Source organism: Nocardioides sp. YIM B13467 (assembly GCF_042788075.1).
Taxonomy (GTDB): domain Bacteria; phylum Actinomycetota; class Actinomycetes; order Propionibacteriales; family Nocardioidaceae; genus Nocardioides.
Map to the genome: position 1 here is coordinate 3,615,507 of NZ_JBHZPJ010000046.1, position 57,089 is coordinate 3,672,595.

The following is a 57,089-nucleotide window of genomic DNA, read 5'->3' on the forward strand; positions in this document are numbered from 1 at the left end:
ACCTTCGCCCTGATGAGAGCCGGGCTGTTCTCGCAATGGCAGGCCACCATCCTGGCTCGTGAAACCGCGTGCTTGTCGGTGGAGGACCGTCGGGTGGTCGACTACGAACTCTGTGCCACCGGGCCGGGCGGTGAACCTGCTAAGGCGGTGGCGATGGGGCTGCGGCAGCTCGAGAACGCCGCCAAGAAACTCGCCATCACCCTCGACCAGGAATCCGTCGTGGCCCGGGCCGCCAACGCAGTGAAGGACCGCCGGGTCAGCCTGCGGCCGGCACCGGACACGATGACCTGGCTCGGTGCCCTGCTCCCGGTCAAGGACGGTGTCGCGGTCTTCGCGGCACTGGACCAGGCGGCGAAGGCTGCCCACGCAGCCGGCGACGAGCGGACCCGTGGCCAGGTCATGGCCGACACCCTCGTCGACCGAGTCACCGGCCGTGCTGAGGGAGCCAAGCCTCGGATCGAGGTCAAGATCGTGATGACCGCCGACGCCCTCACCAACACCAACGACCAGCGCGCCATGGTCGAGGGCTACGGCCCCGTCCCCGCAGCCTGGGCCCGCGAAGCCCTCGCCGATGCCGAGGTCTTCGTCCGGCGGCTGTTCACCGACCCCGCCGGGCAACTGGTCGCGATGGAATCCCGCTCACGCAAAGCACCCGACGGGCTCGCCGACTTCATCACCACTCGCGACGGAGGGATCTGCCGCACCAACGGCTGCGACGCCCCCATCCGCAACATCGACCACATCGAACGCCACGCCGACGGCGGCGCCACGAGCGCCGAGAACCTGCAAGGGCTGTGCGAACGGTGCAACCAGGCCAAGGAGGCCCTCGGCTGGCGAGCCAGACCAGGACCCGACGGCAGCATCATCACCATCACACCCACGGGCCATACCTACACGAGCCCACCACCCGACACCTGGGCACAACGCCCGCCAACCTGGTCCCGGGCAGAGTTCATCCTGCGCAACGTACTTCTCGACCACGATCTCGCCGCGTGACGCTTTCCAGGCTCGACCGGCATGCAGTGTCAGTGCGCACGGTGGGGGCGCTGCCGTCTACAGTTGTCCCGTGCGTTTCGGCGTACGTTCCCCGGTTGGTCTGCCGGCAGGGCCCGCCTGACTTTGAATCAGGACTAGCGACGTAGGTTCGACTCCTACCCGGGGAGCAGAAAGCCCCGCCTTGATGGCACACGGGGATGCACACGGCGGACCGGAAACGGTCCCGGATCCTTGGTAGCTCGGCATGGGTCGCCCGGTACGGCTACTTGCCCAGGCTGGGGAACGTCCAGGTGCCGTCGAGGACGGCGGGGTGCGGGCGGTAGAGGCGGACGATGTAGTTCCAGCCGTCCATGACGCCGAGGGTGTTCGGGCCTGCCGCGGTGCCGAACCGAACGGTGATCGAGCCGTCGTTGTCCCGCTGTGCGGTGATGCTGTTCAGGCTGACCTCTGCGTCCCCGACCTGCTCGAAGTACCCGGCCGCGTTGTAGACCGAGATCGACCAGAACGCGTCGACCGGCACCTCGCCTATGCGCAGCTCGTAGTTGCCGATGGGAAGGCCGGGCTCGACGTTGAGGTAGAACGCTTCCTGTTCGGGCAGGCCGCCCCAGCCTGCCGCGGTGCCGAGCAGGTGTCGGACGGGGTCGACATCCTCCTTGCGGCCGAATGCCCGGTCGTAGCGAGGCAGGCCGCGGGCGAGCTCGAGCAGCGCCGAGCGGGTCGAGTCGAGCGAGGCCTTGTCGAAGTCGGCTGCGACGAATGCTCGGTCGGAGGTGGCTTTGAGTTGTATCTCGTCCTGGAGGGCGTTGACCGCGGCGATGTCGGCGGGGTCGTTCGGGTCGACCAGCGTCCGCACGGCGATCAGGACATAGTCCGTGTCGTAGTCAGCCACCGAGAGCTCGTGGGTGCCGGGCTCGTGAAGGATCCGGTTGATGTAGTGGTCCTCGTTGACGACCATCACCGACATGTAGCGCCCGCGGCTGTCGGGAAGCGTCAGGGCGGCACCGCTGGAGATGTCCACGATCGCGCTGGAGTAGAGCGTGTCTCGGTTTTGCCTGATGACGGGCTGCTCATCGAGTGACTCGGGGGCGCGGACATGCACCAGCTCGTTGGTCGCACCCCGGGTCTGCAGGGCAGCGAACATCCGGTGCGTCTCGGCGCGGGCAAAGTTGTCGACGTTCACTGTCTCGGAGTTCATGGTCCGAAATCTGCTCGCCCTTGGTGACTGCCGGTTCACCCGCCAAGGGTGAACCGGGAACGTGATCTGGCGCGGTCCCACGTCGCGGCGTACTCGTCCGCTCGGTCACATCGAGGCGCTCGGCGAGTTCCGCACGACGCCAGGACCGGTGGGTCTGGAGCAGCGAGAGCGGCGTGAGCGTGCGCCCGGTGGGGTCAGCCGACATGTTCTCAATCTGTCAAGCATTGAGGACGGTTCCTGTCCGCGATGGCTTCTACGGTCACATCAACCGATCGCCACACCGCGCGCATCGGCATGTGGCTGAAAGGACATCGCAATGTCAGAACCCATCGACTTTCCCGAGCCGAGCATGATCGCCGTCAACGGGATCGAGCTCGAAGTCTCCGAGGCGGGCCAGGAGAACGCCGGCAATCCCATCGTCCTCTGCCACGGCTGGCCGGAGCTGGCCTTCTCGTGGCGCCATCAGATGGGTGCGCTCGCCGCAGCCGGCTACCACGTCATCGCTCCCAACCAGCGCGGCTACGGCAACTCGTCTCGCCCCGCCGAGGTCTCCGACTACGACATCGTGCATCTGTGCGACGACCTCGTCGGTCTGCTGGATCACTTTGGATACGAGGACGCCGCGTTCGTGGGCCACGACTGGGGCGCGAACGTGGTGTGGAGCGCCGCCGTTCTGCATCCCACGCGGGTGAACAAGGTGATCGCGCTCAGTGTGCCGTACATGGAACCCGGTGAGGTGCCGCCCCTCGCGTTCATCGAGGCGATCGTCGGTAGCGACTCGTACTTCGTCCACTTCAACCGCCAGCCAGGGGTGGCCGACGCCGTGTTCGACGCGAACGCCCGCCAGTTCCTGCGCAACCTGTACCGCAAGAACGAGCCCACGGCCGAGCCGGAGTCTGGCATGCCGCTCATCAACTTGGCCCACGCCGAGGCTCCACGCGGAGAGCCTGTGATGAGCGACGAGGAACTGGAGGTGTTCATCGACGCGTTCGAGGCATCGGGCTTCACTCCGAGCGTGAACTGGTACCGCAACGTGGACCGCAACTGGGAGCTGATGGAGGAAGTCGACCCGATCGTCCACCAGCAGGCACTGATGATCTACGGCTCACGTGACACGGTCATGAGGGCGCCGAACCTCGAGAAGTTCGTACCGCGCGTCGAGGTCGTGGAGCTGAACTGCGGCCACTGGATCCAGCAGGAGCTGCCGGAGGAGACCACCCGCCTGATTCTCGAATGGTTCCAGCGAGGAGCATCTCGAGTGTGAGTGCGGCTCACGTAGCGTGGCGGCGGAGGAAGCTGCGGAGGATGTCGTTGAACGCCTGCGGAGCCTCGAGGTTGCTGACGTGGCCACAGTCGGGGATGACGGCGAGATCCGCGCCCGGGATGAGGCGCTCGAACTCGTGGGCAACCGACAGGGGCGACCGTACGTCGAGGGTGCCCCAGATGAGCTGGGTGGGCACCTGGATCGTCCCGAGCACGTCGGTCAGATCGGCATGGGCCATCGCGGTCAGGGCGGTCAGCATGCTGTGGCGGCGTACGTCGGCAGACATCGCCTCCAGCAGGGGCACGAACTCCGCCGGCGGAGGGCCGGCGAAGAGGCCCGGGAGGATCGGGTCGAAGCTGTCGTCCGGCTGGTCGCGCAGGCCGGCGAGGCGGGCGTCGGCCTCGTCGGGTCCGAGGGAGCCGCGCCAGCCGGCGTAGCCGTCGGCGAGCACCAGGCTTCGCGCCACCGCAGGGTGGCGGCGGTAGAGCTCGAGGATGACGGTCACTCCCCAGGAGAGTCCGACGAGGGTCCACGGAGAGATGTCCAGGGCGCGGATCAGCCCGGCAAGGTGGTCTGCGTAGTCGCTCAGCGCGAAACCCTCGGGCACGTCGCCGGAGCCGCCGGCGCCTGGTTCGTCCCACGCGATGACGGTGAACTCGTCCGAGAGCGCGTCGAGCTGTGGTGTCCAGGCACGGCCGTCCTCGGCGCCGCCGTGGACGAACACGACCGCAGGACCGTTCCCGGCCCGCCGGAAGGCGATGCGCAACCCGTCGATCTCGACGACATCCATGAACCGACGGTAACGCGCTCGGGGTCCGGGCAGGGGATCCCCTGATGTGCTCGCCGTGCCGAGATTCGTAGCGTGGGACCATGACGACTCTCGCGAGCCAGAGGGGACCGGTGGCGCCCGCGGCGCGGGCCGCAAGCCCTGCCGTCATCGCTGTCGCGGTGCTGATGGCGTTGGGCTGTCTGGCGTTCGCGGGGGTGAACGTGGTCTTCGAGGCGACCGATCGTTTCGCCGAGGGCCGCTACGCCGAGTACGCCACCGGGCTCTCGGTCATGAACTGGACCGTCACGGGCCTGAAGGTGCTGGGCGCCGTGGTGGCGCTGCTGTCGGTGGCCACGCGTCCGATCCGGTTCGTGACGCCATGGGTCATGTCGGTGCTGCTCTGGGGTGCATTCGCGACCCTCGCGCTCGACGCGGTCGGGAGCACGGTGGAGGCCGGCGCGATCCTCGTGGGAGCGAGTGGAGCCTCGGCCGACCTCGGCGTACGGTCGGTCGCCTACCTCCTGGGATCGATCGTGTCGGCCGCAGGATTCGGGGTGCTCGCCGTCTCCTACCTGCGGCGGTACGCGGTCTCGAAGGTCACCGTCCTCCTAGGCGTGCTCGGTGGCCCGGTCCTCCTCGGACTGCTGTTCCTCGGCCTTCCCGGACTGCTCGTCGTCCTCGGTGTCATGCCGCCTGCGTGACCCGCCGCTCCGCCATTGATGGCCACGCGCCGTTCATCTTCGTGTAAGGTCGCCGGGCTTCCTGTGCACACCCGCGTGTCGCGTTGGTGATTGCGGGGATGCGCAAGGTGGTATGGATACTGGCCTCATATCGGGGTCGTGGGGGAGCAGGGTGTAAAGTCGCCCAAACTAATCGACAAACACTTGGAGGAAGCGTGGGCATGGGACCGATCATCGGTTACGTACCTGGCGTGTTCGATCTCTTCCACATCGGTCACCTCAACATGCTGCGCCAGGCGCGAGAGCGCTGCGACACGTTGATCGCGGGTGTGGTCTCCGACGAGGTCTGCGAGACGACGAAGGGGATCATCCCGACCGTCCCGCTCGTCGAGAGGCTGGAGATCGTCGAGGCGATCGGGATCGTGGACGCGGTCTACGCCGAGCGCACCACCGACAAGGTCGACTCCTGGCGCGAGGTCGGGTTCACCCACCTCTTCAAGGGTGATGACTGGAAGGGCACCGAGAAGGGCGACGCGCTCGAGAAGAAGATGGCGTCGGTCGGTGTCGAGGTCGTCTACTTCCCCTACACGCTCCAGACCAGCAGCACCGCTCTGCGGAAGGCCATCGCGCGAGAGGATGCCCAGGTCTCGTGACCGGCAGTGCCCCCACTCCTGGCGGACAGTTCGAGATCTCCGACGAAGGGGTCCTCGTCCGGGACTCCTCGACGCCGGTTCTGATTCTCTCCGTCGACGGCCAGTACGTCTGGTCCCTCACTCCCGAGCGCGACGGCCACCCGGTCGACGGGGGCACCATGGTGCCGTGGCCCACCGTGCTCACCCGGTTCCTGGACGGCACCGCGACGATCACCATCGCCGACTACGAGGGCGAGGTGCTCTTCGAGGACAAGGTCGTCCTCGGCTCCGGTGAGGGCAGCATCTCGATCGTCGACGGCGGCGGCAACCCGCTCAGCGTCGACAAGGTCGGCCACCTGACCCGCTCCTTCGAGGCCACCGACGAAAAGATCCGCGAGGAGATCCTCGACGGCACCCAGCGTGTCCTCGCCGACCTACGCGACGTGGTCGGCGTCGAGGCCTACCTCAACTACGGCGCGCTCCTCGGCGCGATCCGTGAGGGCCGGATGCTCGGCCACGACTCCGACACCGACGTCTGCTACCTCTCCAAGCACACCGTCCCCGCCGAGATCATCTCCGAGTCGTACGCCATCGAGCGCACCATGCGCGAGCGCGGCTGGAGCGTCCTGCGGATGTCGGGCGGCGACATCAAGGTGCTGCACCAGGTCTCGGACGGCCGCAAGGTGCACATCGACATCTTCGTGGCGTTCTACGTGCCCGACAAGGACGGCGAGCCGGTCTTCTACCAGCTCGGCAACCGCTCCGGCCGTCTGCGCCGCGAGGCGATCGTGCCGGTCTCGACGATCAACCTGCACGGCTATGACTTCCCGGCTCCCGCCGAGCCCGAGGAGATGCTGGCCTTCATCTACGGCCCGAAGTGGCGCACCCCGGACCCGTCGTTCAAGTACGCCGACCCGCCGGCCGGCGTACGTCGTCTGGACGGCTGGCTGCGTGGCTTCCGCACCGACATGGGGTCCTGGACCGAGTTCCACAACACCCGCGGGAGCGAGCTCGAGAGCAAGCAGTCGGCGTTCGGTGCGTGGGTCCAGAGGCAGCTGCCCGAGGACGCGAAGGTGGTCGACATCGGCTCCGGCGCGATCGGGCGTGACGGTCGCTTCTTCGCCCGCAAGGGACACCAGGTGCATTCGGTGGACTTCTCCCGCGCCGCGGTGGCCGCCGTACGCCGCAGGGCCGAGCGCCACAAGCTCCCGCTGGTCTCCGAACAGCTCATCCTCGGCGAGCTGCGTTCGACGCTGACGCTGGGTGCGCGGCTGGCTCGCGACCCACACCATCTCTACGCCCGCGACCTGATCGGCTGCCTCGACGGTGCGGCGCGGAGCCAGCTCTGGACCCTGGCGAAGATGGCGCTGCGTCCCGGCGGCGGCAAGCTCTACCTCGAGTTCGCGGTCACCGGCGAGGACCTTCCCGAGCCGCAGCCCGAAGGCCTCGTGCGCCGCGTCGACCCCGCCCTCGTCCAGGCCGAGATCGAGGCGGCCGGCGGTGTGGTCGAGCACCTCGGGATCAACGAAGGCCAGGACATGCTCGGCAACCCGCTGCCCGGCGTCGCGCGGCTGCGCGCCTCCTGGCCATCCCTCAACCGTGCAGAAGGAAACTGACATGTCCGACGAATCCGGCATCAAGAACATCGCTCGCGGTGCCCGCGACGCCGCCCGTACGCGTGCCTCGCTGGTGCGCCGCATCGAGGCGCTCGAGGCCGAGGTGCAGGAGCAGCGTCAGCTCAACCGGCGCGTCGCCGAGCTGACCGACGTGGTCGCCGAGCTGCTCATCCCGCTGCAGGACGCCGACAAGGAGAAGGCGGAGCAGATCCTCGCGGCCTACCGTGCACGGATCTGACCCCTTCTGGTCTGATCACCCCAGTGCGTCGAGCGCCTGCCTGAGATCCTCGAGCCGCTTTCCGAGGCGCCGGCGGGCATCGCCGCCCAGGCCGATGTCGCCGCCCGTGTCGAGCTCGGCCACCGCCTCCTCCACCCCCGCGAGCCGGGAGCGGAGGTCGGTGACCACGTCGACGTCGACCCGGCCGGGCTGGGTGGCTCGCTGGTCCAGGGACCGGCGCAGCAGGTCTGCCTGGGTGCTGAGCTTGCGGCTGGCGTGCCAGAGGTCGACGAAGACCTGCACCTTCGCCCGCAGCAGCCACGGGTCGAACGGTTTGGCGAGGAAGTCGGCGGCGCCGGTCGCGTAGCCGCGATAGGCGAGGTGGGTGTCGAAGTCGTTGGCGGTCAGGAAGATGATCGGCACGTCCTTGGTGCGCTCCCGCGCCTTGATGCGGGTGGCCGTCTCGAAGCCGTCCATCCCCGGCATCTGCGCGTCGAGCAGGATCAGCGCGAAGTCGTCGTGGAGCAGGGCGCGCAGGGCGTCCTCGCCAGACCCCGCGCGGACGAGAGTCTCGTTGAGCGAGCCGAGGATCGCCTCGAGCGCGACCAGATTGGCGGCACGGTCGTCGACCAGCAGGATCTTCGCCGTCGTCCCCTGACGCTCGCTCATGCCAACCACAACCGGAACAGCGAGAGCAGGTCGGCGACGTCGACCGGTTTGGTGATGTACTCCGAGGCACCCGCGGCGAGGCTGTCCTCGCGGTCACCGGTCATCGCCTTCGCGGTCAGCGCGATCATCGGCAGGCTCTTGAACTGCGGGATGTCGCGGATCAGGCGCATCGCGGTCAGGCCGTCCATGCCCGGCATCATGATGTCCATCAGCACCAGGTCGACGCCCGGCTCCCGCTGGAGAGCCTCGATCCCGGCCTCCCCGGACTCCGCGTAGAGGACGTCGATGCCGTGCTGCTCGAGCGCGCTGGTGAGCGCGAAGACGTTGCGTACGTCGTCGTCGACGATCAGGATCCTGCGACCGACGAACTGGCCGTTCGGATCGGCCGGCTCGGGGACGTACGTCCCGGGGGGCTGCACCCCGGGACGGCCCAGCAGCACGCTCACGTCGTCGATCGCCTCCTCGGTGGTTGCCGGCGTCTTGAGGGTCATCGCCTGGGCGTACCTGTCCAGTCGGCTCTGCTGAGCCTTGGTCATCTCGCCGACCCTACTCAGCACGACAGGGATGTTCTTGGTGCGCTTGTGGGTGCGCATCCAGCGGAGCACGTCGAAGCCACCCTCCGTCAGCGGCAGGTCCAGGACCACACAGTCGACCTCGCGGTCTGCGAGGACCGTCTGAGCCTCGTCGGGCGATGTGCCGAAGACCGTCTCGACCTCGTCGACCGAGCCGAACAGGGCCTCCACGACGGCACTGGTGCCGGGGCCGGACTCGTCACCACCGCCGCTGAGAACCAGCAGGACCTGGTCAGCGCCCCGGTCGGCCGCGTCCTGTGGAAGCGGAGCCCGAAGCGATGAGACCTGCTCGCCGATGACAGGTGTCGGGGTCTGGGCGTCGATCGTCCCGGCGCTGATCCTGGGGACGTACAGCGTGAAGGAGCTCCCGTGTCCGGGGTCGCTCTTGACCTGGATCTCGCCGCCGATGAGGTGGGCGACCTCGCGGCTGATCGACAGGCCGAGGCCGGTGCCGCCGAACTTGCGGCTGATCGTGCCGTCGGCCTGCTGGAACGCCTCGAAGATGACCTTCAGCTTCTCCGGCGGGATGCCGATGCCGGTGTCGACCACCGAGAATGCCAGCACGGCATCGGCCTGCTGCAGGCTGGGTGTCGAGAAGCGCTCACCAGAGGCGTTGCGGATCAGCAGCCGGACGCCGCCGCTGTCTGTGAACTTCACCGCGTTGGAGAGCAGGTTGCGCAGGACCTGCTGCAGACGGTGCTGGTCCGAGCGCAGCACCCGGGGTACGTCGGGGTCGACACCGACGATGAAGTCGAGGTCCTTCTCGGCGGTCAGCGGCCGGAAGGTCGCCTCGACGTACTCGACCACCGAGGTCACGGCGACGTCGGTGACGTGGACGTCCATCTTCCCCGCCTCGACCTTGGACAGGTCGAGGATGTCATTGATCAGCTGGAGGAGGTCGGTGCCGGCGCCGTGGATGGTGCGGGAGTACTCCACCTGGCGGGAGTTGAGGTTGCCGTCGACGTTGTCGGAGAGCAGCCGGGCCAGGATGAGCAGCGAGTTGAGCGGCGTACGCAGCTCGTGCGACATGTTGGCCAGGAACTCGGACTTGTAGCGCGACGAGAGGGCGAGCTGCTCGGCGCGCTCCTCCAGGCCACGCCGGGCGTCCTCGATCTCGAGGTTCTTGATCTCGATCGCCTGGTTCTGGTCGGCGAGCTGGCGCGCCTTCTCCTCGAGGGCGGCGTTGGTCTGCTGCAGCTCCACCTGCTGACGTTCGCCCTCGTCCTGCTTGTCCTGCAGCTCAGCGGCGAGGCGCTGCGACTCCACCAGCAGCTCCTCGGTGCGCGAGCTGGCCATGATCGCGTTGAGCGAGACCCCGATCGACTCGGCGAGCTGCTCGAGGAACTGCATGTGGACGGCGCTGAACGGCCGGAAGGAGGCGAGCTCGACGACGCCGATCACCTTCTCCTCGAAGACCACCGGGAGCACCACGATCGAGGTCGGTGCCGCCGATCCGTGTCCCGAGGAGATCCGCAGGAAGGCCGCGGGAACGTCGCGCACGATGATCGGCTGGCGGTCGTAGGCCGCCTGCCCGACCAGGCCCTCGCCGAGGGCGAAGACGTCGGGGACGTCGGGTCCCGGCTGGTAGCCGTAGGAGGCGATCCGGCGCAGGACCTTGGGGCCGCTGTGCTCGGAGGTCTGGTCGGTGAGGAAGATCGAGCCCTGCTGGGCGCCGACCAGCGGGGTGAGCTCGGAGACGATCAGCCGGGCGACCTCGAGCAGGTCCCGGCCGCCCTGCATGTGGCCGGTGAACCGGGCCAGGTTGGTCTTGAGCCAGTCCTGGTCCTCGTTGGCCCTGGTGGTCTCCCGCAGCGAGTCGATCATCTCGTTGAGGTTGTCCTTCAGATCGGCCACCTCGCCCGCGGCCCCGACGGTGATCTGCCGGCTCAGGTCGCCCTGAGTCACCGCCGCGGAGACCTCGGCGATCGCGCGGAGCTGGGTGGTCAGCGTGCTCGCGAGCTGGTTGACGTTCTCCGTCAGTCCGCGCCAGGTGCCGGAGACGTCGGCGACCTCTGCCTGTCCGCCGAGCTGGCCCTCGGTGCCGACCTCGCGGGCCACGCGGGTGACCTCGTCGGCGAAGGAGGAGAGCTGGTCGACCATGGTGTTGACGGTGGACTTGAGCTCGAGGATCTCGCCTCGGGCGTCGACGGTGATCTTCTGGGTCAGGTCGCCTCGGGCCACCGCGGTGGTGACCTGGGCGATGTTGCGGACCTGGGAGGTCAGGTTGGAGGCCATCGAGTTCACCGAGTCGGTGAGGTCCTTCCAGGTGCCGGCCACGCCGCGTACGTGGGCCTGACCGCCCAGCGATCCCTCGGTGCCGACCTCGCGGGCGACACGGGTCACCTCGTCGGCGAAGGTGCGCAGCGTGTCGACCATCGCGTTGAGGGTGCCGGCCAGGGCGGCGACCTCACCGCGGGCCTCGATGGAGATCTTCTGCGACAGGTCGCCCTGCGAGACCGCCTTGGAGACCTGGGCGATGCTGCGGACCTGGTTGGTCAGGTTGGAGGCCATCGAGTTGACCGAGACGGTCAGGTCGCGCCAGGTGCCGGCGACACCGGGCACCTGGGCCTGGCCGCCGAGCGCGCCCTCGGTGCCGACCTCGCGGGCCACACGGGTGACCTCGTCGGCGAACGAGCCGAGCTGGTCGACCATGGTGTTGATGGTCGACTTGAGCTCGAGGATCTCGCCGCGGGCGTCGACGGTGATCTTCTGGGTCAGGTCGCCTCGGGCGACGGCGGTGGTGACCTGGGCGATGTTGCGGACCTGGGAGGTCAGGTTGGAGGCCATCGAGTTGACCGAGTCGGTGAGGTCCTTCCAGGTGCCCGAGACGTCGTGCACGTCGGCCTGGCCGCCGAGCTTGCCTTCGGTGCCGACCTCGCGGGCGACGCGGGTGACCTCGGCGGCGAAGGAGGAGAGCTGGTCGACCATGGTGTTGATGGTCGACTTGAGCTCGAGGATCTCGCCGCGGGCGTCGACGGTGATCTGCCGGCTCAGGTCGCCCCGCGCCACCGCCGTCGTCACCTGGGCGATGTTTCGCACTTGGGCGGTCAGCGTGCCGGCCATGAAGTTCACCGAGTCGGTCAGGTCGCGCCAGGTGCCGGAGACGCCGGGCACCGCGGCCTGGCCACCGAGCTGACCCTCGCCACCGACCTCGCGGGCGACGCGGGTGACCTCGTCGGCGAAGGCGGAGAGCTGGTCGACCATGGTGTTGACGGTGGTCTTGAGCTCGGCGAGCTCGCCGCGTACGTCGACGGTGATCTTCTGGGACAGGTCGCCGCCGGCCACCGCGGTGGTGACCTGGGCGATGTTGCGGACCTGGTTGGTCAGGTTGGTCGCCATCGAGTTGACGGAGTCGGTGAGGTCCTTCCACCGGCCGCCCACACCCGGCACCTCGGCCTGGCCGCCCAGCATGCCCTCGGTGCCGACCTCGCGGGCGACGCGGGTGACCTCGTCGGCGAAGGCGGAGAGCTGGTCGACCATGGTGTTGACGGTGGTCTTGAGCTCGGCGAGCTCGCCGCGTACGNACACATCCGCGTGCGCGGGTGTGGAGAGTTCGTACGTCGGGAGGTGACCGGTTCGATGACCACGCTGCAACAACCNGCGGCCGAGCAGCTCGGCGAGGAGGCCCTGATCGAGGGTGAGGGCGGCGGCGCGGCGCTCGGCGAGGGGCGAGTCGCCCTCGTAGAGGAACTGGGCGACGTATCCGAAGAGGAGTGACTGGGCGTAGGGCGAGGGGGTCGGGGTGGCGACGTCGACGATCGAGATCTCGCGGCGCTCGATGCGCCGCAGGAGGCCGACGAGGGAAGGGAGGTCGTAGACGTCGCGGAGGCACTCGCGTACGGCCTCGAGAATGATCGGGAAGCTCGGGTATTGCGAGGCGACCTCGAGCAGGGCGGCGGAGCGCTGGCGCTGCTGCCACAGCGGCGAGCGGCGGCCGGGGTCGCGGCGGGGCAGGAGCAGGGCCCGCGCCGCGCACTCCCGGAAGCGGCTGGCGAACAGGGCCGACCCGCCGACCTCGGTGGTGACCAGGTCTTCGATCTCGTCGGGCTCGAAGACGATGATCTCGCCGGTCGGCGCCTCGGCATCGGTGTCGGGCAGCCGGATCACGATGCCGTCGTCGCTGTCGATCGCCTGCCCGTCGACGCCGTAGCGCTCCCGGATCCGCGCGTTGATCGCCAGCGCCCACGGTGCGTGGACCGGGCGGCCGTAGGGGGAGTGGACCACCAGCCGCCAGTCGCCCAGCTCGTCGCGGAAGCGCTCGACGACGATGTTGCTGTCGGAGGGGAGGACGTTGGTCGCCTCGGCCTGTTCGTGCAGGTAGGTGACCAGATTGGCGGCGGCGTAGGCATCGAGGCCGTCCTCCTGCGCTCGCGCCTCGGCCTTCTTCGCAGGCAGCGCGGCGAGCTCGCGGGTGTAGGCGCCGACGGCTTCGCCGAGCTCGGCGGGCCGGCCGAGCGAGTCGCCCTTCCAGAACGGCAGGCGTCCGGGGATGCCTGGAGCCGGGGTCACCAGCACCCGGTCGTGGGTGATGTCCTCGATCCGCCAGCTCGTCGCGCCGAGGGCGAAGACGTCGCCGACCCGGGACTCGTAGACCATCTCCTCATCGAGCTCGCCGACGCGCCTTCCGGTGCCTTCGCCGACGAGGTAGACGCCGAAGAGCCCGCGGTCGGGGATGGTGCCACCGCTGGTGACGGCCAGCCGCTGCGCTCCCGGACGCCCGGTCACTGTCCCGGCGACCCGGTCCCACACGATGCGCGGCCGCAGCTCGGCGAACTCCTCGCTCGGATAGCGCCCGGCGAGCAGGTCGAGGGTGGCGTCGTAGGCGGAGCGGGGGAGGGTTGCGTACGACGCCGTCCTCCTGACCAGCGTGAAGAGCTCGTCGACGTCCCAGGTGTCCAGCGCCGTGGCGGCGACGATCTGCTGGGCGAGTACGTCGAGTGGATTGGCCGGGAGGCTCATCGACTCGATCAGGCCCTGCCGCATCCGCTGCACACTGACCGCGGTCTGGGCGAGGTCGCCGCGGTGCTTCGGAAAGAGCACGCCGCGGGACACCTCGCCGACCTGGTGACCGGCTCGTCCGACGCGCTGGAGAGCGGAGGCGACGCTGGGCGGCGACTCGATCTGGACGACGAGGTCGACCGCACCCATGTCGATGCCGAGCTCGAGGCTGGAGGTCGCGACCACCGCCGGCAGCCGGCCGGACTTGAGATCGTCCTCGATCAGGGCGCGCTGCTCCTTCGACACGCTGCCGTGGTGAGCCTTCGCGATCACCTGAGCCGCGCCGTGCGACTGCCCCGACTGCGCCATCACCTGCGCGGGCGGCGGACCGGCCTGGAAGACCCGGTCGGAGGCGATCTCGTTGAGCCGTGCGGTCAGCCGCTCCGCGATCCGGCGCGAGTTGGCGAAGACGATGGTGGAGCGGTGGGCGGTGACCAGGTCGGCGACGTGCTCCTCGACGTGGGGCCAGATCGAGGAGGCCCGCTGCGGATCGTCGTCCTCCTCCTCGCCGTAGGCGCTCGGCGCGGTCATGTCCTCGACCGGAACGACGACGCTGAGGTCCCAGCGCTTCTCGGCGGGTGGCGCGACGATCTCGACGGGCTGGGCGCCGCCGAGGTAGCGCGCGACCTCTTCCAGGGGACGCACGGTCGCGGAGAGCCCGATCCGCTGGGCCGGCTCGTCCAGGAGCGCGTCGAGGCGCTCCAGGGTCAGCGCCAGGTGGGAGCCGCGCTTGGTCGCCGCGACCGCGTGGACCTCGTCGACGATCACCGTCTCCACGCTGCGCAGCGTCTCGCGGGCCTGGCTGGTGAGCATCAGGAAGAGCGACTCGGGCGTGGTGATCAGGATGTCCGGGGGAGTGGTGGTCAGCTTGCGCCGGTCGGCCGCGGTCGTGTCGCCGGACCGCACCCCGACACGCACCTCGGGCGCCTCCACGCCCAGCCGCTCGGCGGTCTGCCGGATCCCGACCAGCGGGCTTCGCAGGTTGCGCTCCACGTCCACACCGAGCGCCTTGAGCGGGGAGATGTAGAGCACCCGGCACCGCTGCTTCTTCTCCGGCACCGGCTCGCTCAGCAGCTTGTCGATCGACCACAGGAACGCACTCAGTGTCTTCCCCGACCCGGTGGGCGCGACCACCAGCGCGTTGCGCCCCGCCCCGATCGCCTCCCAGGCACCGGCCTGAGCCGCGGTCGGGGCAGCGAAGGCAGCCGCGAACCACGTACGTGTCGGGTCGCTGAACCGCGCCAACGACTGGGATGTGTCGCTGAAGCGGAGCCCGAAGCCATGTGGTTGGCTCATGGGGACAAACCTAGTCGCGACCACCGACACTCAGCGGCCACACTGAGCCCATGCATCTCATCAACCTCTTCGGCCCACCGGCGGTCGGCAAGATGAGCGTGGGCCGGGAGATCGCAGCACGCACGCCGTACCGTCTCTTCCACAACCACGCCACGATCGAGCCGCTGCTGGAGGTCTTCGACTGGGAGATGCCGTCATTCGGGGTGCTCAAGGCCGAGTTCCGGCGACGGGTGATCGAGGAGGCGGTGGCCTCCGATCTCCCCGGCCTCATCTTCACCTATGTCTGGGCGCTCGAGCTCCCCGAGGACGCGCAGGCCGTCACCAAGCTGGTTGCTCCCGTGGTCGAGGCGGGAGGGAAGGTCGACTGCGTCGAGCTGTACGCCGACATGCCGACCCGTCTGAGCCGCGAGGGCACCCCCGAGCGGCTGGCCGCGAAGCCGTCCAAGCGCGACACCGAGTGGGCGAGGGCAAACGCCGTGGACTGGAACGAGCGCCATGCGCTCTCGACCGGCCCGGAGATGCCGTTCCCTCTGCACTTCCCGCACACCGTGATCGACAACACCCGCCTGTCCGCGGCTGAGACCGCCGAGGAGATCATCACCCGCCTCGGACTGCCGACCAATCCCTGATGTGCGCCGGCTGTCCTGAAACCCACGCGCGCTCGGCGCCCAGGTGTGGTCCAATCCCGCTGTGGACCTCGCGCTTGACCTGACCGACCGCGCAGTACGATCCGCGTCGCTCTATCAGGCGCTGCGTGACGCGCTCGGCGACGGCAGGTTGAAGGCGGGCGACCGGCTCCCCGCGAGTCGGGCGCTGGCCAAGGACCTCGGCATCTCCCGGAACACGGTCGCCACGGTCTATGAGCGGCTGGTCGCGGAGGGGTTCCTGGAGTCGCGCGTGGGCGCGGGGACGTACGTCGCCGAGACCACGCGGCAGCGAAAGGACCATGCCCCCGGGTCGCTGACCGCGCGCCCGGGCTGGCGCTGGGCGCCACGGCCGACGAGCGCGGAGGCGGCGGTGCCGGCGTACGACCTGCGGGTGGGGATCCCCGATGCCGAGCTCTTCCCGTTCGACACCTGGCGGCGGATCCTCGCGGCCGAGTCGCGGCTGCGCGGCCACAGTCCCGGCACGTACGCCTCGCCCGCCGGTCTGCCGAGGCTGCGCGAGGCACTGGCGCACACGGTCGCCTACCGCCGCGGGGTACGGGCCGACCCGGGGCAGATCGTGGTCACCAGCGGCACCCAGCAGGCGCTCGATCTCATCGCCCGCGTCCTGCTGGAGCCGGGCGACGTCGTCGCCGTCGAGGATCCCGGCTACCCGTCCGCGATCGACCTCTTCGCCTCTCACGGCGCCCGGGTCGTGCCGGTCCCGGTCGACGAGGAAGGGCTGGTCGTCGAGGAGATCCCGGAGCAGGCCCGGCTCGTCTACACGACCCCGAGCCACCAGTTCCCGCTCGGCGTACGCCTCTCCCTCCCACGCCGCCGAGCCCTGCTCGACTTCGCGAACACGCACGACGCGGGCATCGTGGAGGACGACTACGACAGCGAGTTCCGGTTCACCGAGCGGCCCCTCGAGCCGCTGCACGCCCTCGACGACCAGGGCCGGGTGATCTACGTCGGCACCTTCTCCAAGTCGCTGCTGCCGAGCCTGCGCACCGGCTACCTGGTCGCCCCGGGCTCCCTCGTCGACAGCCTCCTGGCCGCCAAGCAGCTCGGCGACGGCTTCGGCCCCGTCCAGCCACAGGCCGCCCTGGCCCGCTTCCTGGAGGAGGGCCTCCTCGCCCGTCACGTGCGCAAGGCGTCCAAGACGTACGCCGAGCGCCGCTCGCTCCTCCTGGAGACCCTCTCCACGTGGCCGGTCGAGGTGCTCCCATCGGCCGCCGGGCTGCACCTGTCCGCCTACGCCGAGCTCCCTGACGACCTGCCCGAGCGTGCCGCGGCCCAGGGGCTGGCGCTGGACACGATCGCCGCTCATCGCCTGCTGCCTGGACGCGACGGGCTCTTCCTAGGCTACGGAGCCGTCCGGACAGACAGCCTCCCGCACGGGCTCCAGCGTCTGGGCGAGCTCGCGGGCTGGACGTGACGACGCTCGTCGGGAGCGGACCAGCGACCACACCAGACCGGCTCCGCCGCAGATCACCGGGCCTAGCAGATGGGCGCCGGTCAGACCCAGCAGCACCAGCGCCGCGACCATCGAGCAGACCGCCGCCCACCACGACCCGGTGCCACGCGGGAGCAGCCGCAGGGCGGCGGCGGCACCCACCACGTACAGCAGGGAGAAGGTCCCCGAGGCCATCAGGAGGAGGGCATCGGTCGAGGCGCCGGCGACCCAGATGACCGCGAGGGAGCCGAGCGCCACGGCACAGATGGCGAGCAGCGAGCGGCGCGGGATGGCGGACTGGCGGTCGGCCAGGAACCGGGGCAGCGCACCCTCGCGGGCCAGCGAGGCTCCCAGCCGGGAGCCCCCGGCGAAGTAGGCGTTGATCGCCCCCACGGTCAGCAGCACCGCCACGACGGCGGTCACCGGTCGCGCGGGCTCCCCGAAGCCCAGGACGAGCAGGTCCGCCAGTGGCGCGGCACCGGACGTGGAGTCGAGCGAGGCGACCGTCGCAAACGCGATCCCGAGGTAGAGCACCGTCACCACCCCGAGCGCCAGGAACGTCGCCCGGCGGATGTCCCGCGCCGGGTCGCGGTAGTCGGCCGAGAGCGAGGACAGGATCTCCCACCCCGCGAACGCCCACACCAGCATCGCCGCCGCGGTGCCGACCGAACCCCATCCGTGCGGCACGAACGGTGTCAGCCGTTCCAGCTCGGCGTGCGGCAGCGCCACCACGACCGCTACCGCGAGCAGCACCGCGATGGCCCCGGCGATCGCCAGCTGCACGCCCCCGGACACCTTGATCCCGAACCAGTTCATCGCGGTGACCAGCACGATGATCGCCGCCGTCGCCGCCAGCGACATGCCTCGGCCCCCGCCGAAGGCGTCGGCGACGTACGCCCCTCCGAACCCAGCCGCGACCGGCGCCCCCACGCCGATCGTCAGGTAGAACGCCCAGCCGACCATCGTCGCGACGTGCTGGTTGAAGGCGAGCCGTGCGTACGTCGCCACCCCGCCGCCGTCGGGATGCCGCGCCCCCAGCGCGGCGAAGGTCGCCGCCAGCGGCACCGAGAGCACGATCAGGGCCAGCCAGGCCACGAGCGAGGCCGGTCCGGCCTCGCTCGCCGCCAGCGCGGGCAGGGAGATGACACCGGTGCCGAGCACCGCACCGAGGGTGAGAGCCGCGCCCTGGGGCACGGAGAGTCCGTCGTTCTTCACACTCCCGACGCTAGTGAGAGCGGGACCCTCCGCGCCCGGCCAATCAGCCCCTCGTCTCCTGGGCCAATCCGCCTCTAACGTACGTTGCGCCGCACCCGCTTCTCGTACGCCGCCCGCGCCGCCGGGTCCACGCCCGCGAGCAGTTGCGACGCGTTGGTGGCACGGTCGACGAAGTCCTGGAACCGGCGCGGCATCGCCTGGGTGATCTTGGTCAGGGCCTGGGTCCAGTTGGGCACCCAGACCTCGGGCCGCGGTTCGCGGATGACCGACTCGATCGCGGCCGCGACGTCCTCGGGAGTGACCGGCTTCATCCCCTTCGCCTGCGGCACCCCGTCGGCGAGCTCGGTCTGCACCACCGCCGGCAGGATGAGCGAGACGTCGACCCCGGAGGGTGCCAGCTCCATCCGCAGCGCCTCCGAGAAGCCGACCACGGCGAACTTCGAGGCCGAGTAGGTCGCCGCGTCCGGCACCGGCACCCGGCCGACCGCCGAGGAGACGTTGACGATGTGGCCCTGGCCCCGCTCGACCATCGCCGGCGCGACCGCCTTGATCCCGTTGATCGGGCCGTGCACGTTGACCTCGAAGATCGCCCGGGTGAGCGCGTCCTCCTCCTTCAGCACCGACCCGAGCGGCATGATCCCGGCGTTGTTGACCAGCACGTCCCACGGCCCCAGGTCCTCGACGGATTCGAGGAACGTACGCCAGGAGGCGGGGTCGGTGACGTCGAGATGTGCGGCCATCACCCGCGACCCGAACTCGGCGGTCACTTCCTCGAGCAGGTCCGGGTCCAGGTCGCCGACGGCGACCGACGCCCCGGCGCGGGCCAGCCGCTCGACCGTGGCGCGGCCGATGCCACGGGCGCCTCCGGTGACGATGACGGCGGTTCCCTCGATCTGGCGTGTCATGACTCTCCTTCGGTCGCGCGGACCAAGCTGCGTACGGCTTTTCTGTCTGTCTTGCCCACGCTGGTGACGGGGACGGCGTCGAGGATGAGCACCTCGCGGGGGTACTTGTGCGGCGCGAGCCGCGTCTTGACGAAGGCGATCAGCTCCTCGGGGGTGGTGCGTGCGCCGGGATGGAGGGCGACGGCCGCGACCACCTCCTCGCCCTTATGAGCGTCCGGGCGCCCGACCACCGCGGCGGCGGTGACCGCCTCGTGGGCGAGGAGCGCGTCCTCGACGTCGCGGGGGAAGACGTTGAAGCCGCCCCGGATGATCAGGTCCTTGATCCGGTCGTCGACGTAGAGGTAGCCGTCGTCGTCGAAGTGGCCGATGTCGCCGGTGTGCAGCCAGCCGTCGACGACAGTGGTGGCGGTCTGCGCCGGGTCGTTCCAGTAGCCCTGCATCACCCCGGGGCCACGCACCCAGATCTCGCCCTCCTCGCCGGTCGGCACCGGCTCACCGGACGGCCCGGCGATGATCACCTCGGCGTGCGCGAGCGGTTTGCCGACGCTGCCGGGCCGCGACTCCTCGATCGTCGAGGCGGCGATGACCGCGCTCGACTCCGTGCAGCCGTAGCCCTCCAGGATGGTCACGCCGAAGGCCTCCTCGGCCTTCTCCCGTAGCGCCGGCAGCAGCGGTGCGCCACCGCTGCCGAAGGAGCGCAGCGAGCTCAGGTCGTAGTCCTGGTAGGGCTGGTCGAGCAGCATCTGCAGCATCGACGGGACCACCGTGCTCGACTCGACCCGGTGCTCCTGGGCGAGCTCGAGCCACCCCTTGGCGTCGAACCAGCGCTGCAGCACCGAGCTCTGCGGACGCGACGAGTGCATGCCGCTGATCACCACGATCAGGCCGTACGCGTGGGAGAGCGGCAGCGGCAGCAGCCACCGTGTCGTGCCCTGGCTCTCCCCGACCCGGTGGAGGGCGTGCCCCGACTCCCACAGCCCGCGGTGGCTGAGCATGACGCCCTTGGCCCGCCCGGTGGTGCCGCCGGTGTAGAGCAGCGCCGCGAGGTCGTCGTCACCGCGGGGGGCGATGTCGATCGGGTCAGCGGTCTCCAGGCTCTCGTACGCCACCGCATCCGTTCCCTCAGGGACGTCCCCGGCCACGACGACGGTGAGATCGAGACCCTCGCCGGCAGCCTGCACCAGCGGAAGCAGCTCGGGCGTGACGATGGCCGCCGCGGCCCCGGAGTCCTCCAGGATGTGTCGCAGCTCTGGCGGGGTCTGCAGGAAGATCACCGGGGTCACCACCGCGCCGAGCCGCCACAGGGCGCGGTAGCTGACGAAGACCTCCGGCGTGTTCATGGTGAGCACCACGACCCGGTCGCCGGGCTCGATCCCGAGCTCGCGCAGGCCGCCGGCGACCCGCGCGGACCGCTCGGCGATCTCCTTGGACGAGTGCCAGGTGCCCTCGAAGAAGACCATCGGGTGATCGCCGTGGCGGGCGTAGGACCCCTCGGCCAGCACCGCCAGGTTGTGCTCGCCGGGCTGCGTCTCGGTCGGCGCGCTCATCGGGCACCCAGCTTCCGCAGCGCCTTGAGCTGCCCGTTGCCGAGCTTCACGAACTTCTCGATCGTCTGGCCCTTGAACGGCCCGATCGGGCCCATTCGGGACGCCGCGACGGTCTGGGCGTCGGTGAACTTCCGGATCCCGTCGGCGCCGTGTCTTCTGCCCAGGCCGCTCGACCCCATGCCGCCCATCCCGGCCTCGATGCTCCCGGCCGCCAGGGCGGCGCCGTCGTTGATGTTCACCGCGCCCGCGCGGATGCGGCGAGCGATCATGTCGGCCTCGCGTACGTTCTTGCTGAACACGCTCGCCGAGAGCCCGGCCTCGCCCTGGTTGGCGATCCGGACGGCCTCCTCGTCGCTGTCGGCGCGATAGAGCGCGACGACCGGGCCGAAGGTCTCACCGAGACACAGGTCCATCTCGGAAGTGACGCCCTCCAGGACGGTCGGGGCGAAGGCGTACGGACCGACCTCGGCGAGCGGCTCGCCACCGGCCAGGACGGTCGCGCCCTTCGCGACCGCGTCGGTGACGTGGGCGGTGATCTTGTCGAGCTGCGCCTGCGAGGCCAGCGACCCGACGTCGGCCGAGTAGTCGAAGGCCTGCCCGACCACCTGGCTCTCCGTCTCGGCGACCAGCGCCTGGCGGAAGGCGTCGTAGACGTCCTCGTGCACCACCACGCGCTCGATGTGGACGCACATCTGGCCGGTGTTGGCGAAGGCCGCCATCACCGTGCCGCGAGCGGCCTGGGCGAGGTCGGCGTCGCGGCGGACGATGAGCGGGTTCTTCCCACCGAGCTCGAGGGAGGCGCCGATCAGCCGGCCCGCGGCCCGCTGGGCCACGATCCGTCCGGTGGCCGTGGAGCCGGTGAAGGCGATGTAGTCGACGTTGTCGATGACCGCCTCACCGGTGGCCGCGCCCGGTCCGGTGACGACCTGCCAGACGTGCTCGGGCAGCCCGGCCTCGGCCATCAGTGCCCGGGCCCACAGCAGCGTCAACGGCGCCTGCGGGTCGGCCTTGCTGATCACGGCCGCCCCGGCGAGAAGCGCCGGGATGGCGTCGCCGACCCCGAGATAGAGCGGGTAGTTCCACGGCGAGATGATCCCGACGACCTTCTTCGGCACCCGCACCTCCTTCACGGAAGTGATGCCGGGGATCGCCCCGCGGACCCGCTTGTCGGCCAGGTACGCCGGACCGCGCCGGGCGTAGTGACGGGCGATCGTGCCGACCTGGAGGATCTCCTGCCAGGCGTGGAAGCGGGCCTTGCCCATCTCCCACTGGATGAGGTCGAGCACCTCGTCCTGACGCTCGACCAGCAGGTCGTGGAAGCGGAGCATGACCTCGGCGCGGTCCGCGAAGGCCAGCGTGGCCCAGTCGGGCTGGGCCGCCCGCGCCGCCGCGGCGGCCTCGGCGACGTCCGCTGCGGTCACCGACGGCACCGGGGCGGTCGGCCGGGCGTCGTACGGCGCGGTCGCGGTCAGCGTGCCGTCACCTCCGGAGACCGCGCAGGCCACCCAGCGGGTCCAGGAGGCGAGCCGTGCCTCGTCGATCCAGCCGGGACGTACGCTCGCGGTCTCCGTTGTCTTCGTGGTCATCGATCTCCTCAGATCCGGGTCAGATGGATGGGGTTGCCGTCCTTCGGAAACGGCAGCGAGCTGTTGTCCAGGGGCGCGCGGTAGCCGGGGGAGACGCTCCACCGGTACTCGCGCAGGAGCCGGTGCAGGATCGACTTGACCTCCAGGCCGGCGAAGTAGAGGCCGATGCACTTGTGCACCCCGCCGCCGAACGGCTCCCACGCCATCCGGTGGCTCTTGTCCTCGCGCCGGTGCGGCGCGAAGCGCTCGGGGTCGAAGACGCTCGGGTTGGTCCAGTACTCCTCCATCATGTGGCTGAACTGGACCCCGACCATCACGCCGGTGTCGGCCGGGATGCGGACGCCGAGGAGGCGGGTCTCCTTGACCGTACGCCGGATCAGCGCCGGCACCGGGGCGCGCAGCCGCAGCGCCTCCCTCATCACCAGGTCCAGGCTGGTGAGGCTCTCGATCTCCTGCATCGTCGGCGCCTCGCCGAGCGCGAGGGACTCCTCGCGGCAGCGCTGCTGCCACTGTGGATGCTGGCCGAGGTACTGGAGCATCGTCGAGGAGGTGATGGTCGAGGTGTCGTGCGCGGCCATCATCAGGAAGATCATGTGGTTGACGACGTCCTCGTCGCTGAACCGCTCGCCGTCGTCGGTCTCGATGTGGCACAGCACCGAGAAGATGTCGTCGCTCGCGGTCGCCCGTTTGGCGGGCAGGTAGTGACGCAGGAAGCCCTCCAGCACCTTGCGGCCGCGGAACGCCCGGCCCCAGCGAGTCATCGGCACATCGCCACGTACGACACCGGCCGCCGCCTGCACGCAGGCGATGAACGCCTTGTTGACCCGGTCCATCTCGGCCCGGCTGGTCTCGGCCGCACCACCCATGAAGATGTCCGCGGCGATGTCGAGGGTGAGCTGCTTGAGCCGCGGATAGGCCTGGAACGCCGGAGCGTTGGCCCACCCGCGCATGCCCTGCGCGATCGCCGGATGCATCGCGGTGGTGTAGGTGGCGAGCCGGTCCCGGGTGAAGGCCTCCTGCATGATGCGGCGATGGGCGTGGTGCTCCTCGAAGTCGAGCAGCATCAGGCCGCGGTCGAAGAATGGGCCGACGATCTGCCCCCAGGCCGGTCCGTTGGCGAAGGCCTTGTCCTTGTTGCGCAGCACCGCCTCGCACGCGTCCGGTCCGAGCGCGACCACACCGGCCTCGCCGGCCCGGAAGAACGGCGACACCGGGCCGTACGTCTCCCACTGGTGCCGATAGAAGCCGACCGGGTCGCGGGAGTAGTCCAGCAGCCGGCCGATCCAGGGGAGGCCACGGTCGCCGGGCACGAGTCGTGGGACCTCGCGAAGCGCCTCGGTCGCTGTCATGGTGTCTGATCCATCGTGTCCGACCTCCCGATCCCGAGTCTCAGTCGAGGGTAGTCAAGTAGAACGTGTTCCCGCAGCATTCCGTGGGTATGGAATTTTTCCGGCGCGTTGTTGACGTGTCTGTGGAGAGCTACGAATCAGTGGTGATCGGTGCCGGCCAAGCCGGTTTGTCGGCGTCCTACCACCTCAGTCGGCTGGGCGTACGCCACGTCGTGCTCGACGCCGAGCGGCGCCCCGGAGGCGCCTGGCAGCACCGCTGGGACTCGCTCACCATGCACGACGTGCACGGCGTCGCCGACCTGCCGGACGGGCGGGCGCCGGGGGAGTCGGGGGAACGGGCCAACGTCGCCGTGCCCGGATGGTTCGGGACCTATGAGTCCTTGCACGACCTGCCGGTGGAGCGCCCGGTGAAGGTCACCTCGGTGACCTCGGTCGGGGAGCTGCTCGCGGTGCACTCGGCCGACGGGCGGACCTGGTTCACCCGGACCCTGGTCAACGCGACCGGCACCTGGACGCGACCGTTCGTCCCGCACTACCCGGGGGCCTCGACCTTCCTCGGGGAGCAGGTGCACACCCACGACTATCCGGGTGCCGCGCATTTCCGGGGTTCACGGGTCGCGGTGGTCGGTGGAGGAGCCTCGGCGGTTCAGTTCCTCGGCGAGCTCGCGCCGATCACCGACGTACTCTGGGTGACCCGGCGTGAGCCGGTCTGGCGCTCCGACTTCGACGCCGAGCGTGGGCGCGAGGCGGTGGCGTTGGTGGCCGAGCGGGTCGAGGCCGGCCTGCCGCCGGCGAGTGTCGTCAGCGTCACCGGTCTCTCGCTGCGGCCGCAGGAGCAGGAGGCCGCGCGGCTCGGGGTCTACGAGCGCCGGCTGCCGATGTTTGCGCGGATCGAGCCTGACGGGCTCCGATGGGATTCGGGGACTTTCGAGCGTGTCGACGCGATCCTGTGGGCCACCGGGTTCCGCCCCGCCGTCACCCACCTCGCTCCGCTTCATCTGCGCAGCTCGCACGGAGGGATCCCGCTGCTGCGCGACTCCGCCGACGTCCAGACCGCCGTCACCGCTGCGTACGACCCGCGTGTCCAGCTCGTCGGCTACGGTCCCTCCGCGAGCACCATCGGAGCCAGCCGGGCCGGCCGGGCCGCGGCCCTCGCGGTCAGGCGACAGCTGGCCGAGAAGGGTCAGCTCGTGGCTCGGTGAGCCTTCTTCACGGCGAGGTCACAGCGAGCCGAGGTCGGCCGAGATCCAGTGCTCCGGCGTGAGCCGGATCGTCACCTCGGGCGGAAAGTTCGCCGCCTGCGCCAGGTAGGCGTCGGCTGCCTCGGGAGGTAGGTACCGTCGGGCCATCGCTTCTGCTTCGCCCTCGGCGGCATCCGCGATCTGCACCGGCCCTTCGACTGACACGTACCTGACTGTCGGTTCGAGGCGTTCGACCATCAGCGTGCAGCGTCCTGCGGTGCGGATCAGTCTGGTCTTCAGCGAGTCCTTTCCGGTGACGAACCAGACGTCGCCGCCGGGGGTGTAGTCCTACCAGATCGGCACTGTCAGTGGTGCTCTTCCGTTCTCTCGGCTTGCTGAGAGTGCTGCTATCAGGGGCTGGGTCAGGAAGTCTTCGCGGTCTGCTGTTGGGATACCCATGGTTACGACCGTACTTCTTGGTTGGGGTGGGCCGCCGACCCGTTCTTTGAGGGTCTTCTCGATCTGGACCGGCGTCAAGGACGCCCTTCGGGCGCCGGCTTCGCCGGCCGCTTCGCGGTCCTGGACTCCGGACCAGATCGAGAAAAGACTTGGCTGGCTATCGGGGCGGCGGCCCGGGTGTGGCGCAGCGGACTCTTGCCTGGGAAGGGTGAGGGTTGCTGGGGCGGAAGGGTGGCCCTTCGGGCCACTTACCATCCACAGGTTTGAGGTCGTTCGCTCACCGCGAAATGGCGCCTGACCTGCATAAATGGTTGGTCCTGGAGGTGTTTGAGGAGTAGAATCGGACCCCTCACAACACCTCTTTGAAGGGAGGGATGGCGATGAGTCTCGGGCGCGAGATCGACCCCTGGGGAACTGGCCCCGGCGACCTGATCGACGCAGCCCTCACCGCCATCGAGACCGCCCTCTACGACCTTCTCGCCACCGATCCCGCCTACTGGCGGACCGGACAGAAGAAGGACCTGCTGGAGCGGCTCGAGAAGCTCCAGGCTCAGCAGGCCGCGTTGAAGCTGCGGGTGCTGGCCACAGCTGGTGATGTCGCCGAGGAGACCGGTGCCAAGGACGCCTCCGGGTGGATGCGGACCGAGCTCCTGGTCGACCAGGCCGTGGCCCGCTCCCAGATCAAGCTCGCCGCAGGTGTCGCGAAGTACGAGCTTGTTGCTGCTGGTCTCGCCGATGGTGTGGTGTCCCAGGACAAAGCCCGGGTGATCACCCATGCCCTCGACGCCATCGAGAACGACCCCGTTGCCAGCGGCGAGGACCTGATCCTGGCCGAGAAGCTCCTGGTCGACTACGCGACCCGGTTGACGGCGAACGAGTTGAAGATCGTCGGGCGCCGGATCCTGGCCGAGATCGACCCCGAGCGGTTCGAAGCCGCTGAAGCCGAAGCGCTGCAGCGGGAGGAGGAGCACGCGCAGCGGCGTACGTTCTTCCAGTCCCGTGACAACGGCGACGGCACCATCGACATCCACGCCCGCGTTTCCCGCGCGGTCGGGATGCGGCTCCGGACCCTGCTGGACTCGCTGGCTCAGCCGAGGAAGCTCTCGGCCGAGAACCGTGGCCGCAAAGCCCCCTATGACCGGCTGCTGGGCCAGGCGTTTGCCCGGGTGGTCGAGACCTACGACGTCGACCAACTGCCCCGCCACGGTGGCCACGGCACCACGGTGTTCATCACGATGAGCGTGAAAGACCTCCGCAAGGACCTCGGCACCGCGGCCCTGGGGTTCGACGGCGAGAAGATCACCGCCGCCGAGGCCCGCCGGATGGCCTGCAACGCCGACCTCGTCCCCGTCGTGCTGGGCACCGACTCCGAGATCCTCGACCTCGGCAGGACCGCGAGGTTGGCGTATCCGATCCAACACCGAGCACTTCGGTTACGGGACAAGTGCTGCCAAGCCGAGGACTGCGACGCACCGGCAGCCTGGACCGAGGCCCATCACCTGAAACCGTGGTCCGAAGGCGGTCGAACCGACCTGGCCAACATGGTCTTGTTGTGTCCGAGCGATCATCGCCGGATCCACGACCCCAACTACGGCTATGAGCGACTTCCGGGTGGGCGGATTCGGTTCACCCGGCGTACCTGATCCGGCCGTCGTCAACTGATCACCCTGCCGTGCGAGCCGTCTGAGACCGGCGTGAGCAGCCGCCCGAGGCGGCACCGTCTGCCACGCCCAGGTCGTCGCCGGCCTAGCCCATGGCCGTGCTTGTGAAGCGTTCACAAGGTGTCATCGTCTTGTAAAGGCACGAGGGGGTCACGTTCCCAGGAGTCGCCGGCCCGGATTCCCAAGCCCGTACGCAACCAGAGGAATCCGCGCCAGACTGATCCGCCGAGAAAACCTCCCCGAAAGGGTCGGCGGCCATCAGCATTCGAGATCGAGCACCACGCGACACCCAACGACGACCACACCCCACCTGCTTGACTGCGACCCATGACCGAAGCCGAAGAACTGACGAATGTCAGCATGCTCTGGGAATCGGCCGATCCGGGTGCTGCGCTGACCGAGCGGTTCGGCTTCGCCTCCGCGGCCGAGGCGACGGACTGGGTGACCGGAGTACTGGCCGGGCACTGGGGGCTGAAGGTGGCCGTGTGCGAGCGGTTGGTGATCAGCGATGCCAACTGTCTGGCGTGGATCATCGTCGATGGCTGTCGGATGATCGCCAAGTGGTCGATGCGGCCGCGCGTGTTTGCGCGCTTGGCGGCGATCGCACGGCTCACGGTGTGGCTGGGGGAGCGTGGGATACCTGTGTCGATGCCGCAGGCGGCTCGGGATGGCAGGGTCCAGGTGGAGGTCGATGGGTTCTCGCTCGCGCTTCAGCGGGTGATCGATGGCGAGCCGTTGGACATCACCGATCCGGACCAGGTCAGGGCTGCGGGCGAGATGCTCGCGAGGATGCACGCTGCGATGGCCGACTACCCGGAACTGATCCCCACCGACGAGCCGCCGGCTCCGGGCGCCCAGCTGGTTGGCAACGACTTCAGGTCGGCCAACATCATCTGGTCAGGAGGCAAGATCGCGGCGGTCCTGGACCTGGATGAGACCACGTACCGCCGCCGGGTGGACGACCTCGCTCAGGCCGCCGTCCTGCTCGGCACGCGTTACCACCAGTGGCGCCCGACACCGGCGCATGTGCGCGGGGCGTTCGTCGCGGCGTACGAGTCTGTTCATCCGTTGGCGGAGGACGACGCCGGCTCGCTCGAGGACGGCATCGAGGCGCACTTGCGGCGCATCCCATGGCCGGGCTGATCGGTCAGTCGCCGACGGCGTCGATGCCTCGCTGGACGATGAGGGGGTCGGGGGTGCCGACGACCTCGGGGTCCTTCTCGTCGTAGTCGTGGTGGGCGAGGAAGTAGCGCATCGCGTTGAGCCGGGCACGCTTCTTGTCGTTGGAGCGGATCGTGGTCCAGGGCGCCCAGTCGGTGTCTGTGCGGCGGAACATCTCCTCCTTGGCAGCTGTGTAGGAGTCCCACTTGTCCAGCGACTGCACGTCGATCGGGGAGAGCTTCCACTGCCGTACCGGGTCGATCTGGCGGATGATGAAGCGGGTCCGCTGCTCCGATCGTCCCACCGAGAACCAGAACTTCGTGAGCGTGATGCCGGAGTCGACGAGCATCTGCTCGAAGAGCGGCACCTGGTGCATGAACTGCTCGTACTGCTCGTCGGAGGCGAAGCCCATGACCCGCTCGACGCCGGCGCGGTTGTACCAGGAGCGGTCGAAGAGGACCATCTCGCCGGCGGTGGGCAGGTGCTGGACGTACCGCTGGAAGAACCACTGCTGCGACTCGCGGTCCGACGGCTTGGACAGCGCGACCGTGCGGGCGTAGCGAGGGTTGAGGTGCTCCATGAAGCGCTTGATCGTGCCGCCCTTGCCGGCCGCGTCCCGGCCTTCGAAGATCAGCACATGCTTGCCGCCGACGCGGTCGTTCCAGCGCTGGAACTTCAGCAGCTCGACCTGGAGAAGGTACTTCTGCTCGTCGTAGACCTCGCGCTCGATTCGCTCGGTGTAGGGATAGTTCTCGCGCCAGGTGTCGACGGCCTTGCCGGCCGGGTCCAGGAGTACGGGGTCGTCATCGTGATCCTCGCCGATCGTGTGACCTTCGGTGATCAGGTTGTCGATGTATTCGCGGAATCCCTGGGACATGGCACGAACCTAGAGATCAGAGGTGAACGTCAGGTTGCGTACGCAGCTCACCGGACCGTCGGTGGCGGTTCGTGGAGCGCGCCCGGTGCGCCGTACCCTTGGTAGACGATGAACCCCCGGACCGTCTATCTGGACCACGCCGCCACCACGCCCATGGCCTCGGCGGCGATCGAGGCGATGACCGCGGAGCTGGCGCTGGTCGGCAACGCGAGCTCGCTGCACGCATCGGGCCGCCGCGCCCGCCGGGTGCTGGAGGAGTCCCGAGAACGGATCGCGGCGGCGCTCGGGTCCCGGCCGGGTGAGGTCGTCTTCACCTCCGGTGGCACCGAGGCGGACAACCTGGCGCTCAAGGGTGCCTACTGGGCCCGCCGCGGCCAGGACCCCGCTCGCACCCGCATCCTGGCCTCCACCGTCGAGCACCACGCCGTTCTCGACCCGCTGCACTGGCTGGAGTCGACCGAGGGGGCCCAGGTCGAGCTGGTCCCGTGCGACGCGACCGGTCGCATCGACCTCGCCGCGATGACGGAGGCCATCGAGCGTGACCCCGCCTCGGTCGCGCTCATCTCGGTGATGTGGGCCAACAACGAGGTCGGCACGCTGCAGCCCGTCGCAGAGATTGCCGCGATCGCCTCCGAGTACGGGATCCCGGTCCACTCCGACGCCGTCCAGGCGGTCGGCGCGGTGCCGGTCGACTTCGCGACCAGCGGCGTCGACGCGCTCTCCCTGACCGGCCACAAGCTCGGCGGCCCGGTGGGCGCCGGCGCGCTCGTCGTGCGCCGTGAGCTCGAGCTGACCGCCCTGGTCCACGGGGGCGGCCAGGAGCGAGACGTACGCAGCGGCACCCACGCCACCGCGGCCATCGTCGGCTTCGCGGCTGCCGTCGAGCTCGCGGTCAAGGAGCAGGAGGCGTACGCGACCAGGGTCGGCGCGCTGCGCGACCAGCTGGTCGAGCAGGTGCTGGCGGCAGTGCCGGACTCCCACCTCAACGGCCCGGCCCTCGCGCCGCTCGGCCGCCACCGGCTGCCCAACAACGCCCAGATCGCGTTCCTCGGATGCGAGGGCGACTCGCTGCTGATGCTGCTCGACGCCGCCGGGGTCGAGTGCTCGACCGGTGCGGCGTGCTCGGCCGGCGTACCTCAGGCCTCTCATGTGCTCCTGGCCATGGGGCAGTCGGACGAGCAGGCGCGCTCCTCGCTGCGCTTCTCGCTCGGCCACACCACGACGACCGAGGACGTGGACCGGCTCGTCGCGGCCATCGGGCCTGCGGTCGAGCGCGGCCGGGCTGCGGGGTTGCAGCGCTGATGGGAACCGGGATGAGAGTGGTCGCCGCCATGTCCGGGGGAGTGGACTCCGCCGTCGCCGCAGCCCGCGCGAAGGAGGCCGGCCACGACGTCACCGGCGTCCACCTGGCACTCTCGCGCAACCCGGCGTCCTACCGCACCGGCGCCCGCGGGTGCTGCACGATCGAGGACTCCAACGACGCCCGCCGTGCCGCGGACGTGATCGGCATCCCGTTCTACGTCTGGGACCTCTCCGACCGCTTCCACGAGGACGTGGTGGAGGACTTCATGTCGGAGTACGCCGAGGGGCGCACCCCCAACCCCTGCCTGCGCTGCAACGAGAAGATCAAGTTCGCCGCCGTGCTGGACCGGGCGCTGGCGCTCGGCTTCGACGCGGTCGCGACCGGCCACTACGCGACGCTTCGCAACGGCGCCGACGGGCTCGTCGAGCTGCACCGCGCCGTCGACGCCGGCAAGGACCAGTCCTACGTGCTCGGCGTGCTCGACCAGGCCCAGCTCGAGCACTCGCTGTTCCCGCTCGGCGACACCCCCAAGCCGCTGGTGCGCGAGGAGGCCGCTCGCCGTGGCCTGCTCGTCGCCGACAAGCCCGACTCCCACGACATCTGCTTCGTCGCCGACGGCGACAACGCCGGCTGGCTGCGCGAGAAGCTGGGCGACCGGGCACCCAACGAGTCCGGGCCCATCGTCGACGAGACCGGTGAGGTCCTGGGCGAGCACCAGGGGACGTACGCCTACACGATCGGGCAGCGCAAGGGCCTTCGCCTCGGCAAGCCCGCGCCCGACGGGAAGCCGCGGTTCGTGCTCGACATCGAGCCGGTCTCCGGCACCGTCACCGTCGGGCCCCGGGAGCATCTGGCCGTCGACGGCCTCTCCGGGATCCGGCCGCGGTGGGCCGGACGCGCGCCCGAGAGCGTCCTCGAGGGCACCGTCCAGCTCCGCGCGCACGGCGACGAGCACCGGGCCCGGGTGACGGTGGTCCCCGAGGGAGCCGAGATCGAGCTGCTCGACCCGGCCTACGGCATCGCGCCTGGTCAGGCCGCGGTCATCTACGACGGCACCCGCGTCGTCGGCTCGGTCACCATCTCCGCGACCCGCCGGGTGGCTCTCGCGTGAGGGCCACTGGAGTCGGGTCGCTGCCTGGTGAGGACTACGCAGAGGCCTGCCGCGTCGTGCTCGGCGAGCTCACCGACCTGCCGCACCTTCCCGAGCTGCCCGCGCGTGGCGCGATCGCGACCATGACCGGTCGGGCTCTGGCAGTCCTCGAGGGGCTCGACGCCGACCTGCAGCCCGCGGGCTGGCGCCTGACCGGCACCTCCGGCTCCGCCGGGGTCGACCACCGGCGCGCCCGCAGCCTGCTCGCGCAGGACCTCGACACCATCGAGGAGCTGGTCCAGGACTCTCCGCTCACCTCCGGCGGCGGCGCCTTCAAGATGCAGGTCGCCGGGCCCTGGACCCTCGCCGCCACCGTCGAGCGGCCGCGCGGTGACAAGCTGCTCGCCGACCACGGCGCCCGTCGTGACCTTGCGCAGGCGCTGGCCGACGGCGTACGCACCCACATCCGTGACGTACGCCGCCGCCTCCCGGGCGCGGACACGCTGATCGTCCAGGTCGACGAGCCGGCGCTGAGTGCCGTGCTCAACGCCCAGGTGCCGACCGCCTCGGGGTTCGGCAAGCACCGCAGCATCGACCTCCCCGAGGCCTCCCAGGCGCTGGAGTGGGTGCTCGGCGCGATCGCCGAGGAGGGCGCGATCCCGTGGGTGCACTCGTGCGCACCCAGGACCCCGCTGGATCTGCTCCGCAACGCCGGGGCGAAGGGGATCAGCGTCGACCTCACCCAGCTCACCGCCGCCGACCACGACGACCTCGCCACGGCCCTGGAGGCGGGCGACACGGTCGCGCTCGGCGTGGTCCCTTCGATCGCTCCTGCGGGTGCCGCACCCACCGACAAGTCGGTCACCGAGACCGTGGAGCGCTGGCTCGACATGCTCGGGCTGGATACCGCGCACGACATCGTGCTGACGCCCGCGTGCGGCCTCGCCGGCGCCGATGGGCGATGGGCTCGCGCCGTCCTGCGAATCCTCACCGAAAGCGCGCGTCACCTGGCGTAGATTCCCCTCATGCAAAAATGGGGGACGGCACTTCTGGCCGCGGCGCTTCTGCTCGGCGGCTGTGGCAACGAGGTGCGCCAGGCGGACGACGCGGCCGAGAAGCCCAGGCCGACGCAAGCAGCGAGCATCGACCCGGCCGATCTGAGGTCCGGAAACCAGCCGGCGACCCCCGAGGCGATCGCGGCGATCACGCTCCAGCGCGTGCCCGTCCAGCCGGAGGAGTTCGAGGGCGGCGACCTCTACTTCGAGCAGGACGAGGTCGGCACCGTGCTCCTGTGGGGAGCCGACCACTCGCTCGAGGTCAAGGCCGGCCCGGTCGACGACGACCTCCTCTCGACCTGGTGCCACGACGGGATGTCGGGCTGTGCCGAGGTGAAGGCCGAGACGGGCACGGCCACCGTCGCCTGGGACCTCGCCACCGACGACGGCACCCCCGGTCAGCTGATGGTCTCCCACACGTCCGGTGGGGAGGAGCGCCGGGCCGCCTACGTCGGCGAGAAGATCACCGGCGACCCCCGCAAGCTCGATCTCGAGGTGAGCGTGGACGATCTCGTCGCCCTGGTCACCGACCCGCGCCTCGGCACGAAGACGACCATGAAGATGACGAAGGCGCAGGTCAGCGGCTTTCCCTCGGAAGGCGCGAACGGCACCGACGAGGTCGCACTGACCGCCGGCGCGATCGCGGCCGGACTGCTCGAGACCAAGGCGTACGCCGACATCGACTCCTTCGAGAAGGCCGACGTCTCGTCCTATGGCAAGGGGGCCTTCGGAGTCGTCGGCACCCGCCCCGACGGCAGCACCGTCACCGCGGTCCACGCCCCGAACCTGCCCGCCGCGCAGCGGAAGTGTCCCAAGCGGCTCACCTGCTCGAAGGGTGACACCGACGGCTACGACGGCTGGACCGACGGATCGGCCGAGACGGTCCGCTGCCACAAGGCGGAGGGGGATCTCCCGGCCTTCTGCGCGGTCGTACGCCAGCAGGCGCCCGCACCGTTCCCCGGCGACGACCTCGACCCGGTCCTGTCCGGGCTGGAGGTGGCGTTGGAGACGCTGTGGCCGACGGTTGCGGCCGAGACCGCCAGTCGGGGTGAGTCGCTGGTCGGCTGAGCGCGCTCAGCGCCCGGCGACCCGCTGGCCCTCGTAGTTCGGGCTGTCGTAGGCCTGACCCCGCTGGCCCGGCGGTGCGAACGACTCGGGCGGACGCGGCTGGCGATGAGCGGGCTGCTGATGGGGAGCCGCGTGCTGCGGTTCCAGGTGCTGGGGACCCGGTTGGCGGTGGCTCGGCTGACGCGGAACGGGCTGGCGCGGACCTGGCTGGCGCCGGATCGGCTCCTGGCCCTCGGGTAGCCGGCGCGGGAGCGGAGACTCGGGTCGGGACTGGGGGAGCTGGCGAGGGTGGGCCGGGTAGGGCCCTGATGCCTGTCGCGGGTCAGCGGGCAACCGCGGGGCCTGGGCGTAGCTCGGCTCGTCCCACTCCCGCTCGCGCCTGCGACGTCCGGAGAGCATCGCGACGGCACTGGCCACGAGGGCGAGGACGATCATCGAGGCCACGATGATCCAGGTGAGCGAGCCGACGCCGCTCTCCTCGGCCGGTGCGGCCAGCTTGACAGCCTCTGTCTTCGGGGCGCAGCCGCTCTGGACGCACTCGCCGTCGCTCGGGGTGCCGGTCACGACGAAGGAGATCCCGCGGTTCACCGAGCCCTGGAAGGTGAGGGTGTGCTTGCCGAGGCCGATGTCCTTGGGAAGCCGGCCGGACCACTTCGCGACGCCGCGGCCGTTGGCTTTGACGCTGGTCGAGAGGACCAGGGGGGTCGAGTAGACGACGACCCTGATGCCGGTCTCGTTGGGCTTGAAGCCGGAGGCCTTGGCGTGGATCACGTCCTCGGCGTCCACCGAGGCGTCGTCGATCCCGGTCAGGCTCAGGCCCTTGGCCGTCGGCGGCTCCTCGGGCGCGGTCCAGGGCTTCTTGGACGCCTTCTTCGTCGGCTTCTCGCCGGAGCCGGAGTCGTCACCGGCACCGTCGCCGGAGTCGCCGTCCGCGGGCCGACCCGACGACGTACCGCCGCCGGTGCCCGCGCCGGTGCCGTCCGAGGACCCAGTGTCTTCCGCAGGCTCCTCCGGGGTCGGTGAGCTGCTGGGCTGGGCGAGCGCGTCGAAGTCGAAGGGGACGTCCGCGGTCCTCGTCTCGGACGAGTCGTAGACGTCGCGCCCCTCCCCGCGCATCGTCATGATCTGGTAGCTCGTCTCGGGGTCGAGCCGGGCGACCTGGGCGGCGTCGAGGGTGAACCGGTAGGTCCACTCGTCGGGGTCGTCCGGGTCGTACAGCACCGACTTGATGAACGTGTTCCGCGTGCCCGAGCCGATGTAGCCGTTGGGGTTGAGCGCGATCTCGATGCCCGGCCGCTCACCGCTGTAGTCGGTGCCGTGGACACTGAGGACCACGCCGTCCTTGGACTGCTCGATGATCGAGACCTCGACCTCGGCGTCGGAGAAGACGCTGCCCAGTCCGAGCGCGTGCGTAGCGCCGACCGGGGCCAGCAGGAGGGCGAGCGCCGCCATCAGCGCCACCGCGAGCCGAGAAACCACTGCAGACCTCACAAGGCGGTCATCTGGGGGATTGGTGTCGGCCCGCCTTGCCCGACGCGGGAGGAAGGTAGCCCGATTTACCCTCTTCTGGTGACCCCCGTCACCCAGGTGTTGATCGGTTGCGTCGATATTGAGGGAGTCGAGTGTCGTTCGGGCCCAGGAAACGCCGAAAACGCCCGGGTGGGTATGCCGTCGGAAAATGTCGGCGGGACCAGGCAAGATGGTGCCCGTGAACGATGACGTGACCGCCGACGCGAGCCCTGAGCAGAAGAACGAGCACCAGGAGCTCGCCGAGCAGATCGAGGACGCTCGCTACCGCTACTACGTGCTCGACGACCCGACGCTCTCCGACGCGGACTTCGACCAGAAGTGGCGCCGGATCAACGAGCTCGAGGAGCAGTTCCCCGAGCTGCGCACCCCCGACTCGCCGACCCAGAAGGTCGGCGGCACGTTCTCCACGGAGTTCACCGCGGTCGACCACCTGCAGCGGATGGAGTCGCTCGACAACGTCTTCTCCTTCGAGGAGCTCGCCGGCTGGCACGCCCGGATCGCCAAGGACGGCGCCGGCCAGGCCGAGCTGCTGTGCGAGCTCAAGGTCGACGGCCTGGCGATCAACCTGCTCTACGAGAAGGGTCGTCTGGTGCGGGCGCTGACCCGCGGCGACGGCCGCACGGGCGAGGATGTCACCCCGAACGTACGCACCATCAAGTCGATCCCGCACCGGCTCACCGGCACCGACGAGTTCCCGGTGCCGGACCTGGTCGAGGTGCGCGGCGAGGTCTTCTTGTCGATCGAGGCCTTCGACAAGCTCAACGCCTCCCTGGTCGACGCGGGCAAGCCGATGTTCGCCAACCCGCGCAACTCCGCCGCCGGTTCGCTGCGCCAGAAGGACCCGCGGGTGACCGCGACCCGCGAGCTCGGGATGGTCTGTCATGGCATCGGCGCCCGGCAGGGCTTCCAGCCGGTCGCCCAGTCGCATGCGTACGACGCCCTGAAGGCCTGGGGGCTGCCCATCTCCAAGCGGGTCAAGGTGCTCAAGAGCCTCGCCGAGGTCGAGGAGTTCATCAGCTACTTCGGCGAGCACCGCCATGACGTCACCGAACACGAGATCGACGGTGTCGTGATCAAGGTCGACGACATCTCGCTGCAGCGTCGCCTCGGCTCGACCAGCCGCGCGCCACGGTGGGCGATCGCCTACAAGTACCCGCCGGAGGAGGTCAACGCCAAGCTGCTCGCGATCGATGTCGGCGTGGGCCGCACCGGCCGGGTCACGCCCTTCGGCGTCATGGAGCCGACCAAGGTCGCTGGCTCGACCGTCGAGCGCGCGACGCTCCACAACGCCCACGAGGTGAAGCGGAAGGACGTACGCCCCGGCGACACCGTCATCCTCCGCAAGGCCGGCGACGTGATCCCGGAGATCCTCGGTCCGGTGCTGCCGCTGCGACCCGAGGGGCTGCCGGAGTGGGTGATGCCCACCGAGTGCCCCGCATGCGGCACCACGCTCGCCGAGCAGAAGGAGGGCGACAAGGACCTGCGCTGCCCCAACCACCGTGGCTGCCCCGCGCAGGTCCGCGAGCGGGTCTTCTTCGCCTCCGGACGAGGTGCCTTCGACATCGAGGGGATGGGCTACGAGGCGGCGGACGCGCTGCTGGCCGCCGAGGTGATCACCAACGAGGGCGACATCTTCTCGCTCGACGAGGCCAAGCTCGCCACCACGGCGTTCTTCACGCGGGCCGCGAAGAAGGCCGAGAAGGAGGCCGGAGCCGGCGACCGGGTGCTCAACGCCAACGCGCTGGGACTGCTGCGCAACCTGGCGGAGCGCAAGCAGGTCCCGCTGTGGCGGGTGCTGGTCGCGCTTTCCATCCGCCACGTCGGCCCGTCCGCGGCCCGGGCGCTGGCCACGGAGTTCGGCTCGCTGGATGCCATCTGGGCGGCTTCCCAGGAGGACCTGGCCGCGACCGAGGGCGTCGGCGGGATCATCGCCGAGGCCATCGTCGAGTGGCGCCAGGTCGACTGGCACCAGGAGATCGTCAAGAAGTGGAGAGACGCAGGGGTCTCCCTCGAAGACGAGCGCGACGAGTCGGTGGCGCGCACCCTCGAGGGCCTGACCATCGTGGTCACGGGGTCGCTGGAGGACTTCTCCCGTGACGGCGCCAAGGAGGCGATCATCAGCCGTGGCGGCAAAGCCGCGGGGTCGGTCTCGAAGAAGACCGACTACGTCGTGGTCGGTGAGAGCGCGGGCTCCAAGGCCGCCAAGGCCGAGGAGCTCAGCCTGCCGATCCTCGACGAAGCGGCGTTCAAGGTTCTGCTGGAGGCCGGACCCGCTGGACTCGGCTAGAAAATACCCCCCATAGTGTGGCCTCGTGCTCGAGGCCCTTCCCCCACTCCTCACGGTCGCCGCGGTCCTCCTGGTCCCGGCGACCGTGCTGCTGTTCACGATCCGTACGCCGCGTGCCGGCTCGCTCTCCGCGACCACGGCGGTCCTCGCGGCGACCCTCACCGCGGCGGTCGCCGTCGGGGCCGGCCTGCTGCTCGGTCAGGACGCCGTCCGGGCCGCGATCGGGGGCGTCGTCCTCGGCGCCTCCCTGGTGGCCTGGCTGCCCGCGGCGCGGGACTGGGACGTACGCGGCCTGGTCGCCTGGGCGCTCACCATCGACGTGGGTCTGCTCTACCTGACCTATGTCGGGCTGTGGACGGTCACGGTCCACCCCGGCGCGTGGACGACGACGCTGTCGAGCCTGCTGTGGCTGCTGGAGGTCTTCGTCTTCGTGATCGGCGTGGGCTATCTGTGGGAGATGGTCGACGTGCTCGCCCGGCGCCGCTGGCGTGGGTGGCCGACGCGTGGCGAGCACCACCCCGGCTGGGGCCGGCCCTTCGTGAGCCTGCACGTCCCGACCCACAACGAGCCGCCCGAGATGGTCATCGAGACCCTCGAGCGGATGCTCGAGCTGGACTACGACGCGTACGAGATCCTGGTCATCGACAACAACACCGACGACCCCGCGCTGTGGCGGCCGGTGCAGGACTTCTGCGAGCAGTACGACGGGGTCACCTTCATCCACCTGGCCAACTGGCCGGGGTTCAAGTCCGGGGCGCTCAACTACGCGCTGGCCCGGATGAACCCGCTCACCGAGGTCGTCGGGATCGTCGACGCCGACTACCACGTCGCTCCTGACTTCCTGGCCCACAACGCCCCGCTGTTCAACGACGAGTCGGTGGCCTTCGTGCAGACGCCGCAGGACTACCGGGACTGGGACGTCTCGGCGTACTTCCGCCGGCTCTACCACTCCTACGGCTACTTCTTCGATGTCAGCCAGGTGTCTCGCAACGAGCGCAACGGCGCCATCTTCGGCGGCACCATGGGGCTGATCCGCGCCTCCGCGCTGGTCCGGTCGGGCGGCTGGGACGAGTGGTGCATCACCGAGGACGCCGAGCTGTCGCTGCGGCTGCTGAAGATGGGCTACAACGGCATGCACGTCGACCGCTCCTACGGTCGCGGCGTGATGCCGCTGACCTTCGAGACGCTCAAGAAGCAGCGGTTCCGGTGGTGTTTCGGCGGCATCCAGATCCTGCGCATGCACTGGCGCTCGTTGCTGCCCGGGCGTCGCACCGAGGACAACCAGATGACCCTGGCGCAGCGCTGGGCCTACCTCGTCGGCGGGCTGCAGTGGTTCGGCGACCTCGCCGGAGCCCTGTTCACCTTCTTCCTGATCTCGGGCGCGCTCGACCTGATGCTGGGCGGGGGACTGGTCGTACGCCGCCTCTCGGGGCTCCTCCTGTTCGCCACCGTCGCGCTGGTGCTCTTCGGTGCGGCCCGCTCGATCGCGCTGGTCCGCCTGCGCAGCGGGGCCTCGTGGCGCGACGCGCTCGGCGCCTTCGGGCTGTGGCTGGCGCTCGGGGTGACCGTCGCCCGGGCCTCCTGGCTCGGGCTGGTCTCGCGCGAGGGCACCTTCCTGCGTACGCCGAAGATCAAGGGGCAGCCGCGGGTGCGGGACGTGGTGCGGGGCAACCTGGTGGAGACCTTCGCCGCGGTCGCCTGCCTGGCCATGGCGGTCCTGGTCGGCGCCCTCGGCGGGGCGACCGGGCTCGCGATCGCGGCGCTGCTCGGCTTCCAGGGGATCGGCTACGCGCTGGCCCCGATCAACAGCTGGGCGGCGATCCGCAGCGACCTGCCCGCCGACCTGCGCCGCCGTCGCGAGCGCATCTGGGCATGGAGCGCCGCCGCGGCGCCCGCTGCTCGGCGCGGGGGACTGGTGCTGGCCTTCAGCTCGGTGATGCTCGCCGGACTCGTCGCGCTCGCGGCGCCGGTGGGCAGCCCGGACGTACCCGAGGTGGGAGATGTCCACGGTGCTCTCGAGAAGAGTTCGCGCGGTGGAGAGGAGGACGGGCCCTCGCCTGCGCGGAGCCCGGCTCCTGAGCCGACCGCTGACCCGACCCAGGCAACGGAACCTTCGCCGAGCCAGGCCGCCGCGACGACCAGCCCGCGGCCGACTCCGGCCGCCGACCCGACCCCGTCGACCGATCCCACTCGCCGGGCGGATCCGACCCAGGCGGCGCCTGCCCAGCCGAGCTCGGCGGGCAGGCCGACCGACAAGCCGTCCAACGGCGGCGGCCCGAAGAAGACGCCGTAGGCCTCATCTGCTCGCCGCGGCGCAGCCGAGATGAGAGTTGGGGCCGCTGACACCTAGGATGTGCGCATGCCAGAAATCACCCGCGACGAGGTCGCGCACCTGGCCGACCTCGCCCGCATCGACCTCAGCGACGCCGAGCTCGATCACCTTGCCCCGCAGCTTCAGGTGATCCTCGAGTCCGTCGCCTCGATCCAGGGGCTTGCCGGCGACGACGTGCCTGCCACCTCCCACCCGCTTCCGATGACCAACGTCTTCCGTGAGGACGTCGTCGTGCCCGGCCTGACGCCGGAGCAGGCGCTCTCCGGTGCACCTGCCGTCGAGGACCAGCGATTCTCGGTGCCGCGGATCCTGGGGGACGAGCAGTGACTCTCATCGAGAAGACCGCCGCGGAGCTGATCGACGCGCTCGCCGCGGGCGAGACCACCTCGGTCGAGCTGACCCAGGCCCACCTCGACCGGATCGCCGCGGTCGACGGCGACGTCCACGCCTTCCTGCACATCGACGCCGAGGGCGCGCTGTCCCAGGCCGCCGCCTCCGACGCGCGCCGGGCCAACGGCGACGCGCTCCATGCTCTCGACGGCGTGCCGATCGCGGTCAAGGACGTGCTGACCACCACCGGCCTGCCGACGACCTGCGGCTCCAAGATCCTCGAGGGCTGGGTTCCGCCCTACGACGCGACCGTGGTCAAGAAGATCAAGGCAGCCGGTCTGCCGATCCTGGGCAAGACCAACATGGACGAGTTCGCGATGGGGTCCTCCACCGAGCACTCCGCGTACGGCCCGACGAAGAACCCGTGGAATCTCGACCGGATCCCCGGCGGCTCCGGTGGTGGCTCGGCCGCGGCCGTCGCCGCCTTCGAGGCGCCGCTGGCGCTCGGCACCGACACCGGCGGCTCGATCCGCCAGCCGGGTGCCGTCACCGGCACCGTCGGCGTGAAGCCGACCTACGGGTCGGTCTCCCGCTACGGCCTGGTCGCCCTGGCCAACTCGTTGGACCAGGTCGGTCCGGTGACCCGTACGGTTCTCGACAGCGCCCTGCTGCACGAGCTCATCGGTGGCCACGACCCGCTCGACTCCACGTCCACGACCACCCCGGTGACCGGGCTCGTCGACGCCGCCCGCGCCGGCGCGACCGGTGACCTCAAGGGTCTCAAGGTCGGCGTCATCAAGGAGCTCGCGGGCGAGGGCTGGGCGTCCGACGTGATGCGCAAGTTCAACGAGTCGGTCGACCTGCTCACCAAGCTGGGTGCCGACGTCGTCGAGGTCTCCACGCCGAGCTTCGAGCACGCGATGGCGGCCTACTACCTGATCCTGCCGGCGGAGTGCTCCTCCAACCTGGCCAAGTTCGACGCGATGCGCTACGGCCTGCGGGTCACCCCTGACGGCGACCCGAGCGCCGAGGACGTCATGAAGGCGTCCCGTGACGCCGGCTTCGGCGACGAGGTCAAGCGCCGCATCATCCTCGGCACCTACGCGCTCAGCAGCGGCTACTACGACGCCTACTACGGCCAGGCGCAGAAGATCCGCACGCTGATCATCGAGGACTTCAAGAAGGCCTTCGAGCAGGTCGACGTGCTGGTCTCGCCGACCTCCCCGTCGACCGCGTTCCCGCTGGGCGCGAAGCTCGACGACCCGCTGGCCATGTACATGCAGGACCTGGCCACCATCCCGGCCAACCTGGCCGGCACACCCGGCATCTCCATCCCGGCCGGGGTCTCCGACGTGGACGGGCTGCCCGTCGGCGTACAGCTCCTGGCTCCGGTCCTGGAGGACGCCCGTCTCTACCGCGTCGGTGCCGCGCTCGAGGGCGCCATCGGCCCGGTGCTCTCGATCGACAAGCTGGAGGTGGCCCGATGACGGAGACTCTCGTCCCGTTCGACGAGGTGCTGGAGCGCTACGACCCGGCCTTCGGGCTCGAGGTGCACGTCGAGCTCAACACCAACACCAAGATGTTCTGCGGCTGCCCGGCGACGTTCGGCGGCGAGCCGAACTCCCAGGTCTGCCCGACCTGCCTCGGCCTGCCCGGCTCGATGCCGGTCGTGAACGCCAAGGCGGTGGAGAGCGCGATCCGGATCGGCCTCGCGCTCAACGGCTCGATCGCGGAGTGGTGCCGGTTCGCCCGGAAGAACTACTTCTACCCGGACATGCCGAAGAACTTCCAGACCTCGCAGTACGACGAGCCGATCGTCTACGACGGCTACCTCGACGTCGAGGTCGAGGGGGAGACCTTCCGGGTCGAGATCGAGCGTGCCCACATGGAGGAGGACACCGGCAAGACCACCCACATCGGTGGCGCGACCGGCCGCATCCACGGCGCCGACTACTCGCTGGTCGACTACAACCGTGCGGGCATCCCGCTGATCGAGATCGTCACCCGACCGATCCTCGGCACCGGTGCCAAGGCGCCGCTGGTGGCGAAGGCCTACGTCGCCGCGCTGCGCGAGATCCTGCTGGGTCTGGGTGTCTCCGACGTACGCATGGACCAGGGCTCGATGCGCTGCGACGTCAACCTGTCGCTGTCCCCGAAGGGGTCCGGGACGTTGGGGACGCGGACCGAGACGAAGAACGTCAACTCGCTGCGCTCGGTCGAGCGGGCCGTACGTTTCGAGATGTCGCGCCACGCCGGCATCCTCGACGCGGGGGAGGCGATCTTCCAGGAGACCCGCCACTTCCACGAGGACACCGGCACCACCTCGGCCGGCCGGGCGAAGTCGGACGCCGACGACTACCGCTACTTCCCCGAGCCCGACCTCGTCCCGGTCGCGCCGTCGCGAGAGTGGGTCGAGGAGCTGCGCGCGAGCCTGCCGGAGCGCACTGCCGACAAGCGGGCCCGCCTGCAGGTCGAGTGGGGCTACTCCGACCTGGAGATGCGCGACGTCTGGGCCGCCGGCGCTCTGTCGCTGATCGAGGCGACGGTCGCCGAAGGAGCCTCCGCACAGGCCGCCCGCAAGTGGTGGATGGCCGAGCTCTCCCGCAGCGCCAACGACCGTGGCGTCGAGCTCGCCGAGCTCGGGGTCACCCCGGTGCAGGTCGCCGAGGTGCAGAAGCTGGTCGACGCCAAGACGCTGACCGACAAGCTGGCCCGCCAGGTCTTCGAGGGTCTTCTGGCAGGTGAGGGCACGGTCTCGGAGATCATCGACGCCCGCGGGCTCGCCGTGGTCTCCGACGACGGCGCCCTCGGTGCCGCCGTCGACGACGCCATCGCCGCCCAGCCCGCGGTCGCCGAGAAGATCCGCGGCGGCAACCAGGCCGCGGCCGGTGCGCTCATCGGCGCGGTGATGAAGGCGACCGGCGGCAAGGCCGACGCCAAGCGGGTCCGCGAGCTGATCCTGGAGAAGCTCGCCTAAGACTCACGCCGAGTCGGCTCGTCCTGACATCAGAATCCGCCGAGTCGGCGCGTCATGACGCGCCGACTCGGCGGTGGTTTTGGTCAGGATGAGCCGACTCGGCGGTGGGTGGCACTGGCAGACTGTCCGGCGTGACCGAGCCCTTCCGCATTGCCCTGCTCATCGACGCGGACAATGCTCCCGCGTCCAAGATCGACGCCATCCTGAACGACCTGGCCGAGTACGGCGAGGTGACGATCCGCCGGGCCTACGGAAACTGGACCAAGTCCGAGCTCAAGGGGTGGATCGGGGAGCTGCACGACGCCGCCATCCGGCCGATGCAGCAGTTCGACCTGACCGCCCACAAGAACGCCTCCGACATGGCGCTCGCCATCGACGCGGTCGAGCTGCTGCACGCGGCGGTGCCGGACGCGTTCGCGCTGGTCTCCTCCGACTCCGACTTCACGCCGCTGGTGCACTACCTACGGGAGAAGGGTCGCGCGGTCTACGGCTACGGCCGGGAGAAGACGCCGGCGCCGTTCAAGAGCGCCTGTACCCGGTTCACCGTCGTGGAGAAGCTCGGTGACACCGAGGAGGAGACCGAGGCCGACACCGAGCCCGGGACGCCGCGCACCCGCAAGCCGTCGTCGTCGGCGACCAACGGGCAGCTGCTGAAGCGCAACGCCCGGCTGATCCAGCTGCTGCGCAACTCCATCGCGGCGGCCGCAGACGACGACGGCTGGGCCCTGGTCGGCACCGTGGTCTCCCGTATCCGCAACCAGTCCTCCGAGGACCCGCGCAACTATGGCTACGCCACCTGGACCAAGCTCATCAAGGCGATCGACCTCTTCGAGCTCAAGGACGAGGGCACCTCGGCGATCGCGGTCAGCGACAAACGCACCAAGAAGTGACGTACGCCCGTCCGGGCCACATGGCTAGCGGGTCTGCGCGGAGGCCGGGCGGGCACATCTGATGCCCTTGGGCACCGACCCGTGGAGGTGCTTCAGCGCGGCCTTGAAGTCGCGGCAGCGCTCGGTGTCCTCCTTCTTGTTGTAGGGATAGCCGATCGCCGCGTTGACCCCGCCCATGTCGAGGGCGTCGGCTAGCGGGTTGATGTCGCGGGCGACGGTCCAGTACCACCGCGAGATCGGCGCGCTGTAGTCCAGCGACCGGGCGAGCTCGGGGCGGCGGCGAAGGTCGATGTCGAAGTAGGCGCCGGCGTCGGTGTAGTTGGCCTCGCCGGTCAGCTGGATGTAGCCGCGGCCGGTGAACTTCCGCTTGTCGCGGCCCTTGGCGTCGTGGTGGAAGGAGCTCTCGTTGGCGAGCGTGGTCAGATACGCCGCCTGCCGGTAGGCGGTGGTGATCCTGGCATCGGCCATGGCGCGGTTGAGGCTCGGCAGCCCGGTCTCGACGGTGCTCCGGTCACCGACCTTCTCGCCGAACATGGCGACCAGATCGGCGTACGTGACCGATGTCCGTGCCTCCTCCGCGCCGGCTGTCGTGGTCGGGCAGAGGGCAAGAAGGGTGGCCGAGATCGAGGTTGCGACAAGGCCGAGAATCCTGTGGCGCATGGGGACAGAGTGACTGCTCGGCGGCGATCCCGCAAGCAGGGCTCGCCCGGCATAGGATTGCCCCGAATTAGCAGAGCCTCAATCAACACACGCCGTGGTGGGGGAAGCCGGTCGAATCCCGGCGCTGACCCGCAACCGTAGGCCCAGGCACCAAGAGTGTCCTGGGCGAGCCGGAGCACCTGCCGACGGACGCGTACTGACCTGACGCTGTCGTGGAAAGCAGCGGGTCGGCCCTGGGCCTTCCCGACGAACAGCGCGGAAGGAACCATGAAGAAGACCGTCCTCGGTGGCATCGCCGCCGCCCTCGCCCTCACCTCGCTCGCCGGCTGTGGCGAGAAAGCCGTCGAGGAGGGGGAGAAGCCCACCTACGACGCCAAGGTGTCCACCTCGGTGGCCGACTGGCTCGTGGCCCAGGCGCCGGAGGGCGTGGCCCGCAACGCGCAGTACGGCACCGACGACTTCGGGCTCAGCGCCGACATCGGGATCGCGCTGGCAGAGGTCGGTGGCTACGACGAGGAGATCTCCACGATCGCCGCGGCCGTGATGGAGAACAAGAAGGCCTACACCTCGCCCGGGTTCGGCACCGTCACCTCGGCCGGGGCCACCGCGAAGGCGCTCGTTCTCCAGCAGAACGTCGACGCCTCCGACCCCGGCCTGCTGAAGCAGCTCGAGGGCACGGTCGCCGCGAGCGGCCGGATCGCCGACGAGCTCGACCCCAAGGACAAGAAGGCGGCCGACTACTCCAACACCATCGGACAGTCGTACGCCGTGTGGGCGCTGAACAACGCCGAGAGCAAGGAGGCCGCGGCCGCGACGGAGTTCCTGGCCGGGCAGCAGTGCGAGGAGGGGTGGTTCCGGGTCACCTTCACGGCCGACCCCGCCGCCGCTGACCAGACCTGCGACGCCGACCCGAAGGCCGCCCCGGACGCCGACGCCACCGCGTTCGCGCTGATCGCGCTCTCCTCGGTGGCCTCCCCGGAGGCGGAGAAGGCCGTCGCGGCCGGCGTGGAGTGGCTGAAGGAGACCCAGGCGGAGGACGGGTCGTTCAAGGCCGCGACCGGCAACATCGCCAACTCCAACACCACCGGCCTGGCCGGGTGGGCGTTCGGTCGCGCCGGTGAGACCGACGCCGCGGAGAAGGCGGCGAGCTGGGTCGCCGACCACGTCGTGACCTGTGGCGAGGACGCCGGCGCGGTGGCCTATGACGACGCCGCGCTGACCGAGGGCAACACCAAGGGCCTGACCAAGGAGTCCGAGGGGATGTACCGCCTCGCCGCCGCTCAGGCGCTGCCGTCGCTGGTCTTCCTGCCCAAGGATGCGACCGCGAAGAGCTCGTGCTGATCCTGCGGTCCTCGTTGGTGGCCCTGGCGATCCTCGCCGGGGCCACCGCACCTGTCTTCACCCCTGTCTCCGCCTCGTCTGCGGCATCGTCCGCCGAGGCGTGTGACGGCGTCACCGTCGTCGTCGAGCCCAACGCGTTGGGTGGCGGTCCCGAGGTCACCTGTGTCCAGCCCGAGGAGGGTGACACCGGCGCCGATCTCTTCGAGAAGGCGGGGCATCCGCTCACCTATGTGACCTCGATGCCCAGCGTCGTATGTCGCGTCGATGAGCGGCCGAAAGCTGCCGGTTGCGCTCAGATGCCGCCTGCCGACGCGTACTGGTCGCTGTGGATCACCGACGATTCGGGGGCCTGGAGCTATGCCTCCAGAAATGTTACCGAAATCAGCGTGACCTCCGGGCAGGGTGTTGCGTTCACGTGGATAGACGACGATGTCGTTACCGCTCCGGCGACGGAGCTTGGGGATGCTGTGGGGGCGCCCTCAAGCCCGTCGCCGGAGTTATTTCCGGAGGAGCCGACGGATTCGGCATCCGAGACCCAACATCTGCCTGTTTGGGTCGCGCCGGCAGGGATCGTTGTGCTCTTCACCGCCGCCGGTGCCGTGTGGTGGCGTCGGCGATGAGCACCATCTTCCGTACGGCCGCGGTCGCGCACCTGCCCCGTGATCTGCACCCCGTCGCCTGGTGGGTGTGGGCGATCGGCATGGCTGCGTACGCCTCCTTCACCACCAATCCGTTGCTGCTCCTGCTCGTGGTGGGGGTGGTGTCGGTCGTGGTCGCCGCGCGCCGAGGCGACCAACCGTGGGCGAAGGCGTTCCGGCTCTACGTCGGCCTCGCGGTGTTCATCGTCGTGACCCGGGTGCTCTTCAGGGTGCTCCTGGGCGCCGTTCCCGGTCATGTGATCCTCGACCTGCCCGAGATCCCGCTCCCGGAGTGGGTGCTCGGGATCCGGCTGCTCGGCCCGCTCACCCGCGAGGCGCTGCTGGCCGGGCTCTACGACGGGCTGCGGCTGGGCGTCATCGTGATCTGCGTCGGCGCGGCCAACGCGCTGGCGAACCCGAAGCGGCTGCTGCGCTCGCTGCCGCCGGCGCTCTACGAGATCGGCACCGCGGTCGTGGTCGCCGTGACGGTTCTGCCGCAGCTGGCCGAGTCGGTGCAGCGGGTGCGCGCGGCGCAACGGCTGCGTGCCGGTGCGACCGGAAACGTTAGGCGCCTGCGCCGCTTCCTGGTGCCGGTCCTCGAGGACGCCCTGGAGCGGTCGATGGCACTGGCAGCGGGGATGGACACGCGCGGCTACGGACGTACGGCCGGCGTCCCGGTCGCCACCAGGCGGATCACCTCGGCGCTCATGCTGGTCTCGCTCGTCGGGCTCTGCGCCGGCGTCTACGCGGTGCTGGACGGCACCACGCCAGGCTGGCTGGCCGCCACCATGCTCGCGCTCGGCGTCGGCGCCGCCGCTGGTGGGCTGGCGCTCGCCGGCCGCCGGGTGACGCGGACCGTCTACCGGCCCGACCGGTGGCGCTGGCCGGAGGTCGTGGTGGCCATGAGCGGGATCGTGGTTATCGCCGTGGGCTGGTGGGTCGCCCGCTACCAGGTCCCGGTCGCCTTTCCGGGCGTGAGCACCGTCCCGGAAGTCACCCTGACCGCCATGGCCGGTGTGCTCGTCGGGCTGGTCCCGGCCGTCGCCGCCCCGCTACCGGCATCATCGCTCGTCCACGAGGAGGCAGTCGCATGATCGAGCTGCGAGGCATCACGTTCACCCCGCCCGACTCCTCCGAGCACGTGCTCAAGGACGTCGACCTCACCATCGAGGAGGGGGAGCTGCTGCTCGTCTCCGGCCCGACCGGCTCTGGGAAGTCGACCCTGCTCGGCGTGCTCGCCGGCCTGGTGCCGCGCTTCTCCGGCGGCGTGCTCGACGGTGACGTCCTGCTGGACGGCGCCTCGATCGTTCGTACGCCGCCGCGCGAGCGCGCCGGGATCATCGGCTACGTCGGGCAGGACCCGGTGGCCGGGTTCGTCACCGACACGGTCGAGGAGGAGCTCGCCTACGGGATGGAGCAGCTCGGTCTCCCTCCGGCGACCATGCGGCGCCGGGTCGAGGAGACCCTCGACCTGCTCGGCATCGCCGAGCTGCGGCAGCGGTCGCTGCGTACCCTCTCGGGAGGGCAGCAGCAGCGCGTCGCGATCGGCTCTGTGCTCACCACCCACCCGCGGGTCGTCGTGCTCGACGAGCCCACCTCCGCCCTCGACCCCACCGCCGCCGAGGACGTGCTCGCCACCATCACCCGGCTGGTGCACGACCTCGGCACCTCCGTCGTCCTCGCCGAGCACCGTCTCGAGCGGGTCGTGCCGTTCGCCGACCGAATCGCCCTCCTCGTCGGTGACGGCTCCGTCGCGGTCGGCGACCCCGCCGACGTCCTGGAGACCTCGCCCATCGTGCCGCCGCTCGTCGAGCTCGGCCGCGAGCTCGGCTGGTCCCCCCTGCCGCTTACTGTGCGGGATGCGAAGCGGCGGGCGCGGTCGTTGGGATACCCGGTTAACCGGGTATCCCTGCACTTCTCTGGCAATGCAATGCCAGAGAAGTGCAGGAAAAGCCTGAGAAGTTCCGGGCTCACCGTCACCCGAGGACGTACGCCGGTCCTGCACGACGTCTCGATCGAGCTGCCCGCTGGGCGGGTGACGGCGCTGATGGGACGCAACGGCTCGGGCAAGTCGACGCTGCTGTGGACGCTGCAGGGGACCCAGAAGCGGCTGGCCGGGTCGGTGGACGTGGACGGCGAGGACCCGGCGGCACTCGACCCCGACGCCCGCCGCGAGCTCGTCGGGCTGCTGCCGCAGACCGCGGCTGATCTGCTCTACCTGGAGACGGTGGCCGAGGAGTGCGATGCCGGCGGCCCACGGACGAGGGAGATCCTGGACAGCCTCGTCCCAGGTATCCCCGACGGCCAGCACCCGCGCGACCTCTCCGAGGGTCAGCGCCTCGCGCTGGCGCTGTCGCTGATCCTGAGCGCCGACCCGCCGGTCGTGCTCCTCGACGAGCCCACCCGCGGCCTCGACTATGCCGCCAAGCACGCTCTGTCCGAGATCCTGCGCGAGCTCACCGAGGCCGGCAAGGCGGTCCTGGTGGCGACCCACGACGTCGAGTTCGTCGCCGAGGCCGCCGACGACGTGGTGGTGCTCGCCGACGGCGAGGTGGTCTCGGCGGGTGACGTACGCACCGTCACGGCCGAGTCGCCGGCGTTCGCGCCCCAGGTGAGCAAGGTCTTCGGCCCGGGCTGGCTGAACGTACGCGAGATCGTCGAGGCGGTGGGCGAGGCATGATCAGGTTCTCGCCCCGCACGGCGGTCCTGCTCGCGATCATCTCCGTGGCCGGGCTGATGATGTTCGGCTGGCCGCTGCTGCTCCACGGCTACGACCGGGTGCAGCCGCCGTTCATCTTCCTGGCGCTGCTGCCGCTGATGCTGGTGGTGCTGCTGAGCGAGCTCTCCACGGGCGGGATCGACACTCGGATGATCGCTGTCCTCGGCGTGCTCAGTGCGATCGAGGCCGTCCTGCGCGCCGTCTCCGCCGGCACCGGCGGGGTGGAGCTGGTCTTCTTCATGCTCATCCTCGGCGGCCGGGTCTTCGGTCCGGCCTTCGGGTTCGTCCTCGGCTGCACCAGCCTGTTCGTCGCCGCGCTCGTCACCGCCGGCGTCGGACCCTGGCTGCCCTACCAGATGCTCGGCGCCGCCTGGGTGGCGATGGGCGCCGGGCTCCTGCCGCGCGCGAGCGGCCGCCGGGAGATCGGGCTGCTGGCGGCGTACGGGATCTTCGCCTCGTACGCCTACGGGCTCCTGCTCAACCTGCAGGGGTGGCCACTGCTCACCGGCGTCACGGTTCCCGGCGCGAGCGGCAACCTCTCCTACGAGCCCGGTGCGGCGTTCGGCGAGAACCTGGCGACGTTCCTGCGCTACACCCTGGTCACCTCGACCAGCAGCTGGGACACCGTGCGCGCGATCACCACCGCGGTCGCCATCGCCCTCCTCGGGCCCGCCGTCCTCGCCACCCTGCGCCGCGTCGCCCGCCGGGCCACGGTCACCGGGACGGTGGTGGTCTCGACAAGCTCGACCCAACGCTCGACAAGCTCGACCACCGGATAGGTCAGACGCGCTGGTGCTCGGAGACCCGGGCGAGAAAGGCGAGCAGCAGCTGGTGGACGCGGTCGGGCTGCTCCATCTGTACGAAGTGGGTGCCCTCGAGCTCGACGAAGGTGCCGTTCTTGACCCCTGCGGCGATCCGCGACATGTGGCGCGCACCGGCGATGAGGTCGCGGGTGCCGGCGACCAGCACGACCGGCACCTTGATCCGGCGCAGCGAGACCGGGCGGCGCTGGGAGGTGCGCAGCGCGAGGTGGAAGTACCACTCGACCGGAGTGGTCAGGAACTCCGCCAGCGCCGCCGCGGCGAGCTCGGGATCAGGGACCTTGCCGATCAGGCCGGCCTTGGAGAACATCTCGATCGCCCGCGGGCCGAGATCGAGGCGCGCCGCCAGGGGAGTGATCAGGGAGCCGGTGCGACACAGCACCCTCGAGGCGGTCCGGGTCACGAGCGCGGCCGCCGGAGCGGGCAGCCGCAGCGGCCCCAGCATCGAATTGAACGTGTCACCGGGCACCCCGGCGACACCGAAGACGCCCGAGACCCGCTCGGGATGGTCCGCGGCCAGCTCGAACGCGGTGTTGACCCCGATCGACCAGCCCATCACGACCGGCCGGGAGAGCGCGAAGGCGTCCATCACCGAGAGCGCGTCCTCGGCGAAGTGCCTCGAGGTGGTCTGCTCCGGGTCCTTCGGCCGGGCCGAGCCGGAGGTGCCGCGGTGCTGCCAGGAGACGACGCGTACGCCGCACGAGGTGTGCAGCAGCGCCGGCCAGTTCCACGGGCTGGTGCCGAGGCCGTTGCACAGCAGCACCGTCGGCCCATCGATCACGCCCTCGGGGTCGTTGGTCCAGGCGCGGATCAGGGTGCCGTCGTCGGAGAGCACGTCCCGGAACGCGACCGTTGACTCGGCCATCGCCCGCGGAAGACTCATGCCGCCGCCTCCGTAGGGCAGAGCAAAGAATACGGAAGCGGCGGCATGGCCTCGATGGTCGCTCGCGGGCGCTCGCTCATGCAGACATTCTCTCCGAAGCGAGCAGCTGGAGATAGTTCTGCACATCCTCACGCTCGGCACGCCGCAGCAGGAGCGCCTCCTCGGCGGCCTTGGCGTTGTGCCGGGCGACGAGCTGGGAGGCCACCGGCCAGGCGAGCAGCAGCTGGATCGGTCGTAGGAACGGGCCGACCATTCGCCCAGCGGTGCGAGCGGCGAGGAGGGCGGCGACTTGGGCGACGGCAGTGGTGTGTACGGGTGCGGTGATGGTCGACAACGGAGCAACTCCAAGGACTGGCGGGACCGGGCGGCGAGGGGGAGTTGTCACCGAACTGTAGTGACCTCAACGTTCGGAGTCAGTGACGTTCCGATGTCGCTTGTGTGAAACGCGGCACTACACCGGGGTCGACTCCGCCGGCACGTGATGCTCCGGCTTGCCGGTGCGCGTCGCGCCAGCGGAGGCGACCACGACACACGCGATGGCCAGCCACTGCAGGACCGAGAGCCCCTCGTGGAGGATCAGGATCGCGGCCAGCGCGCCGGCGGCCGGCTCCAGCGACATCAGGATCGCGTAGAGCCCCGACTTGATCGAACGCAGGGCGACGAGATCGAGGGAGTAGGGGATCACCGAGGACATCAGGCCCACCATCAGCCCGACCAGCCACACGTGCGGAGACCCCAGCCCGTCGGCGTACGCCATCGCCGCAGGCGTCAGCGCCACCGCCGCGACGGCGGAGGCCAGAGCGAGCCCGTCGAGTCCCTCCCACCGCGCTCCGGTCGCCTTCGACAGCACGATGTACGCAGCCCAGCAGGCGCCCGCGAGCAGCGCGAACAACACACCCACGATCGAGATCCGACCGGGCTCGAGACCGAGCAGCACGACCCCCGCAGCCGCCAGCGCGACCCAGACCAGGTCGCGGGCGCGCCGCGAGGTGACCAGCGCGATCGTGAGCGGACCGATGAACTCAATGGTGACCGCGATCCCGATCGGGAGCCGGGCGAAGGACTGGTAGATGGCCCAGTTCATCAGCCCGAGCGAGGCCCCGAAGGCGACCACGACGAGCCAGTCGCGGCGGGATAGGCCGCGGACCCGGGGTCGGGTGATCGCCAGCAGGATCAGCGCGGACAGCGTCAGCCGCAGCCACACCATGGCCGTCGGGGTGACCTCGTCGAAGAGCGACTTGGCGAAGGTCGCGCCGACCTGTACCGACGCGATCCCGATCAGAACCAGGACGACCGGGTGGGCCAGCCTCGCCCGGAGAGAGGAGGAAGCTGTGACCACCCGGTCAGTCTAGGACCACGTAAAGACCCGCTACTGCGCCGAGTCCGTCTGCGAGATGTTGGACAGGTTGAGGGCCTTGTTGGCCTCCTCCGCGAGCCGTTCGGACCCGCGCCGCGAGTCGTTCGGGACCGTCGCGTGCTCGACGTGGTCCTGCTCGTAGAGCTCCGGCGGGATCGGCGCGGGCACGGTGGCGGTGATCCGCGATCCGTCGGGGCGGATGCCACCGTGCGGCTCCTCGTCGAGGTGGGTGCCGATCCACGGCCCCTGGTCGGCGAGCGGCACGATGACCGGCGATCCCTTCGAGACCACGAACTCCTCACCACGGACGCTGATCGGGATGTCGAACTCCTCGCCCGGGGTGTCCACGACGGTGAAGACGATCTGGTCCCTGGTCAGCGCGACCTGCATCCGGGTCGAGTGCCACTGGACCCGGAAGATCAGCGAGCCCCACTGGACCGGAAGGCGCGGGTCGAAGGAGAGCTTGCCGTCGTAGTCGCGCATCCCACCGAATCCGAACGCGAGCCCGCCCCACACACCCCCGGTGGAGGCGATGTGCATCCCGTCGACGGTGTTGCCGTGCATGTTGTGGAGGTCGACGTAGAGCGCGTCGTAGAAGTAGCGCAGCGCGTCGTCCTGGTAGCCCACCTCGGCCGCCACGATCGACTGCACGACAGCCGACAGCGTCGAGTCGCCGGTGGTGATCGGGTCGTAGTACTCGAAGTCGGCCCGTTTCTGCTCAGCGGTGAACCGGTTGCCCTGCTGGAAGAGGGCGAGCACCACGTCGGTCTGCTTGAGCACCTGGAACCGGTAGATCACCAGCGGGTGGTAGTGCAGCAGCAGGGGACGTACGTCGTCCGGGGTGTTGGGCAGGTCCCACACCTCGCGGTCGAGGAAGTTGTCGTCCTGCGGGTGGATGCCGAGCCCCTCCTCGTAGGGGATGTGCATCGCGGCGGCGCAGCGACCCCACTCCTCGACCTCGTCGGGGGAGATGTCGAGCCGGCCCATGACCTGCGCATACTCGCGTGGGTAGTCCGCCCGGAGCATCTCGATGGTCTCGACGGCCTTCTCCAGGTTGTAGCGGGCCATCACGTTGGTGAACAGGTTGTTGTTGACCACCGTGGTGTACTCGTCCGGCCCGGTCACCCCGTGGATGTGGAAGGACGGCTCGCCGTTGTGGCGCCAGAAGCCGAGGTCGGCCCACATCCGCGAGGTCTCTACCAGGATGTCGACGCCCTCGCGGATGAGATAGCCGGTGTCGCCGCTCGCATAGACGTACTTCATCAGGGCGAAGGCGATGTCGGCGTCGATGTGCACCTGCGCGGTGCCGGCGGCGTAGTAGGCCGAGGCCTCCTGCCCGTTGATGGTGCGCCAGGCGAACAGCGCGCCCTTCGCGGCCATTTCCGAGGCTCGTTGCCGGGCCGCGGGAAGCATCACCGAGCGGGCGTGCATCACGTTGCGGGCGACCTCGGGCTGGGTGTAGCAGAGGAACGGGACGACGTAGCACTCCGTGTCCCAGAAGTAGTGGCCCTCGTAGCCGGAACCGGTGACCCCCTTCGCGGGGACGCCGAGCCCGTCGGTGCGGGCGGTCGCCTGGGCCAGCGAGAACAGGTTGAACCGGATCGCCTGCTGGGCCGCGGCGATGTCCTCGGCCTCGTCCTCCGTGGCGGCGGAGATCTCGACGTCGGCGGCTGACCAGAACTCGTCGTACCAGTCGCGCTGGTCTCGCTCGAAGTGGCCGACGCCCAGGCGGATCGCCCGGTCGAGCGTACGTCCGCAGCGGTCGGCCAGCTCGCGCACCGGCACCCCGCGGGACGTGTGGTACGCCACGGTCTTCTGCAGCCGCAGCGTGCTGCCCTCGGTCGCGTCGACCCGGAAGACCGTCTTGGCCAGGTCGTCCTCGGCACGGACGACGGTCTCGACCGGGTCCGGCGTGTCGATCTGGTGGGCGGCGCTGACCGCGATCGTCATCCCGGAGTTGGCGCACCGGTAGCCGAGGGTCATCTGCTCCTCGTCGGCGACCGACATCTGCGGGAGCAGGACGCGGGTGTCAAAGGCGGAGGCCTTGCGGGGGTCCATGCCCTCGCCGAGTGCCGCCGACGGCACGTGGTACTCGTCCTTGCCGTCCTGCCGGTTGAGCAGCTGGGACGAGACCACGATCGGCGCCGCGCCGCTCAGCATCGTGATCTCGAGAGTCTGGATCGAGAGGTGCCGCTGCGTCATCGACACCATCCGGGTCGACTTGATCGCGACACGCTTGCCCGAGGGCGTACGCCACACCAGATGCCGCCGCAGCACACCCTCGCGGAAGTCGAGCACCCGCTCGTACTCCTCCAGGTCGGAGGTGCCGAAGGTCAGCGGCTCGTCGTCGACGTAGATCTTCATGATCTTGGAGTCGGGGGCGTTGACGATGGTCTGGCCGGTCTTGGCGAAGCCGTAGGCGTTCTCGGCATGGCGGATCGGCCAGGTCTCGTGGAACCCGTTGATGAAGGTGCCGTGCGCGTAGGTCGGACGACCTTCCTCGGGGGTGCCGCGCATGCCGAGATAGCCGTTGGCGACGCTGAAGATCGTCTCGGTCAGGCCGAGGTCGTCGGGGGAGTAGCTGGTCTCCACCAGCCGCCACGGGTCGATGGGGTAACGGGCCCGGTCCAGGGGGTTCGGGCCGACGTTGGTCTTCACTGCTGTGCTCCTCGAGCAAGTGGATCAGGGATGAGTTCAGCAAGGTCGGATACGACGAGACTGGCGCCGGCGGCCGTGAGGGTGTCGTGGCCGGCGCCACGGTCCACCCCGACGACGAGCGCGAAATCTCCTGCCTTGCCGGCGCGCACCCCGGAGACGGCGTCCTCGAGCACGACGGCCTCGCTCGGGGTGGCTCCGAGGACCTTACCGGCGTAGACAAACGTGTCCGGTGCAGGCTTGCCGGGCAAGCCCTGCTCATCTGCGACGGCTCCCGACACGACCGTCTCGAACCGGTCCGCCAGTCCCGCCGCCTTCAGCACGGTCGGTGCGTTGACCGACGAGGACACCACGCCGAGCCGGACGTCGAGGGTGGCCAGATAGTCCAGGAACTGCACCGATCCGGGGTAGGCCTCGACGCCGTCGCGCTCGAGCACCATGTTGAAGGCGATGTTCTTCCGGTTGCCGAGACCACACACGGTCTCGAGCTCGGGCGCGTCGTCCGGGGTGCCCTCGGGAAGCCGGATGTCGCGGGAGGCGAGGAAGTCACGGACGCCGTCGTAGCGCGGCTTGCCGTCGACGTACGCGAAGTAGTCCTGGTCGGTGTAGGCCGGCGCCCCCGGGGTCTTCTCCTGCAGGTAGGCGTTGAACATCTCCTCCCACGCACGCATGTGCACGACCGCGGTCGGCGTGATCACGCCGTCCAGGTCGAAGAGGATCGCGGTGAACGTCTCCCAGGCAACAGGTCTGGTCATGACTTCAGGCTAGGGGCTGGGCGGCCCAGGCCGAAGAATCAGGCCCCGCTGGTGGTGGTGTTTTCCCTCACCGTTCTTTCGCCGAAATCTCCTGGCCACAGAAGGCGGGCGGGTGGATGCTGGAAGGCATGGGTACGCAGCTGCTTGTCGGGACCCGCAAGGGTCTGTGGATAGGGCGCTCTGACGACGCCCGGCAGGACTGGGACTTCACCGGTCCGCACCATGACATGGAGGAGATCTACTCCGCCATGATCGAGCCCGGGACCGGGCGAGTCCTTGCCGGATGCTCCTCGCTCTGGATGGGTGCGCTGGTGCGCGCCTCGGCCGACGGCGGCGAGACCTGGACCGAGACCTCGATGTCGTTCCCCGAGGACGTCGACGCGAGCCTGGCCCGGGTCTGGCAGCTCCAGCCCGGGCTGCCGGAAGGCACGATCTGGGCCGGTGTCGAGCCCGGCGCGATCTTCCGGTCGACCGACGGCGGAGCCAGCTTCTCGCTGGTGCGAGGGCTGTGGGACCACCCGCACCGCACCGAGTGGAACGAGGGCTTCGGTGGCCAGGCGTTCCACACGATCCTGCCGCACCCCACCGACCCAGAATCGGTGACGGCGGCGATCTCGACCGGCGGCGTCTACCAGACCCGCGACGGCGGGGAGACCTGGGAGGCGCGCAACAACGGCATCATCGCGGTCTTCCTGCCCGAGGGGCAGCAGTATCCCGAGTTCGGTCAGTGCGTCCACAAGGTCGCCCGCCACTCCTCCCGTCCCGAGCGGCTCTACCTGCAGAACCACGGTGGCGTCTACCGCTCCGACGACGAGGGCTTGTCGTGGAAGTCCATCGCCGACGGGCTGCCCACCGACTTCGGCTTCGCGATGGTCGTCCACCCGCAGGAGCCCGACACGATCTTCACCTTCCCGATCGGCGCCGGCGAGTCCCGCTACCCACCGGAGGCCAAGCCGATCGTGTGGCGCTCGCGCGACGCCGGGGACCACTGGGAGGCGCTCGACAAGGGCCTGCCCGACCACTTCTACGTCGGCGTCATGCGCGACGCGATGTGCGCCGACGACCACGAGGTGGCCGGTGTCTACTTCGGCGCCCGCAACGGCACGGTCTGGGCCTCCGCCGACGCCGGCGAGACCTGGCGCGAAATCCTCCGCGACATCCCCGACGTGATGGTGGTTCGGGCCGCGAAGGTGTGAGGCTGAGGAGTGGTCAATCTGGGCCCGGACTCAGCGGCTCCGAGAGCCCAAATCGACCACTTCGTTCGGTCTCCTGCGTGAGCGTCAGCCGCCGAATCATCCTTCCGGCGTGATCAGGTTGACCTTGGGGAAGTAGGTTGCGTAGCGACCGTTGTCGCGGGTCAGCAATCGGTGGCCTCTGATGGCGGCATGGGCGCCGATGTAGAAGTCCGCGAGCGGCGAGGTCTTCGTCCCGCCCTTGCGGCGATAGGTGAGGA

45 protein-coding genes, 1 tRNA gene, 2 pseudogenes and 1 riboswitch (2 of these 49 cut by a window edge) are annotated in these 57,089 nt (G+C 69.8%); of the genes and pseudogenes, 28 read left to right on the forward strand and 20 right to left on the reverse strand.

Going from position 1 to position 57,089, the window contains the following annotated elements:
- A protein-coding gene (locus ACFX43_RS24510; protein WP_378816107.1) for a DUF222 domain-containing protein crosses the window boundary here: on the forward strand, positions 1–996 show its 3' portion. 297 nt of this gene lie to the left of the window's left edge; only the last 996 of its 1,293 coding nucleotides appear in the window; its start codon lies off the left edge, out of view; it ends in the stop codon at positions 994–996.
- An 88-nt stretch (positions 997–1,084) separates the two neighbouring features.
- Positions 1,085–1,163, forward strand: a tRNA-Gln gene (locus ACFX43_RS24515).
- Between the two features lie 95 nt (positions 1,164–1,258).
- Here ACFX43_RS24515 and ACFX43_RS24520 read toward each other — a convergent pair.
- On the reverse strand, positions 1,259–2,191 hold the full coding sequence (locus ACFX43_RS24520; RefSeq protein WP_378816109.1) for a DUF1254 domain-containing protein: 933 nt from the start codon (positions 2,189–2,191) through the stop codon (positions 1,259–1,261).
- 316 nt (positions 2,192–2,507) lie between these two features.
- Here ACFX43_RS24520 and ACFX43_RS24525 point away from each other — a divergent pair, with 316 nt between their 5' ends.
- Positions 2,508–3,455: an alpha/beta fold hydrolase gene (locus tag ACFX43_RS24525; RefSeq protein WP_378816112.1), complete on the forward strand. Its 948-nt coding sequence runs from the start codon at positions 2,508–2,510 to the stop codon at positions 3,453–3,455.
- Positions 3,456–3,462: 7 nt separating this feature from the next.
- On the opposite strand, the gene ACFX43_RS24530 is transcribed toward ACFX43_RS24525, so the two are convergent.
- A complete protein-coding gene (locus tag ACFX43_RS24530; RefSeq protein WP_378816114.1) occupies positions 3,463–4,245 on the reverse strand; it encodes an alpha/beta fold hydrolase in 783 nt (260 codons plus the stop codon).
- Between the two features lie 80 nt (positions 4,246–4,325).
- Here ACFX43_RS24530 and ACFX43_RS24535 point away from each other — a divergent pair, with 80 nt between their 5' ends.
- The 4 genes from ACFX43_RS24535 to ACFX43_RS24550 all read left to right on the forward strand — a co-directional run bounded on the left by ACFX43_RS24535 (position 4,326) and on the right by ACFX43_RS24550 (position 7,390).
- Positions 4,326–4,925 carry a hypothetical protein gene (locus ACFX43_RS24535; RefSeq protein ID WP_378816117.1) on the forward strand — a complete coding sequence of 200 codons (600 nt, stop codon included), beginning with the start codon at positions 4,326–4,328 and terminating at the stop codon, positions 4,923–4,925.
- A 200-nt stretch (positions 4,926–5,125) separates the two neighbouring features.
- Complete coding sequence (locus tag ACFX43_RS24540) at positions 5,126–5,557, forward strand: adenylyltransferase/cytidyltransferase family protein (RefSeq protein WP_350660472.1); 432 nt, start codon at positions 5,126–5,128, stop codon at positions 5,555–5,557.
- Complete coding sequence (locus ACFX43_RS24545; protein ID WP_378816120.1) at positions 5,554–7,152, forward strand: class I SAM-dependent methyltransferase; 1,599 nt, start codon at positions 5,554–5,556, stop codon at positions 7,150–7,152. Before ACFX43_RS24540 ends, ACFX43_RS24545 begins: the two co-directional genes overlap by 4 nt.
- 1 nt (position 7,153) lies before the next feature.
- Positions 7,154–7,390: a DUF6752 domain-containing protein gene (locus tag ACFX43_RS24550; protein ID WP_378816123.1), complete on the forward strand. Its 237-nt coding sequence runs from the start codon at positions 7,154–7,156 to the stop codon at positions 7,388–7,390.
- Between the two features lie 15 nt (positions 7,391–7,405).
- Here the strand turns inward: ACFX43_RS24550 and ACFX43_RS24555 are convergent, their stop codons facing one another.
- The 3 genes and pseudogenes from ACFX43_RS24555 to ACFX43_RS24565 form a co-directional block, all read right to left on the reverse strand.
- A complete protein-coding gene (locus tag ACFX43_RS24555; protein ID WP_378816126.1) occupies positions 7,406–8,038 on the reverse strand; it encodes a two-component system response regulator in 633 nt (210 codons plus the stop codon).
- Complete coding sequence (locus tag ACFX43_RS24560; protein ID WP_378841111.1) at positions 8,035–12,090, reverse strand: HAMP domain-containing protein; 4,056 nt, start codon at positions 12,088–12,090, stop codon at positions 8,035–8,037. The genes ACFX43_RS24555 and ACFX43_RS24560 overlap by 4 nt, the downstream gene beginning before the upstream one ends.
- A gap of 108 nt (positions 12,091–12,198) precedes the next feature.
- Positions 12,199–14,904, reverse strand: a pseudogene (locus ACFX43_RS24565) (DEAD/DEAH box helicase); the annotation flags it as partial.
- A 50-nt stretch (positions 14,905–14,954) separates the two neighbouring features.
- Between ACFX43_RS24565 and ACFX43_RS24570 the strand changes: the two are divergent.
- Entirely contained in the window at positions 14,955–15,533 is a 579-nt protein-coding gene (locus tag ACFX43_RS24570) for an AAA family ATPase (RefSeq protein ID WP_378836738.1), read from the forward strand.
- Between the two features lie 61 nt (positions 15,534–15,594).
- Positions 15,595–16,986, forward strand: a complete 1,392-nt coding sequence (locus tag ACFX43_RS24575; RefSeq protein ID WP_378836741.1) for a PLP-dependent aminotransferase family protein — start codon at positions 15,595–15,597, stop codon at positions 16,984–16,986.
- On the opposite strand, the gene ACFX43_RS24580 is transcribed toward ACFX43_RS24575, so the two are convergent.
- From ACFX43_RS24580 to ACFX43_RS24600, 5 genes are all read right to left on the reverse strand, one after another.
- Complete coding sequence (locus ACFX43_RS24580; protein WP_378836744.1) at positions 16,909–18,219, reverse strand: APC family permease; 1,311 nt, start codon at positions 18,217–18,219, stop codon at positions 16,909–16,911. The two genes, ACFX43_RS24575 and ACFX43_RS24580, sit on opposite strands and share 78 nt — an antisense overlap.
- A gap of 74 nt (positions 18,220–18,293) precedes the next feature.
- Positions 18,294–19,124, reverse strand: a complete 831-nt coding sequence (locus ACFX43_RS24585; protein WP_378836747.1) for an SDR family oxidoreductase — start codon at positions 19,122–19,124, stop codon at positions 18,294–18,296.
- Positions 19,121–20,671, reverse strand: coding sequence for a class I adenylate-forming enzyme family protein (locus ACFX43_RS24590; protein ID WP_378836749.1), 1,551 nt, complete (start codon positions 20,669–20,671; stop codon positions 19,121–19,123). Before ACFX43_RS24590 ends, ACFX43_RS24585 begins: the two co-directional genes overlap by 4 nt.
- Positions 20,668–22,257 (reverse strand): succinic semialdehyde dehydrogenase, encoded by a 1,590-nt coding sequence (locus ACFX43_RS24595; protein WP_378836753.1) that lies wholly within the window; start codon positions 22,255–22,257, stop codon positions 20,668–20,670. Before ACFX43_RS24595 ends, ACFX43_RS24590 begins: the two co-directional genes overlap by 4 nt.
- An 8-nt stretch (positions 22,258–22,265) precedes the next feature.
- Complete coding sequence (locus ACFX43_RS24600; protein ID WP_378836756.1) at positions 22,266–23,606, reverse strand: cytochrome P450; 1,341 nt, start codon at positions 23,604–23,606, stop codon at positions 22,266–22,268.
- Between the two features lie 116 nt (positions 23,607–23,722).
- Here ACFX43_RS24600 and ACFX43_RS24605 point away from each other — a divergent pair, with 116 nt between their 5' ends.
- Positions 23,723–24,808: an NAD(P)-binding domain-containing protein gene (locus ACFX43_RS24605; RefSeq protein ID WP_378836759.1), complete on the forward strand. Its 1,086-nt coding sequence runs from the start codon at positions 23,723–23,725 to the stop codon at positions 24,806–24,808.
- A gap of 18 nt (positions 24,809–24,826) precedes the next feature.
- Here the strand turns inward: ACFX43_RS24605 and ACFX43_RS24610 are convergent.
- Positions 24,827–25,102, reverse strand: a pseudogene (locus ACFX43_RS24610) (pyridoxamine 5-phosphate oxidase); the annotation flags it as partial.
- A gap of 524 nt (positions 25,103–25,626) precedes the next feature.
- On the opposite strand from ACFX43_RS24610, the gene ACFX43_RS24615 reads away from it, so the two are divergent.
- Together ACFX43_RS24615 and ACFX43_RS24620 are read left to right on the forward strand one after the other, a co-directional pair.
- Positions 25,627–26,889, forward strand: a complete 1,263-nt coding sequence (locus tag ACFX43_RS24615) for a DUF222 domain-containing protein (RefSeq protein ID WP_378836761.1) — start codon at positions 25,627–25,629, stop codon at positions 26,887–26,889.
- Positions 26,890–27,234: 345 nt separating this feature from the next.
- Entirely contained in the window at positions 27,235–28,050 is an 816-nt protein-coding gene (locus ACFX43_RS24620; RefSeq protein WP_378836765.1) for a phosphotransferase enzyme family protein, read from the forward strand.
- A gap of 4 nt (positions 28,051–28,054) precedes the next feature.
- Here ACFX43_RS24620 and ppk2 read toward each other — a convergent pair whose 3' ends face one another.
- Entirely contained in the window at positions 28,055–28,945 is an 891-nt protein-coding gene (gene ppk2, locus ACFX43_RS24625) for a polyphosphate kinase 2 (protein WP_378836768.1), read from the reverse strand.
- A gap of 108 nt (positions 28,946–29,053) precedes the next feature.
- On the opposite strand from ppk2, the gene ACFX43_RS24630 reads away from it, so the two are divergent.
- Genes ACFX43_RS24630 through ACFX43_RS24645 form a run of 4 tightly spaced genes read left to right on the forward strand, consistent with a single transcriptional unit; the run spans position 29,054 to position 33,461 of the window.
- Positions 29,054–30,247, forward strand: coding sequence for a cysteine desulfurase family protein (locus ACFX43_RS24630; protein WP_378836771.1), 1,194 nt, complete (start codon positions 29,054–29,056; stop codon positions 30,245–30,247).
- An 11-nt stretch (positions 30,248–30,258) separates the two neighbouring features.
- Positions 30,259–31,359: a tRNA 2-thiouridine(34) synthase MnmA gene (gene mnmA / locus ACFX43_RS24635; protein ID WP_378836774.1), complete on the forward strand. Its 1,101-nt coding sequence runs from the start codon at positions 30,259–30,261 to the stop codon at positions 31,357–31,359.
- Positions 31,356–32,354, forward strand: coding sequence for a methionine synthase (locus ACFX43_RS24640; RefSeq protein WP_378836777.1), 999 nt, complete (start codon positions 31,356–31,358; stop codon positions 32,352–32,354). The genes mnmA and ACFX43_RS24640 overlap by 4 nt, the downstream gene beginning before the upstream one ends.
- 9 nt (positions 32,355–32,363) lie before the next feature.
- Positions 32,364–33,461 (forward strand): hypothetical protein, encoded by a 1,098-nt coding sequence (locus tag ACFX43_RS24645; protein ID WP_378836779.1) that lies wholly within the window; start codon positions 32,364–32,366, stop codon positions 33,459–33,461.
- A gap of 6 nt (positions 33,462–33,467) precedes the next feature.
- Here ACFX43_RS24645 and ACFX43_RS24650 read toward each other — a convergent pair whose 3' ends face one another.
- Complete coding sequence (locus ACFX43_RS24650) at positions 33,468–34,940, reverse strand: hypothetical protein (protein ID WP_378836782.1); 1,473 nt, start codon at positions 34,938–34,940, stop codon at positions 33,468–33,470.
- A gap of 220 nt (positions 34,941–35,160) precedes the next feature.
- On the opposite strand from ACFX43_RS24650, the gene ligA reads away from it, so the two are divergent.
- The 6 genes from ligA (at position 35,161) to ACFX43_RS24680 (ending at position 43,807) form a co-directional block, all read left to right on the forward strand.
- On the forward strand, positions 35,161–37,278 hold the full coding sequence (ligA, locus tag ACFX43_RS24655) for an NAD-dependent DNA ligase LigA (RefSeq protein WP_378836786.1): 2,118 nt from the start codon (positions 35,161–35,163) through the stop codon (positions 37,276–37,278).
- Positions 37,279–37,303: 25 nt separating this feature from the next.
- Positions 37,304–39,571 carry a glycosyltransferase gene (locus ACFX43_RS24660; protein WP_378836789.1) on the forward strand — a complete coding sequence of 756 codons (2,268 nt, stop codon included), beginning with the start codon at positions 37,304–37,306 and terminating at the stop codon, positions 39,569–39,571.
- Positions 39,572–39,637: 66 nt separating this feature from the next.
- On the forward strand, positions 39,638–39,937 hold the full coding sequence (gene gatC, locus ACFX43_RS24665; RefSeq protein WP_350834229.1) for an Asp-tRNA(Asn)/Glu-tRNA(Gln) amidotransferase subunit GatC: 300 nt from the start codon (positions 39,638–39,640) through the stop codon (positions 39,935–39,937).
- Positions 39,934–41,427, forward strand: a complete 1,494-nt coding sequence (gatA, locus tag ACFX43_RS24670; protein WP_378836795.1) for an Asp-tRNA(Asn)/Glu-tRNA(Gln) amidotransferase subunit GatA — start codon at positions 39,934–39,936, stop codon at positions 41,425–41,427. Before gatC ends, gatA begins: the two co-directional genes overlap by 4 nt.
- The gene (gene gatB / locus ACFX43_RS24675; protein ID WP_378836799.1) at positions 41,424–42,917 is read left to right on the forward strand and encodes an Asp-tRNA(Asn)/Glu-tRNA(Gln) amidotransferase subunit GatB; all 1,494 of its coding nucleotides are present in this window, start codon (positions 41,424–41,426) and stop codon (positions 42,915–42,917) included. Before gatA ends, gatB begins: the two co-directional genes overlap by 4 nt.
- 131 nt (positions 42,918–43,048) lie before the next feature.
- Positions 43,049–43,807: an NYN domain-containing protein gene (locus tag ACFX43_RS24680; protein ID WP_378836804.1), complete on the forward strand. Its 759-nt coding sequence runs from the start codon at positions 43,049–43,051 to the stop codon at positions 43,805–43,807.
- A 24-nt stretch (positions 43,808–43,831) separates the two neighbouring features.
- Here ACFX43_RS24680 and ACFX43_RS24685 read toward each other — a convergent pair whose 3' ends face one another.
- Positions 43,832–44,467 (reverse strand): hypothetical protein, encoded by a 636-nt coding sequence (locus tag ACFX43_RS24685; protein ID WP_378836807.1) that lies wholly within the window; start codon positions 44,465–44,467, stop codon positions 43,832–43,834.
- A 66-nt stretch (positions 44,468–44,533) separates the two neighbouring features.
- Positions 44,534–44,669, forward strand: a riboswitch (cobalamin riboswitch).
- 65 nt (positions 44,670–44,734) lie between these two features.
- On the opposite strand from ACFX43_RS24685, the gene ACFX43_RS24690 reads away from it, so the two are divergent.
- From ACFX43_RS24690 to ACFX43_RS24710, 5 genes are read left to right on the forward strand one after another with little or no spacing between them, the layout of a single operon-like run.
- The gene (locus ACFX43_RS24690) at positions 44,735–45,808 is read left to right on the forward strand and encodes a prenyltransferase/squalene oxidase repeat-containing protein (protein ID WP_378836814.1); all 1,074 of its coding nucleotides are present in this window, start codon (positions 44,735–44,737) and stop codon (positions 45,806–45,808) included.
- Positions 45,802–46,428, forward strand: coding sequence for a hypothetical protein (locus tag ACFX43_RS24695; RefSeq protein WP_378836819.1), 627 nt, complete (start codon positions 45,802–45,804; stop codon positions 46,426–46,428). Before ACFX43_RS24690 ends, ACFX43_RS24695 begins: the two co-directional genes overlap by 7 nt.
- A complete protein-coding gene (locus tag ACFX43_RS24700) occupies positions 46,425–47,540 on the forward strand; it encodes a CbiQ family ECF transporter T component (RefSeq protein ID WP_378836824.1) in 1,116 nt (371 codons plus the stop codon). Before ACFX43_RS24695 ends, ACFX43_RS24700 begins: the two co-directional genes overlap by 4 nt.
- On the forward strand, positions 47,537–49,126 hold the full coding sequence (locus ACFX43_RS24705; protein WP_378836829.1) for an ABC transporter ATP-binding protein: 1,590 nt from the start codon (positions 47,537–47,539) through the stop codon (positions 49,124–49,126). Before ACFX43_RS24700 ends, ACFX43_RS24705 begins: the two co-directional genes overlap by 4 nt.
- Positions 49,123–49,944, forward strand: coding sequence for an ECF transporter S component (locus ACFX43_RS24710; protein WP_378836834.1), 822 nt, complete (start codon positions 49,123–49,125; stop codon positions 49,942–49,944). The genes ACFX43_RS24705 and ACFX43_RS24710 overlap by 4 nt, the downstream gene beginning before the upstream one ends.
- A gap of 1 nt (position 49,945) precedes the next feature.
- On the opposite strand, the gene ACFX43_RS24715 is transcribed toward ACFX43_RS24710, so the two are convergent.
- The 5 genes from ACFX43_RS24715 to ACFX43_RS24735 all read right to left on the reverse strand — a co-directional run bounded on the left by ACFX43_RS24715 (position 49,946) and on the right by ACFX43_RS24735 (position 55,636).
- Complete coding sequence (locus tag ACFX43_RS24715) at positions 49,946–50,869, reverse strand: alpha/beta fold hydrolase (protein ID WP_378836841.1); 924 nt, start codon at positions 50,867–50,869, stop codon at positions 49,946–49,948.
- Positions 50,870–50,945: 76 nt separating this feature from the next.
- Entirely contained in the window at positions 50,946–51,203 is a 258-nt protein-coding gene (locus tag ACFX43_RS24720) for a hypothetical protein (RefSeq protein ID WP_378836846.1), read from the reverse strand.
- A gap of 117 nt (positions 51,204–51,320) precedes the next feature.
- A complete protein-coding gene (locus ACFX43_RS24725) occupies positions 51,321–52,208 on the reverse strand; it encodes a DMT family transporter (protein WP_378836855.1) in 888 nt (295 codons plus the stop codon).
- A gap of 30 nt (positions 52,209–52,238) precedes the next feature.
- A complete protein-coding gene (locus tag ACFX43_RS24730) occupies positions 52,239–54,884 on the reverse strand; it encodes a glycoside hydrolase family 65 protein (protein ID WP_378836862.1) in 2,646 nt (881 codons plus the stop codon).
- Positions 54,881–55,636 carry an HAD family hydrolase gene (locus tag ACFX43_RS24735; protein WP_378836870.1) on the reverse strand — a complete coding sequence of 252 codons (756 nt, stop codon included), beginning with the start codon at positions 55,634–55,636 and terminating at the stop codon, positions 54,881–54,883. Before ACFX43_RS24735 ends, ACFX43_RS24730 begins: the two co-directional genes overlap by 4 nt.
- Before the next feature lie 128 nt (positions 55,637–55,764).
- Between ACFX43_RS24735 and ACFX43_RS24740 the strand changes: the two genes are divergently transcribed.
- The gene (locus ACFX43_RS24740; RefSeq protein WP_378836875.1) at positions 55,765–56,832 is read left to right on the forward strand and encodes a WD40/YVTN/BNR-like repeat-containing protein; all 1,068 of its coding nucleotides are present in this window, start codon (positions 55,765–55,767) and stop codon (positions 56,830–56,832) included.
- Positions 56,833–56,928: 96 nt separating this feature from the next.
- Here ACFX43_RS24740 and ACFX43_RS24745 read toward each other — a convergent pair whose 3' ends face one another.
- Positions 56,929–57,089, reverse strand: the end of a protein-coding gene (locus tag ACFX43_RS24745) for a type II toxin-antitoxin system VapC family toxin (protein ID WP_378836879.1). It continues 235 nt past the right edge of the window; only the last 161 of its 396 coding nucleotides appear in the window; its start codon lies off the right edge, out of view — the gene reads right to left on this strand; the stop codon is at positions 56,929–56,931.

Excerpts from the sequence above, each read along its gene's own strand:
- ACFX43_RS24520 (WP_378816109.1), bottom strand. The coding sequence starts at position 2,191 with ATGAACTCCGAGACAGTGAACGTCGACAACTTTGCCCGCGCCGAGACG.
- ACFX43_RS24525 (WP_378816112.1), top strand. The coding sequence starts at position 2,508 with ATGTCAGAACCCATCGACTTTCCCGAGCCGAGCATGATCGCCGTCAAC.
- ACFX43_RS24530 (WP_378816114.1), bottom strand. The coding sequence starts at position 4,245 with ATGGATGTCGTCGAGATCGACGGGTTGCGCATCGCCTTCCGGCGGGCC.
- ACFX43_RS24535 (WP_378816117.1), top strand. The coding sequence starts at position 4,326 with ATGACGACTCTCGCGAGCCAGAGGGGACCGGTGGCGCCCGCGGCGCGG.
- ACFX43_RS24540 (WP_350660472.1), top strand. The coding sequence starts at position 5,126 with ATGGGACCGATCATCGGTTACGTACCTGGCGTGTTCGATCTCTTCCAC.
- ACFX43_RS24550 (WP_378816123.1), top strand. The coding sequence starts at position 7,154 with ATGTCCGACGAATCCGGCATCAAGAACATCGCTCGCGGTGCCCGCGAC.
- ACFX43_RS24555 (WP_378816126.1), bottom strand. The coding sequence starts at position 8,038 with ATGAGCGAGCGTCAGGGGACGACGGCGAAGATCCTGCTGGTCGACGAC.
- ACFX43_RS24560 (WP_378841111.1), bottom strand. The coding sequence starts at position 12,090 with ATGGTCGACCAGCTCTCCGCCTTCGCCGACGAGGTCACCCGCGTCGCC.
- ACFX43_RS24570 (WP_378836738.1), top strand. The coding sequence starts at position 14,955 with ATGCATCTCATCAACCTCTTCGGCCCACCGGCGGTCGGCAAGATGAGC.
- ACFX43_RS24585 (WP_378836747.1), bottom strand. The coding sequence starts at position 19,124 with ATGACACGCCAGATCGAGGGAACCGCCGTCATCGTCACCGGAGGCGCC.
- ACFX43_RS24590 (WP_378836749.1), bottom strand. The coding sequence starts at position 20,671 with ATGAGCGCGCCGACCGAGACGCAGCCCGGCGAGCACAACCTGGCGGTG.
- ACFX43_RS24595 (WP_378836753.1), bottom strand. The coding sequence starts at position 22,257 with ATGACCACGAAGACAACGGAGACCGCGAGCGTACGTCCCGGCTGGATC.
- ACFX43_RS24600 (WP_378836756.1), bottom strand. The coding sequence starts at position 23,606 with ATGACAGCGACCGAGGCGCTTCGCGAGGTCCCACGACTCGTGCCCGGC.
- ACFX43_RS24615 (WP_378836761.1), top strand. The coding sequence starts at position 25,627 with ATGAGTCTCGGGCGCGAGATCGACCCCTGGGGAACTGGCCCCGGCGAC.
- ACFX43_RS24620 (WP_378836765.1), top strand. The coding sequence starts at position 27,235 with ATGACCGAAGCCGAAGAACTGACGAATGTCAGCATGCTCTGGGAATCG.
- ppk2 (WP_378836768.1), bottom strand. The coding sequence starts at position 28,945 with ATGTCCCAGGGATTCCGCGAATACATCGACAACCTGATCACCGAAGGT.
- ACFX43_RS24630 (WP_378836771.1), top strand. The coding sequence starts at position 29,054 with ATGAACCCCCGGACCGTCTATCTGGACCACGCCGCCACCACGCCCATG.
- mnmA (WP_378836774.1), top strand. The coding sequence starts at position 30,259 with ATGAGAGTGGTCGCCGCCATGTCCGGGGGAGTGGACTCCGCCGTCGCC.
- ACFX43_RS24645 (WP_378836779.1), top strand. The coding sequence starts at position 32,364 with ATGCAAAAATGGGGGACGGCACTTCTGGCCGCGGCGCTTCTGCTCGGC.
- ligA (WP_378836786.1), top strand. The coding sequence starts at position 35,161 with ATGGTGCCCGTGAACGATGACGTGACCGCCGACGCGAGCCCTGAGCAG.
- gatC (WP_350834229.1), top strand. The coding sequence starts at position 39,638 with ATGCCAGAAATCACCCGCGACGAGGTCGCGCACCTGGCCGACCTCGCC.
- gatB (WP_378836799.1), top strand. The coding sequence starts at position 41,424 with ATGACGGAGACTCTCGTCCCGTTCGACGAGGTGCTGGAGCGCTACGAC.
- ACFX43_RS24685 (WP_378836807.1), bottom strand. The coding sequence starts at position 44,467 with ATGCGCCACAGGATTCTCGGCCTTGTCGCAACCTCGATCTCGGCCACC.
- ACFX43_RS24690 (WP_378836814.1), top strand. The coding sequence starts at position 44,735 with ATGAAGAAGACCGTCCTCGGTGGCATCGCCGCCGCCCTCGCCCTCACC.
- ACFX43_RS24700 (WP_378836824.1), top strand. The coding sequence starts at position 46,425 with ATGAGCACCATCTTCCGTACGGCCGCGGTCGCGCACCTGCCCCGTGAT.
- ACFX43_RS24705 (WP_378836829.1), top strand. The coding sequence starts at position 47,537 with ATGATCGAGCTGCGAGGCATCACGTTCACCCCGCCCGACTCCTCCGAG.
- ACFX43_RS24710 (WP_378836834.1), top strand. The coding sequence starts at position 49,123 with ATGATCAGGTTCTCGCCCCGCACGGCGGTCCTGCTCGCGATCATCTCC.
- ACFX43_RS24715 (WP_378836841.1), bottom strand. The coding sequence starts at position 50,869 with ATGAGTCTTCCGCGGGCGATGGCCGAGTCAACGGTCGCGTTCCGGGAC.
- ACFX43_RS24735 (WP_378836870.1), bottom strand. The coding sequence starts at position 55,636 with ATGACCAGACCTGTTGCCTGGGAGACGTTCACCGCGATCCTCTTCGAC.
- ACFX43_RS24740 (WP_378836875.1), top strand. The coding sequence starts at position 55,765 with ATGGGTACGCAGCTGCTTGTCGGGACCCGCAAGGGTCTGTGGATAGGG.